This window comes from Porphyrobacter sp. ULC335 (assembly GCF_025917005.1).
In the GTDB taxonomy this organism is placed as follows: Bacteria; Pseudomonadota; Alphaproteobacteria; order Sphingomonadales; family Sphingomonadaceae; genus Erythrobacter.
This window is the reverse complement of sequence record NZ_CP078091.1, coordinates 674544-728066: the sequence shown is the minus strand read 5'-3', so window position 1 is coordinate 728066 and position 53523 is coordinate 674544. Positions and strand designations below refer to the sequence as shown.

Genomic DNA, 53523 nt, shown 5'->3' with positions numbered 1-53523 from the left:
CGCCCTTGTCGATCTGGTCGAACTGGCCGCGCGGGCCGAGATAGGCGGCGATCTGCGCCAGCTGCGCCGCGCGCCGTTCTAGCGCCAGCGCCACGCCGACGGGGTTGAGGCCCAGCTCGCGCATCCTCCGGATTTCGCCGCCGATCTTGCCAAGCTCGCCGCCCAGCACGGCGTTAACCAGCGGGGCAAAGCCGTCCTCCTCGGTCGCCGCACCGATCGCTGCGTGATCCTCGGGCGTGGCAGGGCGCGGGGCCTGCGGGTCGGCATCACAATAGAGCGCGAGCTTGTCGATTTCCGACTGCGCCAGCCGCACGTCGAGCCCGGCGGCCCGCGCAATGCGTTCGGCAAGGTCGCCGCCGAGCCGCAGCCCCGCCGCGTCCGCCATGCCGCGCACCGCACCTGCCACGGTGGACAGATCGGGCTGGTGGAACATCGCGACCAGCGCGTCCTTGCGCTTTTCGAGCAGCTTGGCGGTGCGCGACTTGTCGGTGGCCGATGTGGCGACGACGATCACCGGCGCAGCCTCGCCCGCGCCGGCCTCGGCGGTTTCGATCAGGAACTGGAGCGCGTCGTGCGCATCATCCCCGCTGGCGCGCACCCAGATATGGCGCTGCCCGCCGAACAGCGAGGTCGAGCGTGCCTCGTCGCCCAGCAGCGCGGGATCGCGGCGGAGGTCTGCTCCGGCCAGTTCGACCCGCTCGCCCGCGTCGGGGAGGGCAGTGACGAGGCGGTTCGCTGCCGCGCTGGCCCCCGCTTCATCGGGGCCGCAGAAGAAGAAAATGCGGCAAGCGGCCGCGCCGGGCGGCAGGCCGCGGGCGAAATCGCCGTTCTTGGCCTTCACGGAGCCTGCACTTGGGGGCCGGCAGCGCGCGCCCTGAGCGTCACCGCAACCTGCGTCGCCACGCGGTCCGCCACTTCGAGCGCGAGGTTCTCCAGCGCCTTCTGCTCCGCAGCGATGGTGGCATATTCGCTGGACACCACATCGATCCCCGCGTCCGATCCGGCGGTCGCATCAAGCAGGATCGCGCCCGTCGCCAACTCGACCAACTGATACCGCGCGCGCAGGATGCGGCGTTCACGGCTGATCGTGTCATCATTGAGCACGCCCAGCGCCTCCAGCGAATCGTCGAGCCGGATATCGAGCCGGTATTGCGGCGTCGTCTGCCCTGCGACGCCAAGCCGCGCGTCGAGCGCGTTCTTGACCAGCCAGCCGCCGCGCCCCTGGATCGCGGGAATCTCCACCGCCGCAATCCCCTGCGCCGCTGCCGAAGTCCCGCCGCCCGCATACATCGGCGAAAGATTGCAGGCGGTGAGGGCCAGCGAGGCCAGCAGGGCAAGGAGCATGCGCATCAGGTGACGATATTCACCAATCGGTCGGGCACGACAATAACCTTGCGGATCGCCGCGCCATCAATCGAGCGTTGCAGGTTGGCTGATGCCAGCGCCAGTGCCTCCAGCGTGTCCTTCGAAGCGCCCTTGGGCGCGGTGACGGTGTCGCGCAGCTTGCCCATGTGCTGGATGGCGATGGTCACCTCGTCATCGACCAGCAGCGCCGGATCGACGGCGGGCCAGGCATCTTCGGCCACCAGCCCGATCCCGAGCCCGTAGGTCGCACGCGCCTCTTCCGCGAGGTGTGGCATCATCGGCGAGACAAGGGTGGCGAGCTTGCGGATCGCATCGGAGCGGCTGGCGGAAAGTTCAGCCTTCTCGGTCGCGCCGACCAGTTCGTAGATGCGGGCGACAGCCTTGTTGAAGCTCAGCGCCTCGATATCGTCTGCGACCGCCGCGACAGTCTGATGCAGCTTGCGGTCAAGCGCCTTGTCGGTGTTGGCATCGGCTCCGGCCTCGCCTGCGCCGACCTGCCCGAACAAGCGCCACAGCCGCTGCACAAAGCGCGCGCAACCTTCGATCCCGGCGTCCGACCACGGCAGGTCGCGTTCCGGCGGCGAATCCGAGAGCATGAACCAGCGCACCGCATCCGCCCCGTGGCGGGCGATGATCGCATCGGGGTCGACGACGTTCTTCTTCGACTTCGACATCTTGATGACACGGCCGACTTCGACCGGACTGCCATCAGCGAGCAGGGTTGCGCCATCGGAGGTGCGCTCGATCTCTTCGGGCGAAAAGTAGTCGATTGAAGCAAACTCAACCTCAGAACCGTCGCTATCTCGAACACCTTTTCGGGTGACGAGGCGCGAATAGGTCTCGTGCGTCACCATGCCTTGCGTGAACAGCGCCGCAAACGGCTCCTGCACGGTGAGCTTGCCGATATGCGCCAGCGCCCGCGTCCAGAACCGCGCGTAGAGCAGGTGCAGGATCGCGTGCTCGATACCGCCGATATAGTGCTGCACCGGCATCCACTTGGCGACCTCTTCCGGGTCGAAGGGCCGGTCGGCAGGCTGGCTGGCAAAGCGCAGGAAATACCACGAGGAATCGACGAAGGTGTCGAGCGTGTCGGTCTCGCGCCGCGCCGCTGCGCCGCACTTGGGGCAATCGACGTGCTTCCACGTCGGGTGGCGTTCGAGCGGATTGCCGGGAATGTCGAAGCTGACATCCTCGGGCAGGGTGACGGGCAGCTGGTCCTTGGGCACCGGCACCACGCCGCAGGTGTCGCAATGGACGAAGGGGATCGGCGTCCCCCAATAGCGCTGGCGCGAAACGCCCCAGTCGCGCAGCCGCCACACGGTGCGGCCCTCGCCCCAGCCGCCGGCTTCGGCGCGGGTGATGACGGCCTGCTTGGCATCCTCGACACTCATGCCATCGAGGAAATCGCTGTTCACGATCACCCCGTCGCCCGCCTCGGCCTCGCCCTGGAAGGGCTCGTCGGCGCGGGCCGGATCGGTGGCGACGACGCGCAGGATCGGCAGTTCGTATTTGGTGGCGAATTCGAAGTCGCGCTGGTCATGGCCCGGCACGCCCATCACCGCGCCGGTGCCATATTCCATCAGCACGAAGTTGGCGATGAACAGGGGGAGCGGCGCGCCGGTGAAGGGATGGCGCGCGGTGATCGCGGTGCGGTAACCCAGCTTCTCCGCCGTCTCGACTTCCGCCGCCTTGGTCCCGCCGCGCTTGCACGCTTCGATGAAGGCCGCGACCTCCGGATCGCCCGCCAGCCCTTGCGCGATCGGGTGATCGGCAGCGATGGCGCAGAAGCTCGCGCCGAAAATCGTGTCGGGCCGCGTGGTGTAGACCGGCAGCTTGCCGCCGTTGCTGAGGTCAAAGCTGAATTCCAGCCCCTGCGACTTGCCGATCCAGTTCTCCTGCATCAGGCGAACCTTCTCGGGCCAGTCTTCAAGCTTGCCCAGCCCCTCAAGCAGATCGTCCGCAAAGTCGGTGATCTTGAGGAACCACTGGTTGAGCTTGCGCTTCTCGACCTCCGCGCCAGAACGCCAGCCCTTGCCGTCGATCACCTGCTCGTTGGCGAGCACGGTCATGTCGACCGGGTCCCAGTTGACGGTCGATTCCTTGCGGTAGACGAGGCCCGCTTCGTAGAGATCGGCGAACAGCGCCTGCTCGTGGCCGTAATATTCGGGATCGCAGGTGGCGAATTCGCGGGTCCAGTCGAGCGCGAAGCCGATGCGCTGCAATTGCGCTTTCATCTGGGCGATATTCTGGCGCGTCCAGCCGCCCGGATGCACACCCTTTTCCATCGCCGCGTTTTCCGCCGGCATCCCGAAGGCGTCCCAGCCCATCGGGTGCAGCACTTCGAACCCGCGCATCTTCTGGTAACGCGCCAGCACGTCGCCCATCGTGTAGTTGCGGACGTGGCCCATGTGGATGCGCCCCGAGGGATAGGGGAACATCTCCAGGATGTAGCTTTTCGGCTTGGGGCTGTCGGAATCGGCGGTGAAAGTCCCCGCCTCGGTCCAGGCACGCTGCCAGCGTTCATCGGCGACGGCAGGGTCGAAACGGGTTTCAGTCATGCAAAATTCAATCCGTGTGGAGCGGAAACTCAGGAAGCGAGGGCTTGGCGCCGCAGATCGCGGGCCTTGGTAAGGATGATGTCCTCAAGCTTCTGCACGGTGGCCGCCTGCACCGGGGCTTCGACCCAGTTGCCGCCTTCGTTGACCTGACGGCTCGCCGCGACGCGCAGGGCATCGGCGCGCAGATCCTGATCGAGGATCGTCACGGTCAGCTTGACCCGCTCGGTCGGGTTGGTGGGGTTGGTGTACCAATCGGTGACGATCACGCCGCCCGCACTGTCCGCCTGAAGCAGCGGCGCAAAGCTGACCGTGTCGAGCGAAGCACGCCACAGATAGGCGTTGACGCCGATGGTGTTGAGCTGTGCCGGGGCCAGCTCGGTGCGCGGACGACCGCCGCCGCCACAGGCGCTCAGCCCGAGCAGCGACACGCCAAGCAGCGCAACAGCCATGGAACGGCGGAAGGGGGCGGTATTGGCGCGTGTCACTGCCGGATCATCCTCATCATAATTCGTGGCCCCGCTCTATAGCTCCATGCCCCCTTGCGGCAAGCACGATCCGCGAGGTTTGCAGGTCGGGTCCCCTCGCAAGAGCGGCTGCGGGCTTTACGGAGCCTGAATTTCACCGGCCAGGCAAGCTTATGTGTGCATGGAGCCACAGGTGGGCTGCGAATCCGGTCATGCTGCGGCAAGGCCATTGCAAGCAGGGGGCGCGTGCCTATCACTACTTACGAATAGCGGTGCGACTCAGGCAGCGTTAAGGTCGCACATGCTTGGGACGAAGCCTCAGGCGATGTAAGAGGATACTGGCAGAGCAATGGCACGCAAGGCAGACAGCACGGCAAAGGCGCAGCGTTCGCTGCCGCTGTTTGCGCTGTACGCCATGGCGGGCGGTGCGCTGTCGCTGGCTGTGCCGACCGCCGGTCTGGCGCTGGCTGGCGAGGTTGCTCCGGTGCAGACCGCCGCTTCGCTCGAAGCGCTCGGCCTCGGCATGTTCACTCCGGCTTCGGTCGATCCCGAACTCGCCGCACGTGTCGCTGGCAAGGCGCGGGCGCGCGGCATTCACTTCACCCCCGCCAGCGCGCCGCCGATCACCGGCAAGCGCACGGTCACGGTTGCGGTGCGGGTTGATGACGATACCGCCCGGGCGATTTCGGTGCGCAAGGCGCTCGATGCCGTTCCGGGCCGCGGTGCGGGCTTTGCCGGTCTCGATTCGAGCAAGTTCCAGCTGGGTTCGGCGCGCGGCTATCAAAGCTTTGCGCGGACGGTCGATCTGTCGGCCAATGTCCGCAATCTTGCCGTCCCCGATCTGTCACAGTTCAAGCCCTCGGCCCCGCAAGCCGCCGACAAGCCGAGCCGCTTGCAGCCGCGGATCGAGTTGGAAGACCGCCAGATTGCCGGCCGTTCGCCCAATACGCTTGATTCGGTCGGGCAGCAGACGGTGGGCGTGGGCGGCAGCTTCCGCCTCTCGCAGAACCTCAACGTGATGGCGGGCGTGCGCTATTCACAAGAACGCGAACGGCTCGATCCGCTGACCAATTCGGTCAAGGACAGCCAGGCTGTTTACGTGGGAACGCAGATCAAGTTCTGAGGGTTTGCTGGCTCGCTTAGGGTTGGTTCAGACCCCCTCCAGCCCGGTCTAGACCCCTGCTTGACCCCCTCCAGACCCCCGCTAGACCCCGCCTAGACCCCCGTTCTCGGGCGATTCGCGCATAGCTATTCCCCGCTTTCCCTGACGCTACGGCATCGCTAGGTTGCTGCGGTATATCGGGAATGCAGCAAGGGGAGAATGCCATGGGCCGGGTCGCCATCGTCACCGGAGGAACGCGCGGAATCGGGGAGGCGATCTGCAAACGCCTCCAGCGCCAGGGCCACACGGTCATCGCAAATTACGCCGGGAATGAGGAAAAGGCGCGCGCCTTCACGGCGGAAACGGGCATCCCTGCCTACAGGTGGGACGTCGGCGACCACGAGGCGACCATGGCAGGCTGCGCGCAGGTCGCAGCCGATCACGGCCCGGTCGATATCGTCGTCAACAACGCCGGCATCACCCGCGACGGCACCTTGCACAAGATGAGCTTCGACGACTGGAACGATGTCATGCGCATCAACCTCGGCGGGTGCTTCAACATGGCCAAGGCCACCTTCCCCGGCATGCGCGAAAGGGGCTGGGGGCGGATCGTCAACATCGGCTCGATCAACGGGCAGGCTGGGCAATACGGGCAGGTCAACTACGCCGCCGCCAAGAGCGGAATTCACGGTTTTACCAAGGCGTTAGCGCAGGAAGGCGCGAAGTTCGGGGTGACGGTCAATGCCATCGCGCCGGGCTATATCGACACCGATATGGTCGCCGCCGTGCCACCTGCGGTGCTCGAAAAGATCGTCGCCAAGATTCCTGTCGGCCGCCTCGGCATGGCCGAGGAAATCGCCCGCGGGGTGGCCTTCCTCACTTCGGAGAACGGCGGCTTCATGACCGGCTCGACCATGAGCATTAACGGCGGCCAGCACATGTATTGAGGCGAGGGGAAGGGGGCAGCCAATGGCTTTGACCGAAGCGCAGGCAGACCTGCGGCGCGCCCATGTCAATGGCGGGGCCGGGGTGATGGTATCGGGCCTCGCGTGGTTTGCGGCGACTGTCGCGTTTTTCGCAGCAGGGCCGCGGGCGGCATTTTTCACCTTGTTTGTCTGCGGCTTGGCCATCGCTCCGGTGGCGCAATTGGTGACAAAGTTCGTCTTCAAGGCACCTGCATCAGGCGCAGGAAAGCGGCTTGAGTGGATCGCCATTGCAACCGTGCCGGTCCTGCTGGCGGGGTTCTACATCGGGTGGCTGCGGCTCGGCACAACACCCTTTGCTGCGATCCCGATCGTCGCGATAGGTGTGGGGCTGCGCTATCTGACCTTCCCTGTGATGTACGGGGGCACCCCCTTCGCGCTTCTCGGCGGAGCCTTCGTGCTTGCCGGCGCGGTCAGCCTCGCCGCGCCAGAGCACGCCGCGCTGCTGATGACCCTCAGCCTGGCGTTTCTCGAGATAACGGTCGGGGCCCTTATGGTGCGTCGATGGCAAGCCGCGCCCGGTCCGGCCTGAGCGTCAGTCGACCACAATTCCCAGCACCTTCGGCGCGGCGTGAGGCGCTTCAGCCCGGCGGAGTTGTTGGCTCCCCGCTGTGGCGAGCTTTCCAGTCGACGTGAAGGAAATCCGCCACACGGTAACAGGCCGGGCTGTCATTATTGCCGAGCGTGATGATCGTTTCTCCAGTCCGCTCGTAGGTCCGTACATCGACGCACTGGCCGTAGATCTTGCCGCCGTGACCCCAGCGCAGATCGCGCGGCAGGAACTCCCCGCTGTAGCCCGTCGCGAAGAAGCCGAGGCCGAAACCGTTGCGCTGGGGGGTGGTTGCCTGCTGGAACAGCGCAGCCGGGACGCCCAGCCGCCCTCCGCGCAGCGCCATGACAAAGCGCAGCATGTCGCGCGCGTTGAAGGACTGACCGCCAGCAGGCCATCCCCCGTCCAGCACGGCGAAGCAATTGGGCATGCGCTCGTCACCCACCGTGGCATAGGCGACGGCCTGCGCGGGATTATCGACCCTGCAGGCTTCGTCAGCATGGGCGGCATCCATCCCGGCCGGGACAAAGACATTCTGCGCCACATAGCTGCGGTAATCCTGCCCCGACAGGACCTCGATCATGCGGCCCAGCAGGATCATACCGTGATTGCCATAGACCTGTTCACTGCCCGGCGGGAACGAAGGCGCCCGGTCACCGTGCAAGGCGACCAGATCGGCAAGGCCGGGCTGTCGGCCTTCCCAGCGTAGCGAGCCCGGATAGAACATCGCGTCCGCCTCGCCACCTCCGGCGGTATGGGTCAGCAGTTGCCGGACCGTCACCGCGCGCATGGCCGCATTGGGATAATCGGTCAGCACTTCGCCCAGACTGGTGTCGAGCGTTATCCTGCCCTTGGCGACCTGTTGCAGCACGGCCGTGATGGTGAACATCTTGCCGGCGGAGGCGAGATCGAAGCGGGTATCGGGCCGCAGCGGATCGCCGGACGCCTCGTCACGCAGGCCATAGGCGCGCTCGAACACAATCGTGCCATCGCGTGCGACCAGCACCACACCCGAAAAATCGCCGCCCGCTTCGATACCGCGGATGTAGGCATCGAGCCGCTCAAGCGCCTGCCCGTCTGCAGGCTGCTCCTCTTCGGCAGTTTCGGCATGGGCCGGGGATCCGGCAGCCAAAGCTGCACCCAGCAACAGGTGCAGGGCCGCCGGGCGGAGAAGGCCTGTGTCTGGTCGCGCTCCCATCACGCTTGCTCGACCGTGATCCCCGCCACCTTCCATGCGCCATCCTCCCACGCCAACGAGACGCTCTCGGTCTGCGTGGCGCCGCTCGCATAGGCCGAGCGGAACTTGATCAGCCGGTAGCCTTCGGGCGGAGCGGGGACGAATTCGTTGCCGACGATGTTGCGCGTCAGCAGCTTGCCGAGCGGCGGGCGCACCTTTTCGGACACTTCGGTCCACCGCTCCAGTGTGTTGAGCTGCCGGAACTGCCCTCCGGTGGCGGCATAGCTGTCGGCCCAGCGGCTTTCGTCGACCAGCTTCAGGAAGTTCTCCGCAGCCTGCGCGGCGGCGGCTTCGGTCGGCTCGGCGGCGGCGGCGGCGGATAGCACCGGCGTGGCGGGAGCCAACACTGGCAGCGGCGAGGCCGGAAGGAACACGGCGGCGATAAGCAGGGACATGGCAAGCACTCCGATGGCTGACAGAGCAAGGCCGCGCCCTGCCCACCGCCGGGTGGCGGATGCCGAGCCGTCTGCCCCGTCGCCCCGCTCGGCCGCATCCCCCAAATCCTTGTCCCCCAGCGTTTCGGGGGCGCCTCCTTCCTCCGCCAGCAAGCGCCGCGCCGCCTCGCGGCTGCTGGTGACGCCAAGCTTGCGCCGCGCATCGCGCAGCCGATCGTTCACGGTGTGCACCGACAGCCCGAGCTCCCGCGCCGAGGATTTGGCATCATGCCCGCGCAGCAGCAGCCGCAGCGCATCCTTTTCCTTGTCGGTCAGCACATCGAGACTTGAGGCCATGGAGGAGGATTAGGCGCAGGGGCCAAACCCGGCCACCCCGAATTTTTCGGGTATCGCGGGAGGGGCCGCCCCCCTTCAGCTGGCCTTGCTCTTGCGAACCGCCGCATCCCACTCCTCCCACGGGATCGCGCGGCCGGGGTAGGCAATCTTGGCGAAAGGCCAGTCGCGGGCAATCCAGTCCTTTGCCCAGGCGTAAAGCTCGGCATCAAAGCCCGCTTCGTATTCGGCCGCCGTCACCCACAGCTGCACTTGCGCATCATAGCCCGGCACCTTGCTGGGATAGACATAGATGCAGCCGCGTTCGCGCAGGCCGTCGGGGGTGAGCACGGCATAGGCAAAGGATTCGCGCCGTTCGAACCGGCCGGCTTCGGTCTCCATGTCGACCATCGCGTCAGCGAGGGTGAGCCCCGCGTGCGGCCAACTTGTGCTGCGCGTGAAGGTGGCCTGCAAGTGAGCGATCGACGTCATGTAGGCGCGATAGTCGATCTCGACCAGCGCAGGGCCTAGCGGCACCAGCTTGAACCCCGGCCCCTCAATCAGCGTCGGCACCGCGAAATCGGGCGCTATCCATGGGGCAGGCTGGGCGGCAGACGGCGGAGTTTCGGCCCGCACCGGGGCCGCAAACACGCTACACACCGCGAGCGTGGCTGCCATTGCCGTGACCAGAAATCTCATGCCGCCGCCTCCTTGCACCGCTGCCATAAGGCTTATCCCGGCGCACCAGCGGTCACCATGCGTTGTCTGACCAGCCTGCGTCAGCCCCGATACAACCCGTCGATCCGCTCCTGATACCGCTCGCGGATCTTGTGGCGGCGGATCTTCATGCTCGGGGTCATTTCCTCGTTCTCGATGCTGAACGCCTCGTCGGCGAAGGCGAACTGGCGGACCTTTTCGATCACCGAGAGATCGGCATTGGTCCGGTCAACCGCAGCGCGCACCGCGTTCTTGAAGGCAGGGAGCTCCTGCAAGGCCTTCAGGTCGAACTTCTCGCCATTGGCCCGCGCCCATTCCAGCGCCCATTCGGCATCGGGGACGATCAGGCCGACGACGTAAGGCCGCTTGTCCCCGCTCACCATCGCCTGCGCGATTTCGGGCTGGAGGGTCAGCATGCCTTCAACCTTCTGGGGGGCAATATTGTCGCCCTTGTCGTTGACGATCATGTCCTTCTTGCGGTCAGTGATCTTGATCCGGCCCTTGTTGTCGAAGTGCCCGATGTCGCCGGTGTGGAGCCAGCCGTCCTGCAAGGTGCGCGCGGTTTCGGCGTCGTTGCGCCAGTAACCGTGCATCACCAACTCGCCCCGCACGAGGAGTTCGCCATCCTCGGCGATCTTCACTTCGACCCCGCGCAGCGGCGGGCCGACAGTGTCCATCTTGAGACCGACCTTGGGGCGGTTGCAGCTGATCACCGGCCCAGCCTCGGTCTGGCCATAGCCTTGCAGCATGGTCAGCCCCATCGCGTCGAAGAAATTGCCGACTTCGGGATTGAGCGGCGCGCCGCCCGAAACCATCGCCTTGATCCGTCCGCCGAACTTCTGGCGGATCTTGGGGCGCAGGGTCTTCTCGACAAGGAAATCGAGCGGACGATCGCGCAGGCGTTTCTTGCCGTCCTTGCTATTGCCCGCGATCTTCAGCGCCGCGTCCATCATGTAGTTGGCGACTTTGCCCTGCTTTTCGACCTGCTTCATGATGCGGGTGCGCAGCACTTCGAACAGGCGCGGGACCACGACCATAATAGTGGGGCGGGTTTCCTCGATGTTCGAGGCGAGCTTTTCCAGCCCTTCGGAATAGAAGATCTCCGCACCGACGCCGATGGGGAGATATTGCCCGCCCGAATGCTCGTAGGCGTGGCTGAGCGGCAGGAAGGACAGGAAACGTTCGTCCTTGATGCCGAAATCCTCGATCAGCACTTCGGCTGCACCAGCAACATTGCACAGGATCGCGCCGTGGTGCTGCATCACGCCCCGCGGCGCGCCGCCGGTGCCACTGGTGTAGATCAGGCATGCGGTTTCCGAACGCTCGATACGAGAAATACGGTCATCCACCGCCGCGCGCGCTGCCACCGCGTCACCGGTGATGAGCGCGGCCCAGGCGTGATATTCGAAGCTGCCCGATTGCTGGCGCTTGAGATCGTCGATGCCGATGACATGCTCGACCAGCCCCGTCTGCCCGATCGCGCCGACGACCGGGGCGAGCAGCTTCTCGGTCGAGACAATTGCCGCACGTGCGCCTGAATTGTCGAGGATGTGCGCGTGATCGCGGCGGGTGTTGGTGGTGTAAGTGGGAACGGTGATGCAGCCCGCAGCCATGATCGCGAGGTCTGCGATGCACCACTCGGGCCGGTTTTCGGAGACGAGCGCCACGCGGTCGCCGTCCTCCAACCCCATGGCGCGCAAGGCTTCGGCGAGCAGGCACACATGCTCGGCCGCCGATCGCCAGCTTTGCGTGACCCATTGCCCGCCCGTCTTGTGACCGAGGAACGGCGCATCGCCCTTCTCGTCCGCGCGCTTGAGGAATATCTCCACAAGGTTCTGCGCGTTGTCGATGTCCTGCAACAGCTGGTGGTCAGCCGGGTTGGCAACGGCGCGGGCAGCGTGAGGCACGGTGGGGGAATGCACTGGCAAAGGCTCCTGATCCCTTCGAGGTTATCATTCGCAGGTTCAGTCGCGACCCGCGTGTGGGGCGCAGATTAGAAGGTGAAATCCGTAGCGGCAAGCATCGGGATGCGCGTCACCCCCAAGCAGCGGCTCAGGGTGTGACGGCGCTGACGAGACGCGGCTCGGTTGCGACTTCCCACGTGCCGTCTGTCCGCCGACCGAGCGCATTGGCCTTGATCGGCGCGGCCCCCATCCGGATGGACTTGTGACCCAGCGCGGTCAGCTGGTCCTTCATTGCGGCCAACGCACTGCCTTCCTCGATCAGCAGCGTGTCACCGAAGGACATGGCGAAGGGCATCGCCAGCGCCTCCTGTGCGCCCATCCGGAAATCGATCACGCCGATGATCGCCCGGGCGACCGTTACCGGAATGGTGGGCCCGCCCGCGGCGCCGATCACCAGCACCGGCTTGCCCGAAGCGTCGAACACAATGGTCGGCGCCATCGACGAACGCGGGCGCTTGCCGCCCTCGACCCGGTTGGCGACCGGCTTGCCGTTCTCCTCGGGCGTGAGGGTGAAATCGGTCAGCTCGTTGTTGAGGTAGAACCCGCGCCAGTGCAGTCCCGATCCGAACGCGCCTTCGATGGTGGAGGTGTAGCTGACCGCGTTGCCCTGCCTGTCGACGACGGAGAAATGCGTGGTGCCGTTTTCCGGCTCCTCGGGCCCGTCCCCGCGCGCCAGCGGCGCACCGGGGGGCACACCGGGTTCAGGCTTGGCGATCGTGGTATCGGGCGAAATCAGCGCCGAACGGGAGGCCATGTAGCTTGGCTCGACCAACCCGCTGGTCGGTACCTCGACGAAATCCGCATCGCCCGAATAGAGCTCGCGGTCGGCATAGGCGAGACGCTGGCTTTCGATGAACAGGTGCCAGAACACCGGGCTTTGCGGGCCAAGCGCGGCGAGATCAAAGCGCTCAAGCTGGCCGAGCATCTGCGCGACCGCTGTCCCGCCAGAGGACGGCGGGCCCATGCCGCACACGCGGTAGGTGCGGTAGGGGGCGCAAACAGCCTCGCGCTCCTTCGCGGTGTAGCCTTCGATATCGGCGGCGGTCATGCGACCGTCCTGCGGCGTTTCGCCCGCGACATAGGCGGCGAGCGCCGCGGCGGTCTCGCTGTCATACATCGCCTGCGGGCCTTCTGCGGCCAGCGTGCGGAAAGTCTCTGCGAGCGCTGGCACCTTGACGGTCGATCCTACGGCAAGCGGTTCGCCGTCAGCACCGAAGAACACCGCCTTGGCGGCAGCGCTCTTGTCCGCACGGCCCTTGTTTCCGGCGAGCGATTCGTAAAGCCGGCGGTTCATCACGAAGCCGTTGTCGGCCAGCGCGATGGCAGGTTCGAACAGCTTGGCCCAGGGCAGCTTGCCGTGTTCGGCATGGGCCTTGGCAGCGAGCGCGACATTGCCCGGAACCCCGACGCTGAGGCCCGAAAACACGCGCTGATCGCGCCCGAGCACCTTGCCACTCGCATCAAGGAAACGGGTCGGCGTGGCGGCGGCAGGTGCGGTCTCGCGCCCGTCGTAAGTGACGAGCATTCCGTCACTGCCGTCGGCACGCACCATGAAACCACCGCCGCCAATGCCCGAACTCTGCGGCTCGACCACGGTCAGCGCCAGCATCACGGCGATCGCGGCATCGACGGCCGAACCACCCTGCGCCAGAATCGCCTCGCCTGCCGCAGTGGCGCGCGGGTCGGCGCTGCTGACTGCCCCCGCAGTGACGGCGGGCCGATCAAGGGTGGCAGTGGTTTGGCTGGTGGCACAGGCCGAAAGGGCAAGCGCCAGCGGGGCGAAGAAGGCAGGGAAAATGCGCATGACGCGGGTGCTATTCGCTTCCCACCGCTTCGGCAATGCTGGCGAACCCGTCGCGCTGCATCAGCGCCTCCAGCCCGCGCACAATCTGCGCGCCGAGGCCGGGGCCTTCATAGACCATCGCGGAGTAGAGCTGGACGAGGCTCGCGCCCGCCCGGATGCGCTTCCAGGCGTGCTCCGCCGTGGCGATACCGCCCACGCCGACCAGAGGGACCGCGCCGCCCGTCGCCTTGCGGAAGTCCCGCAGCCGCCGGGTCGCCAGATCGCGCAAGGGCGCGCCCGAAAGCCCGCCCGTCTCGCCCGCGTGGTGCGATCGCAAGGCCGGGCGGCTGATCGTGGTGTTTGAAACCACCAGCCCGCCCAGCTGCTTGTCGATTGCAATGCGCGCGATGGCGTCGATGTCCGCCGGTTCGAGATCGGGTGCGACCTTGAGGAACACGGGGGGCGGGGAGTCGGGAACAACCGCGTCGCGCGCGGCGATTACGGCATCGAGAAGGCCAGTCAGGGCGCTCTCGTCCTGAAGCGCGCGCAGGCCCGGAGTATTCGGGCTGGAGATGTTCACGCAAAGATAGCTCGCCACCGGTGCCATTACCCGCGCCATCACCGCGTAATCGGCGATACGGTCCGCCGAATCCTTGTTCGCGCCGATATTGACCCCGACGATCCCTGATCGCCCTGCCCGCGCCTTCAGCCGCGCTAACGCCGCATCGGCCCCGCCATTGTTGAACCCCATGCGATTGATGACCGCCCCGTCCTCGACCAGCCGGAACAGACGCGGCTTGGGGTTGCCGGCCTGCGGGAGCGGGGTGATCGAGCCGACTTCGGTAAAGCCGAAGCCGAGGCCCAGCAACGCGTCGGGCACCTCTGCGTCCTTGTCGAACCCCGCTGCCACCCCGACCGGATTGGGAAAGACGAGCCCGGCCACCTCCATCGCCAGCGGCCCTGCCTTGGCAGGCGCACGCGGAGGCAGGGCGGCAAGCCCGCGGATAGCCAGCCTGTGTCCGGTTTCGGAATCGAGCGCGAAAAGCGCAGGCTTGATGAGGCGGAACAGCATGGCATTCGCGCCTAAGTCAGCGCGCGGCCCGTGTCGAGCGCATCCTCTGCGCTCCACTCCGCATGACTGCGTGTCGCTTGCATACAATCCCGCAAAAGATTCCTCGGGTATGTGCTCCCCGCGACCCGAAGGGCTCGGAGCAGTGATGCAAAGAGTTCCTCAACTTCTGGGGCGGCGTTCCCTTTCGGGAGTGCCGCCCTTTTTTGCGCCCCCCTCTGACGCACACAACCCTCGACAACGCCTGCATTGTTGCGCAATTAGGTCACAAGACAAGCGGTCGCACGCACCAGAGCAGGGGGCCTTCGGGGCAGGGCGTTGCAATTTCAGTCGAGGATGATCGCGCCGCCTGCAGAGAGTGCGGGGCTGGTGAACACGTTCTACATCATCGAAACCGAAGGTGGCCGGATTGAGGAATCGATCCCGGCTTATTCGGCGCAGCTGATCCTGATGGTGCGTGGCACGGTGCACTTCACCTTCGCCGACGGGCCCACGGTGCAATCATCCACCGTAACCATCAATGGTCCGCAAATGCGCAGCGCTGCCTGTGTGCTGGAAGGCCCGGTGCTGCAGGTTGGTGCCTCGCTTACGCACATGAGCTGGCAGGCCTTGGCCAATCTCCCGGCCGATCTGGTGCACGACCAGCTGATCCCGGCTGAAACCGTTTTGACCGCGGAACAAATCGCTTCGCTGGAAGCCGCCGTTGCTGCCTGCCGCGATGGACAGATTGCGCCAGAGGATCTGTGTGCGCATCTGACTGCGGTGATTGCCGCCGGGCCCTTCACCCCTCGCCCCGATCATGCCGCCGTGGTGGACGCGATCCTGCGCTGGCTGGGGAGCGGGTTCGATCCCGCCATCAGCGACCTTTATGCCAGTGTCAGCGTCTCGCCGCGCCAGCTCCAGCGCATCTGCCGGCGCTTTTTCGGCGTGGCCCCGGCGCAGGTTCTGAAGCGGTTCCGCGCGCTGCGAGCAGCGATGTTGCTCGCGCAGCCCGGCCTCAGCCAGGAGTTGCGCGCCCAGGTTATGGCGACCTATTTCGATCAGGCGCACCTGATCCGCGACATCCGCCGCTACACCGGGCGGACGCCGACGCAGTTCCGCACCGATTCTCTGGTCAACGAAATCCTGGACCCGGCGGCGCATGGTGACGCGGGTGCCTTGTTGAATAAGCCTGGCCAGCAGACCCAGCCGCTTTCGCGGTTGTAATGCGAGCAGTTTGCTCCTAATTCCGAATTCGGAACGATTCCGTCCGATTTGAGAACCGCTCGCAAATGCGCCTGTCCAACCTTGCCGATTACGCCGTCATCACGATGTGCCAGGCCGCGCTCCATTGCGGCAACGGCCGGGTCAGCGCGGCCGAACTGGCAGCGGAAACGGGACTTCCGGTGCCGACGGTGCAGAAGCTGGTGTCCAAGCTGACGGCTGCGGGCCTGCTCCGCTCCGTCCGGGGTGCGCATGGCGGATTGCAGCTTGGCCGCCCGGCAGCGGCGATCACGGTCGCGGACATCGTCGAGGCGATCGAAGGCCGCATCGCACTCACCGCCTGCGTCGACCATACGCCGTGCGATTTCGAAACCGGCTGCAACATGAAGCCGCACTGGCCGATCATCAACAACGCCCTGCGCGGCGCGCTGGCTGGCATCACCCTTGCCCAGCTGCGCGGACCGGTCGCCCCACTACCCTTAAGTGGCGCGACCCCCATTATCGAGGAACATCTGGCATGAGCGATCAACTCGAAGTGCAAGACCGCGAAGCCCGCGAAGCCGCGGCCAAGGTCGCCGATTACGAGCATGGCTGGTCATCGGACATCGAGACCGAATTTGCCGAGAAGGGTCTCACCGAAGACACGGTCCGCTTCATCAGCGCGAAGAAGAACGAGCCCGAATGGATGCTCGACTGGCGGCTGAAGGCCTTCCGCCTGTGGCAGACCATGGAGGAGCCCGATTGGGCCAAGGTCGGCTACCCCAAGATCGATTATCAGGACGCCTATTACTACGCCGCGCCCAAGAAGAAGATCGAGCTAGACAGCCTCGAAGACCTCGATCCCGAGATCAAGCGGATCTACGACAAACTTGGCATCCCCTTGGGCGAGCAGGAAGTGCTCGCCGGGGTGAAGGGCGCGAAGAAGGTCGCGGTGGATGCGGTGTTCGATTCTGTCAGCGTCGCCACCAGCTTCCGTGCCGAACTGCTGCGCGCGGGCGTGATCTTCCTCTCGATCTCCGAGGCAATCCGCGAATATCCCGATCTGGTGAAGAAGTGGCTCGGCAAGGTCGTGCCGGTGCGCGACAACTACTTCGCGGCGCTGAACTGCGCGGTCTTTTCCGACGGCACCTTCGTCTACATTCCCGAAGGCGTGCGCTGCCCGATGGAGCTTTCGACCTATTTCCGCATCAATGCCGAAAACACCGGCCAGTTCGAACGCACGCTGATCATCGCGGAAAAAGGCAGCTACGTCAGCTACCTCGAAGGCTGCACCGCCCCGATGCGCGATGAAAACCAGCTCCACGCTGCGGTGGTCGAACTGGTCGCGATGGACGATGCCGAGATCAAATATTCGACCGTGCAGAACTGGTACCCCGGCAATGCCGAGGGCAAGGGCGGCATTTACAACTTCGTCACCAAGCGCGCGCTGTGCCAGGGGGACCGCTCCAAGGTCAGCTGGACGCAGGTCGAAACCGGCTCTGCGGTGACGTGGAAATATCCCTCCTGCGTGCTCAACGGCGAGGATAGCGTGGGCGAGTTCTACTCGGTCGCGGTCACCAACAATTACCAGCAGGCCGACACCGGCACCAAGATGATCCACAACGGCAAGAACAGCCGCTCGACGATCATCTCCAAGGGGATTTCGGCGGGCAGGTCGAACAACACCTATCGCGGCCTCGTCCGCGTCGGGCCGACGGCGAGCGGGGTGAGGAACTTCACCCAGTGCGACAGCCTGCTGCTCGGTGATCAATGCGGCGCGCACACCGTGCCCTATATCGAGGTGAAGAACCCCAGCGCGCAGATCGAGCATGAGGCGACTACCAGCAAGATCAGCGACGAACAGCTGTTCTACGCGATGCAGCGCGGGCTTGGCGAAGAGGAAGCCGTGGCGCTGATCGTCAACGGCTTTGCCAAGGACGTGCTGAAAGAGCTGCCGATGGAGTTTGCCGTCGAAGCGCAGAAGCTGCTGGCGATTTCGCTTGAGGGGAGCGTGGGGTGATGAGCATCGACGAAAGTCCGTTTTGTCGGGTTTATCTGGATCATCGCGGTCCCGCAGAAACAATTGAACAGGCCGTGGGAAAGCTCATGGGCTTGGACGATCCGCTTGGGCACTTTGTAGATGATGAGCTCGATGTGTGCGTCGTTAATGATGGCGACTGGACACCGATTGAAGCGAGAGATTATTCCAACTGGATTAATTGGAAGTTCCATCTCGAAGTTTTCCCTGCACGCGATGGGGTGAATGAAGCTGAATTTGCCATTCCGGTGAAAGTGCTCCTCCAAAAGCTGCAAAGCGTTGGCATCCAAGCCGTTCCCTCCTGCGATTTTGAAGAATTGCTATCGCCTTTCAACAAGTTATCGGACGAGGCTGCGGTATGACTGAACGCAAAACCCTCGCCCTCAATCCCGAGGCCGCCGCCACCGAAGCCCCCGCGCTCAAGAAGAAGGGCCGCGGGTGGGAGATTTCGGACAAGCGGCTCGATGCGCTGCACGAACAGGCGCGCGAATTGCGCCGCGCTGCCAGCTCGGCGCAGAGGCTGTTTGCAATTTCGCGCCAGGGGTGTGTCGCGTGACCGGCAAGAACGAACAGAAACTGGCGGAGGTCGAAGCCTTGCAGGCCCGCCTCGGTGCGCTGCGCGACCGGGTCGCTGCCGGCTGCGATGCCACCGGAGTTCCTCCGACCGACATATCGATTGCGACTTTCCTTGAGGCGCGACCGGTCGTCGAAGATGCGATCAACGAAATCGCGCGGCTTCGCGAACTCCTGACGGCGGATGGCAATCTTTTCATGTCCGGCTTCACGCTGTGGATGGCGCGCAGGAATACCGCCCGGCTGGAAGGCCTGATCGACAAAGCTGAAAAGCAGCGCCGCGCGGCCATCGCAGCGCGAGAGAACGAGACCCAATGACCCCTCGCAAAACCCTCGCCCTCAACCCCGAGGCTGCCACCGCCGAAGCCCCCGCGCTCAAGAAGAAGGGCCGCGGGTGGGAGATTTCGGATTCGCGGCTCGATGCGCTGCACGAACAGGCGCGCGAGATGCGGCGCCATTCGTCCGAGGCGCACAAGGCGCTGGCCGAGAAGTTCAGCAAGGCTGATCTCGGCCGCTACACCTTCAAGCGCTTCGCCGTGGTCGGCAGCGCGATTGTAGATTTCAACTGCCACAATCTCGGCCTCGCGCTCGCGATTGACGAGGAGGGGCAGAACGATGCGCTGGTCAAACGGCGCGACAAGAGCCTTGAGAGCGTCGGCATCAAGGTGATGCGGATCGCGGCCGCCGATATTCTCGGCGATATCGACGCGGTGCTCAAGCAGCTCACGCAGGTAATGCGCGACCGGATCGAGGAACGCAGAGCCGCCGCCCGCGCCCACAAGGCGGCCAATCCCAAGCAGAGCTACGACCGACCAAAACCGCGCCCCAGTTCTCGGGGCGATGATCGCAACGACCGCAACGACAAGCCCCGGAGCCGCAAACCGTGATCGCAATCACCCTTCTTGCCCCCTTGCTCGCACTGCAGGCCGCCGGCGAAACCGCCGTCGCCATCAAGAACGACAATCCGGAAACCTGGACGGTCGAATATCCGCGCCTGATCCAGCCGCATGTGGCCGATTACCGTCGTTGCCTCGCCGTCACCAACCGGCTGATTGCGGGCAAGGCCGATCTCGAAGCGCAGCACGCCGCCGACTTGACCCGCTGCGCCGCAGTGCGCGCCGAGGCCATCGCGCAGTCCAATGAAGTGCTGGCCGGCGCCAAGACCACGCTCAGCCCCGAGCAGGTGAACCAGCTGTTCGAGAATATCGGCAATATCCACGTCGCGCGCGGTCGCGATCTCGATCAGCAATTCACCTCGCGCATGGCCGGAGCCGCTGCGGCGACAGATACTTACGAAGCGAACAGGCCCAAGGGCCTGGTGATCGAAATGCGCGATGCAAGCGTGGTCAAGGCCCGCACCGATGCGAGCGCCGCTGCCGCCGCTGCGCAGGAAAAGGACAGCCAGTAATGCTCGTTATCGACAACCTCCACGCGACTGTCGCCGACAAGGCGATCCTCAAGGGCCTCAGCCTGACCATTCAGGCGGGCGAGATCCACGCGATCATGGGGCCCAACGGTGCGGGCAAATCGACGCTTTCCAACGTGCTTGGCGGCAAGCCCGGCTACGAAGTGACCGCGGGCAGCGTGACCTTCAAGGGCGAGGATCTGCTTGCGCTCGACCCGCATGAACGCGCGGCGGCTGGGCTGTTCCTCGGCTTCCAGTATCCGGTCGAAATTCCCGGCGTCTCGAACGTGCAATTCCTGCGTGAAGCGCTGAATTCGCAGCGCAAGGCGCGCGGGGAAGAGCCGCTGTCGGGCGGCGAGTTCCTGAAACTCGCCAAGGACAAGGCCGGGCTGCTCAAGATGGACATGGAAATGCTCAAGCGGCAGGTCAATGTCGGCTTTTCCGGCGGCGAGAAGAAGCGCGCCGAGATGGTGCAGATGGGCATTCTCGACCCTTCCTTCGCAGTGCTGGACGAGACGGATTCCGGCCTCGATATCGATGCGCTGCGGATCGTGGGCGCGGGCATCAATTCGATCATGCGTAAGGCAGACAAGGCCGTGCTGCTGATCACCCATTATCAGCGCCTGCTCGACGTCGTGGCCCCCGACAAGGTGAGCATTCTCGCCGGTGGCCGCATCGTCGAGACCGGCGGGCCAGAACTCGCCCTGCGGCTGGAGGCCGAGGGCTATGATTCGGTGATGGCGTGACAACAGCCACCCTCCCCACCCGCCGCGATGAAGCGTGGCGCTATGCCGATATGGACGGTGTGGCGCGGCTTGGCGTGGCGGCGCTCGATCAGTGGAAAGAGATCGCGCTTGCCCCCGGCGAGGTGCGGCGGCACGCGATGGTGGTCGGCTCGGCCGCGCCTGAACTGCACCGCATCCGTCTACACATTGGCGAAGGCGCCCGCGCCGAGCTGTTCGTGACCAATGCGGGCGATGATTACACCCGCGTCGAAGTGGAAGTGCGGCTCGCCAAGGGTGCGCATTTCGAATTCGGCGGTGTCACCATTGGCGGGGCGGGCGTCACCCGCGAATTCATCACGCAGGTCGTCCATGCGGAACCCGAGGCGACCAGCAACCAGACGATCCGCGCGGTTCACTGGGCGGGAGCGACAGGCAATTTCCTCGGCGAGATCAAGGTCGCGCGCCATGCGCAGAAGACTGACGCCGCGCAGGACTTCAAGGGCCTGCTGCTCGAAGCCGGGGCCAGCGCCAATGCTGTCCCGCAGCTCGAAATCTTCGCCGATGACGTCAAATGCGCTCATGGCGCGACGGTCGGCGCGCTGGATGAAGCTGCGCGCTTCTACATGATGGCGCGCGGGGTCGATCCGGCCGCCGCGCAGCGCCTGCTGGTGCAGGCTTTCATCGGCGACGCCTTTGTGGCGTTGGAGGATGAGGCCGAGCGCGAGACGCTGCTCGATGCCGCACTCGCCGCGCTGGAGGGAGCGAAGCTGTGAACGCCCCCGCCACCTTCGCCACGCTCACCGACCTGCGGGCCGATTTCCCCGGCATGGTAACCCATGACGGCAAGGCCTGGCACTACCTCGACACCGCCGCCACCGCGCAGAAGCCGCGTGCGGTGATTGACGCCATGGCCCTTGCGATGGGCGAGGATTACGCGACTGTCCACCGCGGCGTCTATGCCCGCTCGGCCGAGATGACGCTCGCCTACGAGGCGGCACGGCGCACCGTCGCGCATTTCATCGGCGGGCACGAGGACGAGCTTATCTTCACCCGCGGCGCGACCGAGGCGATCAACCTTGTGGCGCAGACCTGGGGCCGCACAAACCTCAAGGCTGGCGACCGCATCCTGCTCTCGCAGCTCGAGCATCACTCCAACATCGTGCCGTGGCAGATGGTGGCGCAGGAGACCGGCGCGGTGATCGACGTCTGCCCGCTGACGTCAGACCACCAGATCGATCTCGACGCCGCCGAGGCGATGCTGACCGAGCGGCACAAGCTGGTCGCCTTGGGCCATGTCTCCAACGTGGTCGGAAGCCTGCTCGATGCCCCGCGCGCCGCCGCGATGGCGCACAAGGTCGGCGCGAAACTTCTGCTCGACGGGTGCCAGAGCGCGCCGCACATGGGCGTGGACGTCACGGCCTTGGCTTGCGATTTCTACGTCTTCTCCGCGCACAAGCTCTACGGCCCGACCGGGATCGGTGCGCTGTGGGCGCGCAAGGAACTCCTCGCCGATATGCCTCCTTATCAGGGCGGCGGGGCGATGATCGACCGCGTGACCTTCGAACGCACCACCTATGCCTCCGGCCCGCAGCGGTTCGAGGCCGGGACGCCCGCGATCACCGAAGCCATCGCCTTTGGCGCGGCCGTCGACTACGTGGCTGCCATCGGCCCTGATCGCATTCACGCGCACGAACAGGCGCTGGTCGCCCGTCTGCGCCGAGAGCTTGGCGCGATGAACGACGTCACCTTGTTCGGCCCTGCCGATAGCGCGGGCATCGTCAGCTTCGCGATGGACGACATTCACCCGCACGATCTCGGCACGATCCTAGATGAAGCGAACGTCGCGATCCGCGCCGGGCACCACTGCGCCCAGCCCCTGATGGATTACCTCGGCGTCCCCGCCACCGCGCGCGCCAGCTTCGGGCTCTATTCGACAGAGGCCGATGTTGACGCGCTGCTCGCCGGGATCGCCCGCACCCGCAAGATTTTTGGAAGAGGATGAGAGCGATGGACAGCTCAACCGACCACCCGGATGCAACCACGAGCAAGCCGCCGCGTGCGCGTGTCGAGGACGCTGTCGATAACGACACGCCCCGCACCCGCGACTATCTCGACGGCTTCCTCGCCGCCAAGCCCGGCGCCGATAGCGTCGGCGGAGAAGGCAGCGACCTGCAGGCCGACGTCATTGCAGCGTTGCGCGAGATTTTCGATCCCGAGATCCCGGTCAACATCTACGACCTCGGCCTGATCTACGGTGTGGAGGTGGACGACAACCGCGACGCCACCGTCACCATGACGCTGACCACGCCGCACTGCCCGGTCGCCGAGTCCATGCCGGGCGAGGTCGAGCTGCGCGTTGCCAGCGTGCCGGGGATTCGCGATGCCGAGGTGAACCTCATCTGGGATCCGCCCTGGGGCCCGCACAAGATGAGCGACGAGGCGCGGCTCGAACTGGGGATGCTGTGAACGACACGGCCACCCTCGCCATCGGCCTCGCCGACTGCGCCGACGCTCGCGATGCGGCGGACGTGGTAGCGCTGCTCGATGGCTATGCACGCGATCCGATGGGGGGCGGCACGCCGCTTTCGGATGCTGTGAAAGCGCGGCTGACCGGCGATCTGGCGGCGAATCCGCACGCCTTTTCGCTGCTGGCGCGGCTCGATGACGAAGCCGTCGGCCTTGCAAATTGCTTCGTCGGCTATTCCACCTTCGCTGCAGCGCCGCTCGTCAATATCCACGATCTCGCTGTTCTCCAAAGCCATCGCGGTGCGGGAATCGGCAGGGCGCTTCTTGCAGCAGTCGAGGCCGAGGCCTTGAAGCGCGGCGCCTGCAAGGTCACATTGGAAGTGCTGAGCGGCAATCCGGCGCGGCATCTCTACGAAGCCTGCGGCTATGGCGATTACCAACTCGATCCCGCCACCGGCCACGCGCTGTTCTGGCAGAAGAGGCTGACATGACCGACACGACCACAACCACTCGCCCCGCACCCAAGGCCGCGGTGATCCTTACGCCCGGCGCCGAGGCGCGGATTGCCGAGCTGATGGGCAAGGCTCCTGCTGACGCAATCGGCGTCAAGCTCTCGACCCCGCGCCGCGGCTGTTCGGGCCTCGCCTATTCGGTCGATTACGTCACCGCCGAGGCGAAGTTCGACGAGAAGATCGTGACGCCGGGCGGCGTGTTCTACATCGATGGGGCAAGCGTGCTCTATCTGATCGGCAGCGTCATGGACTGGCGCGAGGACGATTTCACCGCCGGCTTCGTGTTCGAGAACCCCAACGCCAAGGGCGCCTGTGGCTGCGGCGAGAGTTTCATGGTGTGAGACATGGCGACGGTTGTGACGCTCTCGACCACGCTAGCTTGCACCCCTGACGAAGCCTGGGAGCAGGTTCAGACTTCGGCGCTGCTGATGCATGTCGCGGCACCGCTCATCCGCTTTACCCCGCAAGGCGGCAGGCCGTTCCCCGAGATCTGGATGCCGGGCGAATACCGGGCGTGGATGTGGCTATTCGGGATTGTGCCGATCGGATGGCAGGCCGTTGTCATCAGTCACCCTGCCCAAGATGGTGAGACACGCTTCATCCGCGACAATGGTTACGGCCCACTGATCCGGCGCTGGGATCATTGTATTGCAATTGTTCCGGGCGAAGGCGGTACAACGCATTACACCGACAAGGTGGCAATCGAGGCCGGGCTGCTCACCCCGCTGATTGTCGCCTTTGCGCGAGCGTTCTACGGTCACCGGCAGCGCCGCTGGCGGGCGCTGGCGCGGTCCGGATTTTCAGCCCTTAAGCGCTAAGGCGCTGAAGCCTCCGCCGCAATCCGTGCGATCAAACGGCTTTCCAGCTCGTCGACCTCGCCGTCGGCATTGATCATATTCTCGAGCCATTCGCTCTCGTAAGTGGTGACCTTTTCGCCTTCGGCAGCAATCGCTTCGTAATCCGGGCCCGGCGGGGCCTTCTTGCCGAACGCCTTGCCGAAGTGGTTCAAAACATGCGGCATCTCGCGGGCGACGCGTCCCATGAAGCGGCCGACATTGGCCTGATTGTCGGCAATGAAGGCCTCCAGCTCAAGCTTGCGCTCGTGGCTGACCTGCGCGTTGGGCAGGGCGAAGCCCTTGAGGAAGTTTGCCACCCCGTCGATGAACAGATCGTCCCATTCGGCGGCATTTTCCTCAGCGAGGGTCGCGTCCTTGAGGCGGAACAACATCTCGGCATCGTGGCGCGTGACGGCGGCGGGACCGTGGCCACCGCTGGCGAAGATCACGCGGCGGATGATGCGGCATTCAGCGGCACTGATATGTGTCGCACTGAGCTGGCCGCCGCAACGCGTCGGGCCATTGCCGGTCAGCACCTCGCGTTCGACCACGCCCAGCACGTAATCCTTGAGCCGCTCAGGCGTATTCTCGGCACGGTCGAGGATGCGTACCATCGCCTCAAGCTCGACCATGCTCTCAACCACGCCGTCATGGTCGATCTGGCCGATCAGCCATTCGGCTTCCTCGAGCGAGCATTGCAGGCGCGGCGGGGTGCCGTTGAGAACGAACTCGCCGATCGCCTCGACGAAGAAGTCGCACCATTCGGGGCTACGCTCCCTGAGTGCATTATTGATCGCGAACAGCGCTTCGGCCTCGGCGCGGGTGATGATCCCGTCGCCCCATCCTTCGCGGCGGAGCGCCAGCAGTTCGTCAGCGGTAATGTGCCCATCTGCCGCAGCGCGCTGCGCGATGTCGAAGAATTGCGTGGTCATGCGAGATCATTCCCCTGAGGTCTGGCGGGGGGATATGGCACGAACAGGCTTAAGGCCAGGTTACCGCCGCTCGACCTCGCGCAGGCAGGTGCCCGGATCGGTCGCCGCGCCGCCCTGTCGCAAGCGGGCCACGACGTGCGTGGCGGTCGGCTCGGCCGCTGCGGCGGAGACGGGGTAAAGGTAGATATCGAGCACGCAGCTTTCCCCAGCGAATTGCAGCTTGCGCGCGTCACCCTCGGCCAGGTCGATGCGCGGGGTGCCGAACCGCCGGGTGATCGCAGCGGCGGGCGAGCCGATCACGCCGTCGAGCCCGGCCGGGGACATGACCTGTGGCCGCACGACGCTGCTGCTGCGCGGTGCGGCAGCGCTGGTAACCGGACGCACGGGCGCGGGGGCGGCCCCGCCAGCACAGCCGGCGAGCGCAACTGCCATTCCGGCGACCAGAGCAAGGCTGCGGATCATGCCTCAGCCTCTCCCGCCGCGATCCGCCGCAGCACCAGATGCGCCCCGGCCGCCGCGCCGATCACCGGGGCGAGCAAGTTGACGAAGGGCACCAGCATCATCCCCGCCACCGCTGCGCCGAGCAGCGCCCGCTCGGCCCGGGGCACGGGATTGCCGCGCTCGTCCCCCGCACAATGGCGCAGCCATGCCATGTCGGTGAACTCACGCCCCAGCAGCACCGCGTTCACGCCGAGGAACACCACCGCCGGGCCGATCCCGGTGAAAACCAGAACTCCCGCCAACGGCAGCGCCAGCAAGTTGTAGCCGAGCACCCGCATCAGGCCCCTCGTCGCCACCGCTACTTCGCGGTGCAGCGGCAGCGGCTGTGCGCAGTCCGCCAGCGCGGGATAGTGCCGCGCCTCGACCGCAGCGACGATCTCGTCGGCGAAGAACTGTAGCACCGCCAGCGCCACCACGCGGAACAGGAACCACATCGCCAGCGGCACCAGCAGCACCGCCGCGACCCCCGCCCAGGCGGCGTCGACGGCAAACCGCGCGCTGACCTCGACCAGCGCGAAATAGAGCCCCACGCCCAGCCCTGCGAACACCACCAGCGTCAACGCGATGCTTTTGACCAGCACTGCGGCAACCGCACGGTCGCCCAACTGGCCCAAGGCTTTCATGATGGCGGCGGGAACGGCGGACATGGCACGTCCGCGATGCGGTGGCAGGCGCGCGAAGTCAACGCGGCGATGCTGCGCCGCACACAGATGGCTTGGCGCGAGCGACGAAGGCGGCTAGGCGGCGCGCAGACGCTGACCAAGGAACCCTCCGTGCCCGAAAACACCCCGCCCCGTTACGACGTGATCGCCATCGGCAACGCCGTGGTCGATGTGATTGCCTCCTGCGAGGAAGAGCTTATCGAGGAGCTTGAGCTCAATCGCGGCGGGATGACCCTGATCGACGAGGCACGGGCCGACGAGCTTTATGAAGCGATGCCTCCGGCGCGCGAAATCTCCGGCGGTTCGGCGGCCAACACTCTTGCGGGCCTTGCCACGCTCGGCCTGCAATGCGCTTTCATCGGGCAGGTCGCCGACGACCAGCTCGGCAAGGTGTTCCGCCACGACATGCGCGCCACCGGCATCGATTTCGACACCCCGGCGCGTGACGGCGAACCTGCCACCGGCCGCGTGCTGATCTTCGTCACCCCCGATGGCGAGCGGACGATGAACACCTTCCTCGGCGCAGGGCAGTTCCTGCCCGCCGCCGCGCTGGACGAAGAGCTGATCGCCAGCGGCGCGATCCTCTATCTCGAAGGCTATCTGTGGGACCCGGAAGAGCCTCGCCGCGCCATGCGCCGCGCCATCGAAGTGGCGCGTGATGCAGGCCGCAAGATCGCCTTCACCGCCTCCGAAAGCTTCGTGATCGCACGTCACGGCGATGATTTCCGGGCCATGATCGAGGAAGGCATCATCGACATCCTGTTCGTCAACGAAAGCGAACTCGCCACGCTGACGGGTGAAGACGATTTCGAAGCAGGCCTTGCCGCGGTTGCGGGCAAGGTGCCGGTGCTGGTCGCCACGCGTTCGGAAAAGGGCGCGGTCGCGATTGCCCATGGCGAGCGTGCCGAAGTGGCCGCAGAGCCGGTCGCCAAGGTGATCGACTCCACCGGCGCAGGTGACCAGTTCGCCGCCGGCTTCCTGTCGGGCTACGTCAAGGACGAGCCGCTGGCGCAGTGCCTCCGCCGCGGGGCGATCGCCGCCTCCGAAGTCATCGCGCATTACGGCCCGCGTCCCGAAGCCGATATGCAGGCGCTGATGGCTGAGAAGCTGTAAGCTTGCCCCCGTTGGGGCGATGTTTCACGTGAAACATTGCACCGGGGTAAGGATCTGGGGAGGTCTGGAGGGGGTCAAGGCCGGCCTGGCAGCGGTCTAGCGTCAGCTAGCACCCCCACCGCACTTGCCGTGACACCGTTCCGCGCAGCAGCGCGTCACTCGTCAGGCACGTATCCGGCTTGGCGCAGCGTCACCATATAGGCCGCGATCTGGTCGATCTGCGGACGGGTGAGCGTGAAGTCCATGTCCTCGGGATAATTGTGCGCCTCCGCCAGCCAGTCAGCGAGCGACTTTTCCGACAGGCCCCGCCGGTTGGCGATCGACGCGAAGCTGGGCGATGCCGGGTTGGGCGAGAGGAACGGCGGCTCGACCGCATGGCACCCCCCGCAAGCCGCCTCGACGAATGCCGGCGCGCGGGTATCGGGCGAGGGCGAGGTGGATTTGCCCACCATCAGCGGCGGGTTCTCGCTCCCCGGCGTCTGACAGGCGGTCAGCGCCAACAGAGGCGCGGCGATCAGGGCGAGGGCGCGAAAAGGGTGCTGTGTCATACTGCCTCTATGCGCCCTTTCCGCCGCCCTGTCCTTGATCGTGGTCAAATTTCTGATCGCGACAGCCTCTCGCGAATCAACGTCAGTATTCGCCCGAGGTAATTCGTGCCCCGCCACGACGCCGGATCGTGATTGCGCGGATCGTCGATCTGTAACCCGTTGCCCCAGTTCCAGTCGCGCGGGTTGGCTTCGACCAGCATTCCGGGCGTGGTATTGCGAAGCTGCCGGAGTGCTCCGGGATTCTGGACGAACTTTGCGTGGTTGGCCGTGTAGACGATTTGCATGCGCCATCGATGCCAGATCGCTTCGTCGAACCCTTGCACCATTGCTCCAAGCCGCTTGTGCATCGCCGGATCATCGCTCTCCATGATTTTGGATGCGGTCTCTGGGTCAGCAAACAACATGGCCTTTGCCGCCATCATATATTGTTCGACGCAAGTGAAATTAGAGCCATCAAGCGCAAACGGCGTCGGGTGCCATTGGCTGAAGACGCCCTTGATGAACGGGTGGAAGGTGTCGAAATCCTTCGCGACCGGGAGGTCGGCCTCGGTGATCGTTGGGTGATCGCCCAGCCTGATCATCCGCGTTCCCGCGCCACTTCGCGCCAGCCTATATCGCGGCGGAAGAAGCCGCTCGGGAAGCTCACCGCGTCGACCGCTTGGTAGGCGCGAGCCTGGGCTTCGGTGACATTTACGCCCGTCGCGGTGACGGCCAGAACCCGCCCCCCGCTGGCGACCAGCGCGCCATCCTTCAGCGCGGTTCCGGCATGGAACACCTTGGCGCCGTTCGCCTCTGCGTTGCCCAGCGCAATCGCGCCGCCTTTCTCGGGCGTGCCGGGGTAGCCCTTGGCCGCCATCACCACGGTGAGCGCGGTTTCGTCGCTGAACACTGGCTTGATGCGCTTTATGCCATGCGCGCAGGCATCCAAGATCGGCACAAGATCGCAGGCAAGCCGCATCATCAGCACCTGACATTCGGGATCGCCGAAACGGGCGTTGTATTCGATCAGCTTGGGGCCCTGCGCCGTCAGCATCAGCCCGGCGAACAGCACACCCTGATAGGGATTGCCCTCCTCGCGCATGGTGCGCACGGTGGGCTCGATAATCTCGGCCATGACGCGCGCCTGCAATTCAGGCGTCAGCACCGGAGCGGGGGAATAAGCGCCCATGCCGCCGGTGTTCGGCCCCACATCGCCATCGCCCACCCGCTTGTGATCCTGCGCCGAGCCGAAGGGGAGGATTGCGGTGCCATCGGTGAGCGCGAAGAAGCTCGCTTCCTCGCCGACCATGAATTCCTCGATCACCACTTCCGCGCCGGCCGTCCCGAACCCGCCGCCGAACATATCGGCAAGTGCATCTTCGGCTTCGGGCAGGGTTTCGGCGATTACCACGCCCTTGCCCGCCGCCAGCCCATCGGCCTTGAGCACATAGGGCGGCTGGAAGCGGGCGAGCGCGGCGCGGGCATCCTCAAGGCTGCTGGTGCGGACATAGCCTGCGGTGGGAATGCCAGCGCGGGCGCACAGGTCTTTGGTAAAGCCTTTAGAGCCTTCGAGCTGGGCTGCGGCCTGCGACGGGCCGAACACCGGCACACCTGCAGCGCGAAGCGAGTCAGAAAGACCGTCGACCAGCGGCGCTTCCGGCCCTATCACGACAAGGTCAATGGCGCGCTCGGCACAAAAGGCGATCACCGCGCCGTGGTCGGTCGCATCGAGCGGCACGATCTCGGCCTCCTCGGCAATGCCGGGATTTCCGGGGGCGGCGTAGAGTTTGGTAAGGCTCGGGGATTGCGCCAGCTTCCATGCCAGCGCATGTTCGCGGCCCCCAGACCCCAGAAGCAGGATATTCATGGCCACTCCGCCCGATGACATTGACGATGCCGGGCTGGTAGCGCGGGAGCGGCAGGGCGACAATGCGCAGCCCCTCTCGATCAGCGAGATATCCGCCCTGCTGAAGCGCACGGTGGAGGATCGCTTCGGCTTCGTGCGGCTGCGCGGAGAGCTTTCGGGGGTAAAGCGGGCGGCCTCGGGCCACTTCTACTGCGCCTTGAAAGACGAAGGCGCGGTGATCGACGGGGTGATGTGGAAGGGCAATGCCCAACGCCTGAACTTCCGCGCCGAGGACGGGCTGGAGGTGATCGCGACCGGCAAGCTCACCACCTATCCGGGGCGCTCCAAATACCAGATCGTGATCGATTCGCTGGAGCTGGCGGGCGAAGGCGCGCTGCTGGCGCTGCTGGAGAAGACCCGCGCGCGGCTCGCGGCGGAGGGATTGTTCGACACCGCCCGCAAGCGCCGCCTGCCGTTTCTGCCGCAGGTAATCGGCGTCGTTACCTCGCCCACCGGCGCGGTGATCCGCGACATCCTGCACCGCCTCGCGGATCGTTTCCCGACCCATGTCGTCGTCTGGCCGGTGCTGGTACAGGGGCAGGGTGCGGCGGAGCAGGTCGCCGCTGCGGTGCGCGGGTTCAGCGCGATTGAAGCCGGCGGGCCAGTGCCGCGCCCCGATGTGGTGATCGTCGCCCGCGGGGGCGGATCGATCGAGGATCTGTGGAGCTTCAACGAAGAGGCGGTGGTGCGCGCCATCGCCGAATGCTCGATCCCGGTGATCAGCGCCGTGGGGCACGAAACTGACACGACGCTAGCCGACTATGCCGCCGACCGCCGCGCGCCCACCCCCACCGCCGCTGCCGAAATGGCCGTGCCGGTGCGCGCCGACCTCGCTTTGACCCTCGCCGATCTCGGCACTCGCCAGCGCCGCACGGTGTATCGCCCGGTCGAACTGGGGCGCGAACGGCTGGCGGCGCGCGCCCGGATGCTGCCCCGCCCGGAAAATCTGCTGCAACCGCAAGCCCAGCGGCTCGACGACCTGTCCGAGCGGCTGCGGCGTGCCCTGGGTGACCGTTCCGCCAAGGGGCGCGAACGGCTCGCTGGCGTGGCCGCGCGGCTTTCGCCCAGCCTGCTGTCGCGATCGGCAGCGGAGGCGGCACGGCGGCTCGACCGCGCGCGCCTCAGCCCCGCACTGGTCGAACGCCCGCTGCGATCCGGCACGGACCGTCTCGCCGCGCTGACCCGCGTGATGAGCCAGCTCCACCCCGAAAAGCCCTTGGAGCGCGGCTATGCGATCATTCGCGATGCGGCGGGCAAGGCGCTGACCACCCGCGCCGAAGCGGCGGGTGAGAGCGCGCTCACGCTGCAATTCCGCGATGGCTCGCTGGACGCGGTTCCGGCCGGCACGCCTCCCGCGCCTGCTCCGCGCAAGCCCGCGCCCCGGACGTCGCGGCCCTCCACCCAAGATGATTTGTTCGGTTAGCCGCTCGGTGCTAAGGGACTTGCCATGCTGATGACCCCTTCCGACAAGGCCGCCAAGCTCTACTACGGCCCCTCCAGCTTCCGCGTGCTGCGCCCGGGAAGCCACGTGCTGTGCGCCGTCACTGGTGAAGCCATTCCCCTGCCCGAACTGCGCTATTGGAGCGCGGAGCGGCAGGAGGCCTATGCCACGCCCGAGATCGCGACGCGCCGCCTGCTCGGCCTCGTCTGACTTACGCATTCATGGCGATTGACCGCCCCCGCGCGAGGCCCAATGGGCGTGCGCGGATGCTGCGCTTCCTGCTTCTTGCTGTGGTGGTGATCGGGCTTGCCCCCGGCACCTTCGTGCGGGCTCCGGTCCGGACGCGCGGCGAGGCAGCAGTTGTCACCGTGACGCCGCTCGCGGCGCGCACGGGCGTGGCTGGCGAGCTTGAACTCACCGGCGCCTGGGAGCTTACCGCGGAGCATGGCTGGTTCGGCGGCTTTTCCGCGCTGGCGGCGAATGGCGAGGGCGGCCTCCTCGCAGGGAGCGACCGCGGCTTCCTGCTCGATCTCGACATTTCGGGCGAAGCGCCGCGCGCCCTTCCCGGTAGTTTCCGCTTTGTCGGCATCAGCGACCAGGGGCGCGAGGAGGTCATCGATCTCGAATCCCTCGCCCGCGATCCGGCAACGGGGACACTGTGGGCGGGGTTCGAGTATGACAATCTGATCATCCGCTTCGCCCGCGATGGCACACGCCGAATCACCGCGCCGCCGGACATGGCGCAGTGGAGCATGAACAGCGGGCCGGAGACGATGGAGCGGCTCGCCGACGGGCGCTTCCTCGTGATTGAGGAAGGGACAGGCAGCGTTGACGCGAACGCGCACCAGGCGCTGCTGTACGCTGACGATCCGGTTGCAGGGGCCAAGCCGCTCGCCTTCCACTTCGTCAGCCCGGATAGTTATGATCCGGTCGATGCGGCGCAATTGCCCGACGGGCGCGTGCTGATCCTGCTGCGCCGGGTCGAATATGCGCTGCCCGCGCGGTTCGACACCGCAATTGCCATTGCCGATCCACGCACCATCCGCGCAGGGCGCGACTGGCGCGCGCAGGTGATCCAGCGGCTCGAAGCGGGGGTCTTTGCCGACAATTTCGAAGGCATGGCCTATGTGCCGTCAGCGGCAGACCCGGCGCGCGGTGCGGTGTGGGTGATCGCCGACGACAACTTCTCGCTGTTCCAGCGCAGCATTCTGGTGCGGTTTATGTGGGACGGTCAGACAGCCAGCCCCGCCCCGGACACCCCGCAAACGAAAAAGCGCCCGGAAACTCCGGACGCTTGATCGATTCGCTTCGGCCCCGGGGGGCGGCGAAAATCAGGCTGCGGCTTGCGCCTTCACCAGCTCGCGCTTCACCTTCAGCGCGCTGGCCGAAAGCTTTTCGTCGCTGGTCTTGAGCAGCCAGTTATCGAGCCCGCCATTGTGCTCCACCGAGCGCAGGCCGTGGGTCGAAACGCGGAACTTGAAGCTACGCTCCAGCTTCTCGCTCATCAGCGTCACGTTCTGCAGGTTGGGCAGAAACACGCGCTTGGTCTTGTTGTTGGCGTGGCTGACATTGTGGCCGGTCATGCGGCCCTTGCCGGTCAGTTCGCAGATGCGCGACATGGTGTGTCTCTTCTCGTGAAAAATCGGGTCCGAGCACAGGCCCGGACAGGGAAAGCGGCGCGCATAACGGGGCAGGGCCGAATCGTCAAGCAAGTTGCGCGCCCGGCCCACCCCGGCTAGCCGCAGGCGGATGACCCACTGGCCGCTCCCTCTGCCGATGCAACGCGCCCTCGCGGCAGCACAGGCGGCGGCGGATATGGGCGAAGTGCCGATCGGCGCGGTGATCGTCAAGGATGGGGCGGTAATTGCCGAGGCGCACAACTCGCCGCGCGCAGATCATGATCCCACCGCACACGCCGAAATCCTCGCGATTCGCCGCGCCGCGCAAGCGCTGGGTGACGAACGTCTGACCGGCTGCGAGCTGTGGGTCACGCTGGAACCTTGCGCGATGTGCGCCGGCGCCATCGCCCATGCCCGCATCGCGCGCCTATACTACGCCGCAAGCGATCCCAAAGGCGGCGCGGTCGAGCACGGCGCGCGGGTGTTCGAGCGGCCGCAGGCCCTCCACCGCCCCGAGGTCTATTCCGGCATCGGCGAGGCGGAGGCGGCCGAACTGCTCAAAGGCTTCTTCCGCGAGCGGCGGTGAGGGGCGGGTTTTGCAGGCTTGTGGCGAATAGCTACCGTCAGACTATCGACCCCGAAACTACCAGCAGGCCCTCGCCGCAGATGCTGTCGCCCTTGCCTTGCGAGATCCGATGCGCCGTCCAATGGCTGCCCGATGGCTTCATTTATCTGGTTCGATTCCTAACAAGTGATGTTGCGTTACGGCCAACGCCTGCGCGTGGATGATTGCGTCTTACCAACTAGGAAAACGCTATGACCGAAGAACGCATCACTGAAACGCGCACACCTGATGGCAACACCCATTCAACGACCACAATCGTCACCGAGCAGCAGAACTCTGGGGGCGGCACCAAGTGGATCGGTTTGCTTGTATTGGTTCTGCTCGCCGCGGCGGCGCTGTTTGTGTTCTCGCAGATGAGCGATTCCGAAGCGGCGAAAGATGCTGCCGTTGGCGAAGCCGCTCAAAAGGTGGGCAATGCTGCGGAGCGGGTCGGCGATGCGGCCGAGGACGCAGTGGACAAGGTCACCAATTGAGCGCCGCCCCTTGGCGTATGGCCGTAGCCATTTACGCCTGAGCGCGATTGCTGTTTCGCTGCTTGGCTCGGTCATTCTGCTGGCGGTCCTCAATCTGGTCCGCCGACGGTAGGACTGAGCAGCAAAGAATTGAGACCAAAGCGCCGGCGTCCGAATGGCCGCCGGCGCTTTGCCAGGTGATATTTGCAGGCCCCCGACTGGCAAGTTGACAGTCGCTCCATTTGCCGACCGGTGGGAACCGCGCCCACCCAAACCGTCCATCTCCTCCGGTGCGGCAAACGCCCGAGACCTGCCCTACCGCATGCAGGAATGCCCGCCGCTACTGCCCGTCGTCGCCGCGTTTACCCGCTTCGAGGATCGGCAGCCCCGCTTCGGTCGGCACATAGATGATCTTGCCCTGCGATTGGGACAGGTTCTCGATATAGAGATACCGCAAATAGCCTTCCGGCCCGCCCAGCCCGTTGGCGACGATGCGATTGGCTTCAGCCACACCCTTGGCGCGCTCGACCTCGGCCTGGGCGAGCAGTTTGGCGCTTTCGAGCTTGGCTTCGGCCTCCAGCGTCGCGATCTGGCGGTTCTGGCGCGCCTGGGCGAGCTCGGCCTCGCCCGCGGTCTCGGCATTCCAGACGCGCATCGAGTTATAGGCGGCACATGATCCAAGCCCGCCGCCAACCACCACGATCAGCAGAAACAGGATCCCGAGCGTGAGGGACCAGATATTCCTTGAGGCATTCATGAAGCTGCGACTCCTGTCCGTGTGAAGCGATTACATGCCCCGCCAGATCTTCGCCGGGGCGGTGTCCTTTGCGCCCCATCGCGACGCCGTGCAGCGCACGGGGCGGAAGCGTTTGGAATAGCATAGCCGAATTTCCTCAAGCCACCCGCGCGCGTTGAGCTTTACCCCGATGGCGCTTTCCGGCCAGGCGGGGTTGGCATCGGCAAAGGCGGCGCGGATGCGGCCTGCGGTGAGGCCCTCTTCGCGGCTGACGCGGTCATAATCGGGAAAGCGCAGGCCCGATCGCAGGATGCCGATCACCTTGAGGTAATTCGCAGGGCGTTTGACCATGCAGCTGCCGTGCTTGGCCCATTGGCGCGCGACCAGCCGCTCGGAGGGCATCAGGCACATCGCGCCGCGCACGTCGGCGGGTGTGAGCGCATTCTTCGCCTCGCACCATTGCGGCCAGCTCCTGGCACCTTCGGGCCATAACCCGTGGACGACCAAGCCGAAGCTGCCGCTCTTGCCCGAACACTGGAAGGCGTGGGATCGATCCTCGGCGCGGGACTTGCAGAACTCGGGGCTCCAGCTGAGTGCGAGGGTGTAGCCGGTCACCGCCATCGTGCGGCGCGGGCCGTCTGGGCTGATCTTCGGCACGCTCGCCACCTGCGGCGCACGGCATTGATAGGCCTGCGCGTGGGCGACGCCCGGAAGCGCGAGCGCCAGCGCAGCAAGTCGCCAGACTTTACTCAAAGACGTCGGCATCCATGCCGCGCGGGCCGTGCTTGAACCACGCAGCGGCATCGGGGCGGAATAGGAACCACAGCACCGCGATCTGCAGGGCGGCTGAGACAACCGCGACGATCAGCGACGGCACGGGCAGGGGAACAAGGAAGAGTGTGAAGGGCAGGCTGACCAATCCGTAACCTGTTAAAACGGTCAGAATCCAGCGCGCGACATTGCTCGCCCGGCGCGAGACGAAGAACCACAGCAGCAACGAGATCGCGATGCTGAAGGCGTACATACCGATCAGCACCCCGGCGCCATCCCATCCGAAATCATTCAAGCCCGGATTCACTTCGAGCTGGGCCATTGCGCTCTCCCAGTTGACCGCGAAACCGATCACCCCGGTCACGATGATGGCGAGGTAAAGCTGGTCGAACTTGACGATCGATGGCGGCCGCATTGCTGTGTCCCCTGTTGCTATTCTGCCAAAGCTAACATGCTGAACGCGGTTGTCTATTCGAAGAGCGCAGGATCATCCTCTCCCCTGTGCGCGAACCAGCGGTTGCTCGCGGGGGTGAACAGCAGCGCGACGGCCGCTGTGCCCAGCAGCAACGCCGCCCATTGCTCCGGCGCGATCAGGATTAGCTGGTCGGGGCTGTCCGCTGCCACTGCGACGATGGTCAAAAGCTTGATGCCCGCCATCAGGGTCACCAGCCAGCGGGCGAAGCTGATGGCTGACAGCCACACCATCGCAATCGGGATCAGCGCGATCGAAAGCCATGCGCTGTGCCACACTATCAATGCATCGCGCGTCCAGCCGATGGCGGGATACATCCGCTGGAGCATCGCCAATCCATCGGCGATATCGAGCATCCGTGCGACATAGGGCACCAGCGCGGAGACGAAGAAGAGCGCGGCGAACAGGCCAATACTCGCCGGACGCCGCCGCGAAAGCGGGATCATAGCGGCTTGAAATCCAGCCCGATGTCAGCGGCGGGTGCGCTCTGCGTGAGGCGGCCGACCGAGATGTAGTCCACCCCGCTCGCGGCCTTGGCGGCGATGGTGCCGAGGTTCACACCCCCGCTCGCCTCGGTCGGCACCCGACCTGCGACCATGACCACGGCCTCGGCAAGGGTGGCGGGGTCCATATTGTCGAGCAGCAGGTGATGCGCGCCTGCGGCAAGCGCCGGTTCGATCTGGTCGAGGCGGTCAACCTCGCAGATGATGCGCGTGACGCCTGCATCGCGCGCGCGCCGCACCGCCTCGCCGACCGATCCGGCGACCGCGACGTGGTTGTCCTTGATCATCGCGGCATCCCACAGCCCCATCCGGTGGTTCTGCGCGCCGCCCTGGCGGGTGGCGTATTTCTCAAGGAAGCGCAGGCCGGGAATGGTCTTGCGGGTGTCGAGCAAGGTGCAGGCCGGGTTGCCGCCCGGCCCCCGCATCGCCGTGACATAGGCCTGCGTCATGGTGGCGATGCCCGAGAGATGCTGGACGATATTGAGCGCGCTGCGTTCGGCGGTCAGCAACGCGCGGGCGCGGCCCTCGATGCGCATCAGGTCGGTTCCGGCAGGCACCTTGTCGCCATCATGCACCAGCGTTTCGAGGGTGCAATCCGGGTCGAGGTGGCGGAAGAAGGCTTCGGCCAGCGGCAGGCCCGCGACAACGATGGCATCGCGGCTGTCCATCACGCCGGTGAAGCGCGCATCGGCAGGGATCACGCTCTCACTGGTGACATCGCGCCCGCCGCCGGGAAGGCCCGCGCCAAGGTCTTCGGCCAGCGTTTCGCGGATGAATGTGGCGAGGTCGAAGCCGGGGAGGGTGAAGGTCATGCCATCACCCTAGCCTCTAGACCTGAACTTAGTCGAGAGACTTACCCCGCCCCGGGTCAAGCCCGGGGCGGGGTGGCCATTAGTGTACGAACCTTGCGACCACATCCCTGTAGCTGCGCGAAACCTTCACCTCCGCGCCGCTTTCCAGCACCAAGAAGCATTCGCCGTTGGTGTGCGGCTTCACCTGCCGGACCAGATCAAGGTTGACGATCGTCGAGCGGTGGACGCGCTGGAACTTGCGCGGGTCGAGGCGGCGCTCAAGGTCCTTCATCGTCTCGCGCAGCACCAGCGAATTGTCGCCGGTGGAGATGATCATGTAATCGCCCGCGGCCTCGATATGCTCGATCGTGTCGACTTCGACGCGGAAGATCTGGCCGCGGTCCTTGACGTTGATGAGCTTTTCGAAGCGATCGGCGCTTTCTGCGGCGGGCGTGGTGGTCTCGACGAAGTCGGCAGCGCGATCAGGCGCGACTTCGGCGAGCACGTCGAGCAGCTGCTCGGCATCCTCGGCCGATTTCTTCTCGGCCAGACGCTGGCGCACGCGTTCGATGGTGTCGGCGAGCTTCTGTTCGTCGACCGGCTTCATGAGGTAATTGACCGCATTGGCCTCGAAGGCGCGGATCGCGTGTTCTTCGTAGGCAGTGACGAAGACGAACAGCGGCGGTTCGATCTCCATCACGCCCTTCACAACGCTGAAGCCGTCAAAGCCGGGCATCTGGATGTCGAGAAACACGAGATCGGGCTTTTCGGTCTTGATCTTGCGGATCGCCTCGCGGCCGTTGGCGCAGGTGTCGATGATCTCGACGTCCTCGAAGGGCGCGAGCCGCAATTGCAGCCCCTGAATGGCGAGTTTTTCGTCGTCGACGAGAATGGTTCTGATGGTCATGCGGAGGTTCCGATGGTTTTATGGGGGGGGTTGAGGGGGATGATGTTGTCGCTCCCGCCCGCAGCAGTCCCGACGGCTGCTGCGGCAGGTGCTGCCGCCTCCTCGGCTCTTGCGGCCTGAGTGAAGGGAATCTCGATCAGCACGGTGAAGCCGCCCCCAGCTTCCGAACGCGTTTCAAACAGATGATTGTCGCCATAGGCTTGCGCCAGACGGTTGCGGATATTGGCGAGGCCGACGCCGGTCGATACCGGGCGGCCCGGCACCGGATCGCCCGAAATCGCGGCGGGGTAACGCTGCCCCTCATCCACGCCCGGCCCGGTATCCTCGACAGTCAGGCGCAGCCGGTCGCCAATCACGCGGGCCGTCAGCGCAATGCGCGCGCCTTCTTCCTGCGTGCTGACGGCGTATTTGATCGCATTCTCGACCAGCGGTTGCAGCAGCATCGCGGGCAGCTGCGCCGTGAGCGCGGCGTCCTCGATCTCGAAATGGGTGCGCAGACGTTCTTCAAACCGCATCCGTTCGATATCGAGATAGAGCTGCAAGGTCTCGATCTCCTGCGCGAGGCAGACCTGACTGCCCGGCTCGGCGATCAGCGTGTGGCGCAGGAAGCCCGAAAGGCGGGTCAGCATCGCATTGGCAGGCTCGGTCTGCTTCAGCAGCACCAGCGTGCTGATCGAATTGAGCGTGTTGAACAGGAAGTGCGGGTTAAGCTGGTAACGCAGCATTGCCAGCTGTGCGGCTGTCGCCTGCGCTTCCAGCCGTTCCAGCCGGTCAGCCTGCTCCTCCACCGTCAGGAAGAAATTGATCGCATAATAAAGCGCGCTCCACCCGCCCAGCAGGGTGAGCGGCAGGTAGAGCAGGCCGATCAGGCGCTGCGCAAAGGTCGTCTCGCGGCTGCCCGCGTAATAGACCCCCTGCACCCAGGCATCGATCGAGGCGTGCAGCAGCACCGCAAACATCAGCACCAGCGCGGTCAGCCCCCAGGTGATGAGTGGCTGCTGGTGGATGAGCTTGCGATAGATCACCGAAAGGATCAGGCTGATCGAGAAGCCGGTGATGGTGGTGACGAGGATCAGCGCCAGCAGATCGAGCGGCTGCTGGTTGGCCAGTGCCGACACCGCGCGCAGCAGGAACGCCGCGCCCCAACCCGCCAGCTGGAGGTTCCAGAACGCCCGGTTCTTGCTGGCGAAGAACGGCGCCGCCTGGATCTGGAGCACTGCCATAGACGAAGCGGTCTAGCTCATTTCGTCGCAAACCGCACCGCAAAATGGTCATGCCGCCGTGGCCGCGCAACGGCTCGGCGCAAGGATCAGCGCCGGGGCGCGCGCACAAGCCCGCCAGCAGGGTCGATCTCGCGGCGAAAGTGCGTCGCCCAATCGGCCTTGCCTTCGCGTTCCAGCAGCTCTCGCACCAGCCGCACTTCGGCCGCAATCGCTTCGGCCCGTTCGTCCCAGCCTTCGTGTTTGCGCCGGTATTTGAGACCGGAATCGTGCTGCGATCCCCAGCGGGTCATGAAGGTCACGCCGGCCTCCGGATCATAACCGGCATTGGCGAGCAACCAGGGGATCAGCCGGTCGGCCTCCCGCTCGATCACCCGCACATGCTTCCCCTTGCGTCCGTTGCGGTCGAGCCATGCGTCGTGGCCCAGCACATTATGCGCCAGCTCATGCGCGACCAGTCCGGCAAAGACCGCCTCCTCCTGATAGGCGAAGGCGGGAAAGCCCATGCCGATCACCACCCGCTCCCCGTCGGCAACGGCCTTGTCCCCGTCACCCATCAGTTCGAAACGGGTGGCGCAGACGGGGACGGATTCCACGAGCACCTTATCGCCATCGGCGAAGGTGATTGTGACGTTGCCTCTTGCTTTGAGCAGGTCTTCGGCGTGGTCATGAACCTGTTTCAGCCGCTGCCAGTCAAACCGTCCGCCCGCTGGCAGGCTGTTGGGATCAAGCGCGACGAGACCGATGACCTCGCGGTTGCGGGTAAACGCCCCCGTCAGCGCGGCAGGCGATCCGCGCGCGGCGGTCTGCACTGCGAAATCGCGCTTCAGGCCCAAAACTGCGCGGGCGACGGCGGGGGCGCCGTAACTCGCCATGTCTTGCAATTGCAGACCAATCGACGGCGTGACCTTCTGGCAGAAAGGTGCGTTGGCGGAGGCGAGTTGCCAGCCCACATCCTGCAAGCGCTGGTCAGCATCCTGATAGCGCGCGATCGCGGCGCGCTCTGCCGCGTAGTCGAATTTGGGCTGCGGCTCGTCCGCGCGGACCGCAAGCGGCGCCGCTAGAAGCAGGATGCCCGCCAGCAACCTGGCCCGCATCAACCCGCCTCGCTGGCAGCCGTGAGTGCGGCCTTGAGCTTCTCGTAACCGACCGCCCCGCCGAAGGGTTTCTTGCCAGCGATCCAGGCAGGCGTGCCGGTGAAGCCCAATGCCCGGGCGTGATCGAGGTTGCGGGCGATCTCGGTCGAGACTGCCTCGGAGACGGCATCCCGCTCGGCCCGCGCCATGTCTAGACCGGCCGCCTTGGCTGCTGCTGCCACATCATTGGTGGCGAACATGGCGTCGTGGAAGGCGCGGTACTTGCCCTGCAATCCCGCCGCCAATGCCATGCGCGAGGCAACGTCGCTGCCTTCGAAAATCGGCCATTCGCGGATCACGACCTTGAGATCGGGGTCCTCGGCCACCAGCCGGTTCACGTCCTTGAGGCTCGCCTCGCAATAGGGGCAATTATAGTCGGTGAACTCGACCAGCACCCGCTTGCCGTTCGGATTGCCGAGCACGACGCCGGGGAAGGGATCGAACACCGCGTCGCCCATCTGCGCCAGCCGCTTGCCCGCTTCCTGCTCCTCATAGGCCTGCGCCATCTGCGGCAGCATATCGGGGTTATCGAGCAGAAAGCTGCGGGTGCGATTGTCGGCAAGGCCCGAATAGGACCACACCGCCGCACCCAGAAAGCCGAACACCAGCGCCAGCAGCGCGGTCAGCAAGGTCGAGGTCAGCGTGCGCGGCGCATCGGCAGGCGTTTCGGAGGACATGGGCGGTGTGTTCCGTGGATCAGCTAAGGGTTCGCAGGTCTGCCTAGCGCCTGTCGCGCACGCGTTCCAGTTCGGCGCGCGCCTCAAGGGCAACATCCTGCGCGCGGATCCAGTCCGCCGAGCCATAGGGCAGGTTCGCCTCGGCCGCCTGCGCATTGGCGAGCGCCTGCGGGTAGAGCCGGTTCATCACCTGCTGCTCCGCGCTCGCCAGCCGCGCGCGCGGGATGTCACCGCGTGCTTCGTAAACGACGCCGAGCTGGTACCACGCGAAGGGATTGTAGCGATCCCGCCCCACAGACGCGCGCAGCACCTGTTCGGCCTCGGCAAAATTGGCGCGGTCCTCGGTCGCGATCAGGGCGTGGCCGAGCATCCCGGCAATCAGCGGATGGGCGCGGGTCAGTTCGGTCGCGCGGCGCAGCGGCCCCAGCGCGTCCTTCGGTCGCCCGGATTCGAGCAGCACCTGCCCCTTCAGCTCCAGGAACCAGGGATTGTCGGGCTCAAGATCGAGCAGTGCATCGGCCTCCGCCAGCGCGAGATCGACGCGTGCGTCCTTGTGATAGGCATAGGCGCGGGCATAGCGGGCGGGCACGCTGGTGTCGCGCGCGGGAAATGCGTTCATCGTCCGATGCGGCTCGGCCAGATAGCCGTAGAGCTTGGCCTTGGCGCGCACGAAGCGGTCCTGCAGCGCCGGATCGGGTTCCGTATCCCAGTGCCGGTCCTGCTCCAGCAACCCGCGCAGGGTCTGGATCCGGTCGCCGGTGAGCGGGTGGGTGCGGCCATAGGCGGATTCGTCGGACTGGCTGTAACCGGCGCGGATTTCATTGCCGCGCAGCCGCTCGAAGAACTTGATCATCCCCTTGCCCGAAATCCCCGCGCCCGAAAGATAGCGCACCCCGGCAAGATCGGTGGAGGCCTCCTGATCGCGGTTGAACGACAGGAAGCTGCCAAGCGCGGCCTGCTGTCCGGCAGCAATGATCCCCATCCCGGCATCACCCGCCCCGGCCAGCGCCGCGCCGACACCGAGCAACAGCGAGAGGATCGAGATGCCGTTCGCCGCCTTGCTCCGCTCGTTGAAGCGCACCACGTGACCTGCGGTGATATGGCCCAGCTCGTGCGCGAGGACGCCCTGCACCTCGTTAGCGGTTTCGGCGGCATTGATGAGGCCGGTGTGGACGTAGATCACCTGCCCGCCCGCAACGAAGGCATTGATCGAATTGTCGTTGATCAGCACCAGCTCGACATTGCCGGGCTCAAGCTCGCTCGCCTCGATCAGCGGCGCGGCCATATCGAGCAGAAGCTGCTCGGTTTCCGCATCACGCAGGATCGATTGCGCCGCGACCGGGGTGGCCGCGGCGACGAGGCTCGCCAGCAAGGCAAGGCAGAAGGCGAAAGGATGGGGGCGACCGCGCATTGCGGCCATCCTACCGGAGTTGCGGCTGAACGCAAAGTGAAGGCGGGGCGGGGTGCCCCCCTGATCAGCCGAAGAGTTTGCGTGCGGCGCGTTCGATCTGGGCGATATCCTCGGGGATTTCGGCAAGGATTTCCGCGCAGCCGATCTCGTCACGGCGCACCAGCACCAGCGCGAATTCGGGTCCAGCCCCGTCGAGATGTTCGAGCGTGATCGCTTCCAGCGCGCGCAGCTGCTGGGCCAGCGCCTCGCGCACGGCTCCGGCATCCTCGACCGGCTTGCCCTGCTCTTCGCGGCGCAGGCGGCGTTCGGCCTTGACCACGGCTTTTACCCCGCCCTCGGTCTCGGTAAGGAAGCCGGCGAGGCCCCCGCGATCCAGATTCAGGCGGTGCGCGTGGGTCAGCACGGCGGCATATTCGGTCAGACGCGTCTTGTCGTAATCATGCCCGAAGACGAGCTTGACCACCGGCGTCATCGGCGCGCGGTCCTGCACCGTCAGACCGCTTTCGGCGATCAGTTCGGCATAGTCCTCGGGCGCGGCCTGCGCGGCGAGCGAGAAATCGTAGGCGCGGCTGACGGCGGCATAAAGCGCGCTGCGGCTGCGATCCTCGGTGCTGTCGGCAGCGCGTGCGAGTTCGCGCGCGGCGGCGAGGTAATCGTAGAGGCCCGCATCATCGGGAAGGTCATCCGCAATGACGTCATCATCTTCGGACACCGGGTCGGCGACCGTCGGAGCCGCCATTGGAACCGGTGCCGAAACAGGTTCGGGAACGGGCGCAGCCACCACGACAGGGGCGGCGACAGGTTCGGGCGCGAAGCCGTAATCCGGCTCTTCGGCCCCATCTTCCAGCGGTGCGGGCTCCAGCCCGGTCAGGTCGATCGCCTTCTTGGTGGGCGCTTCGATATAGTCGGCGAGCGACGCGAAGCTGTATCCGGGCGCCTCGCCCTCACCTTCGTCCTCGTCATATTCCTCGTCGTCATCGCCGAGGCCGTATTGGCTGAAATCGGGCAGGCTTTCGTCATCGAAGCCGGCACCATCTTCCGGCGCGCCGGTCAGCGGGGTGAGGCCCGCGAATTCATCGGTGTAGGTGTTGGCGAATTCGGACGCGAAATCATTGTAGCCGTTGTCGGGCACGACCTCGTCGGTTTCATGCGCGGGCGAATCGGCCCAATCCGTGACCGGGTCGGCAGGGCGCGGGCCGGGTTCGACGCCAAGCTCGAGCTCGCTCCCGAGTTCGAGCGCCTGATCAATCTCGAGCAGCAGCTCGTCGGCGGTCAGCTGGTCGGCCATTTCCTTCCAGTTGATCACGCCATAGATGAAATCGATGGTCTCGTCGTTGCTCGAGAACGGCAGCAGGATCCCGCGGTAGAGGATCGCAACGCCCGCGTAATTGACGAACTCTGCCTCGAAACCGATCGGCGCCTGATTGGCGAGGATCTGCATGTAGTGATCGGTAATGCGGCTCAGCAGCGAACGGGGCGGCACGTCCGAAAGACGCGTGATGACGCCTTGCGTGCCGCACTCATGGGCGAGCTTGTCGCCAAGAAAGCGCACCGCCGGATTGTCGATCCCGTAGGAGAAATCCAGCAGCACCGAATGCGGGCCGAAATCGGGAAGATCGACCGGGTCGAGATCGTCGATATTGGGGAACATGCGTTCGCCCAGCAGGCTTGCCCAGTGATTATAGGCGCGCACCTGCATGCGGCGCTCGTCCTGGCCGATGGCGTGCGGCGGAAGCTCGCGGCGGCTCGCCGGCCCCGCGCTTTCGTCTTCGGATGCGTCCCAGCCCCGATCCGCGGCTGAGTCGGAATCGAAGGTGCCGCGCAGAGTGTCCATGGCTGTAATCCGCCCCTTGGTGAACCAGTGTCGGCCCGTTCTGGCGCGGTGTGGTAAACATCACGTTAAACGCAAGGGCGTTTGCCGCGAAGGGTGCGACTTAGAGAAAGTACCGCATCTTGATTGTCAGGCGCGCGGTGCCCTCGCCGATGGCCATCACCGCGTCGCTGAACTTGGGCGGCGCCATCTTGACCGGCGCATCGCGAGAGAAGCCGTAGCCTTCCTTGGGCATCATCCCCATCGCGCGGTCGGCCTTGCCGTTGTCGTTCTCGTCATGCAGCAGCGCGATCGCGTAATTGCCGGGCTTCACGCCGGAAAAGCGGATTTCGACCTTGCCGCTGGCGGATACGACCGCGCGGTGGGCCGAAGGGTCCTTGATGCATTTGGGGAAGATGTCCGCCCGCGTGGTCATGCAGGCGCGCACCACGCCCTTGGTCGATCGCAGATCGGTGACGGTAATCACCACATCACCCGCCTGTGCCGGGGTTGCTGCGGCAAGAACCGCCGTGCTGCCCGCCAGCGCCAGCACCGACAGCCTCACGAAGCCACCACCCCCGCGCTGTGCCCGGCCTCGGCCACGATCCGTTTCGACAGACCCTTGTCCGTCCCGCACAGCCGGTCCCACACCCGGAAATAGAGCCCGTAATTGCATCTGTACTCCTCGTGGTGCCGTTCGTGATGGCTGGCCGTTATCAGCCAGTTTCCCAATGGCGAGTGAACAAGCCAGCGCGGGAACATCTCCCACCCCATGTGATTGGTGACCCCCATCACCGTCGCGATCGTGAGCACGAGGCCGAGCATCGCGACATGGATCGGCACCAGAAACACCAGCACCGGCACCACAACCGCGCCGGTCACCGCCTCGATCGGGTGGAAGCTCATCGCGGTCCACGCGGTTGGCGGGCGGCTGTCGTGATGGACGGCATGGGCGAGGCGGAACCATTTGGGCCGGTGCATCCAGCGGTGGCTCCAGTAGAAACAGGTGTCCTGCACGAAGAGGTAGATCAGCACCGAAAGCGGGTGATACCACAAGGGCAGCGCGCTCCAGTCGGCGGTCATCTGCGTCCAGCCGTGGTGCTTCCAGGCCCACAGCACCATCCCCGCAGGCGCGCCATAGATCGCCGCCGACAGCAACGACCAGCGCACCTCGCGCCGGATCTGGGCTGCCTTTCCATCATAGAGGCCGGGGCGGATTTTCGCCGTCGCCAGCGCGAACAGCCCGCTCGTCAGCACATAGCGAAGCGCCACGATCAGAGTGACAGCAAGGCTGACGAACAATAGCGCCAGCGGAACGGGGGTATCGGCAGGGAGCATTGCGCCAATTCTATGCCGCAATTCGCGGACCCGTGACAGCGCAAACTCAGCCGTGCTGATCCAGCGCGGTGCAGAGCGGATCGAGCAGCGCCATGTGCCGCCGCATCGCTATCCGCGCCAGATGCTCGACCTGCGTCTTGCGCCGCGCGGCGGCCAGCGGTTCGAGCGCGGCGGGGCGCAGGATCTCGGCATCGTAACCATCCGCCACGATCACCCCGCAAGTTTCGGGGCGATAGGCCTCGTTTTCCAGCGGCGCACGGTCGAGACCCGGGGGCAGGCCCCAGTAAAAGCGATCGCAGAAGTCGAGATAATCGGGCCACTTGGCATCGCCGAGCAGATCGGCACGCGCGACCTTGATCTCGACAATCACCACCAGACCCTTGGCATCGATCCCCATCAGATCAGCGCGGCGTCCGTTTCTCAGCGGCACCTCGGACAGGCACCAGATGTCGTTACGGGCAAACAAACGCCCGATCCCGCGCGCCACATCGCTCGCGGAAAGCACCGGAGGTGCAAGCGAATCAGGCTGGGAGAGCGGGTTGCCGGACATGGTCCAGCGTTGGAACGAAAGCGGAACGCAGTCAAGTCTGCGCGGTGCGCGTCTCAGGCCGGTTCGGCGGTCGCCAGCACGCTGACCATCGCCGCACGGGCGGCGTGAAATTCACGCCACAGCACCAGTGCGGGGGCGGCGGTATCCTGCCCCCGGCGGGAGAGCGTGCCCAGCGCGGATAGCCCGGTTTCGAGCATTGCCGCGCAGTCGGCCGTCGTCTGCGCCACCAGCGCGCGCTGCCACGGTGTTGCCCGCGCGATCACCGCGCCAAGTTCGCCGCCGATCTCGACCGGCTCGGGCGCAAGCCGCGCCAGCATCGCCAGCGCCGATGCCTTCCCGTGGAGCGCAACCAGTGCCTCGGCCAGCGCCTCGGGCGCGGCCGCATCTGCCGACAGGCCCGCAGGCGGCGAAAGAATCGTTTCGGGAGGAAGCGTGGCCATGGGCGTGAGGCTAGGCGGGCATCCTTGCCGATTGGTTAAGCGCATCCTACCGCGGCGGAGTCGTCCCGCGACGCGACACAATTGTCTAGCGCCGCGCCGCGCCTCTTGCTAAGCGGCGCCCCGCGCGCAAAAATGCATGCACTGCATGGCACCATGCACCCGTAGCTCAGCTGGATAGAGTGCTGCCCTCCGAAGGCAGAGGTCACAGGTTCGAATCCTGTCGGGTGCGCCAACAAGGCCCGCTCCCTTGCCAGAGGGGGCGGGCCTTGTCGGTTATGCGCTCAGGCCATCGCCATCGGGCTGGCCGCCATCCACAGGGCCATCGCGATCATCATCAGGTTCTCGGTCAGCGACACAAAGCCGAGCGGCACGTTGCTGTCGCCGCCGACACAGGCGCACTTCAACTCGCGCCGGTCGATATAGACCGCCTTAAAGACCGACACCGCGCCGATCGTGCCGATGAACAGCGCCACCGGGATCGACACCCAGTCAAGCACACCTGCAACCATCAGCACCCCGGCCAGCCCCTCGGCGAAGGGATAGATCGTGCCGTACGGCACCCAGCGCTTGGCCAGCAGGTCGTAATTCAGGAACATGGTGGCAAACTTGTCGACATTCTGGAGCTTCATCAGCGCCAGCACACACATCGAAAGCCCGATGAACCATTCGGCGGCACGGATGCTGATCGCGGTGCCGTCAACAGCATAGGCGGCCGCCATCGCCATCAGCGCTGTCATGGCGAACAGCGCGATCACCGGGCGGTAGGTGGTCGCATTCGGATCGGCGACTTTCAGACCGAAGTGGCGGCGCAGATCGTCGTAACCGCCGATGCGATGGCCGTCGATAAAGGTCTGCGGCGTGGTGGCGACGCCGTGTTCGGCTTTGAAACGGTCTGTTTCGGCGCGGGTGGTGAGGAGGTGATCCTCGACCAAATAGCCTCTGGATTTCAGCAGATGGCGCGCCTTGAGCCCGTAGGGGCAGGTGTGGCCGGGCATCACCATGCGGTGGAGGACGGCGGTTGGGGTAGCGTTATTCATCACGATTGTTCCCTTGAAAGTTATCGGATGACCCGTATATAGGTCCCGTACTGTAGTACGGTTTCAAGAGGTCAAAAATGAAAATCGGTGATCTGGCCCGTGCGGGCGGTGTTTCGGTCGAGACGATCCGCTTCTATCAGCGCCGCGGGCTGCTTTCGGAGCCGCCGCGCGGCGCAGGGGCACGACGCTATTCGGAAGGCGATCTGGAGCGGCTACGCTCGATCCGTGCCGCGCAGACGGCGGGCTTCACGCTCGAGGAGATTGCCACGCTGCTCGGCCTCGATCACGATGACCGCACCGCCGCCCGCTCCCTCGCCGAGGCGCGGATTGCCGCGATCGACGAGAAGATCGCGACGCTCAAGACGATGCGCGCCGCGCTCAAGGACCTCGTGAAGGACTGCGCACAGGGCGGGGAGGGGCCATGCCCGATCCTCGGCGCCTTCAGCATTTCGCCCAAAACCAACCCCGTCAACAACCAGACCCGCGCCCGGCGCGTATAGGACGTCATGATCCTTTCCCGTCTTTCCCGCCGTCATCTGCTTGCCGGGGCCGGAGCCGTATCGGCCTTCTCCGCGCTGCCCGCATGGGCGCAGGGGCATTCCACGCATCGCCAGCGCGGCGGTGCGCCGATCCGTGTCGGCTTTGACGAGGTGTCGGGCGGAGTGATCGACCTCTCCGTCGGCCACGGCCCGCGCGTGGTGCAGGGGCGCAAGGGCCACGGCATCGCGGTGAACGGTTCGGTGCCGGGGCCGCTGATCCGCCTCAAGGAAGGGCAAAACGTCCGCCTCAACGTCACCAACCACCTTGACGAGGACACCTCGATCCACTGGCACGGACTGCTGCTGCCCTTCCACATGGACGGTGTGCCGGGGATCAGCTTCCCGGGAATCAAGCCGGGGCAGACCTTCACTTACAAGTTCCCGATCCGCCAGTCGGGCACCTATTGGTATCACAGCCATTCCGGGCTTCAGGAACAGCAGGGGCATTACGGCCCGCTGATCATCGACCCGGCAGGCGACGAGCCGGTGCAATACGACCGCGAATTCATCCTGCTGCTTAGCGAGTTCACCCCGCTCCATCCCCATTTCATCATGGACCGGCTGCGGAAGGGGGAAGGCTATTTCAACTACCAGCAGACCAGCTGGAGCGACGATTATCCGCTCACCGCCGAAGACCGCCGGATGTGGGCCGAGATGCGGATGCCGGCGACCGATATCGCGGATGTGACCGGATCGACCTACACCTACCTCGCCAACGGGCGGGGGCCGAAGGAGGGGCTGGAATACCTCTTCACCCCCGGCGAGCGGGTGCGTCTGCGCGTGATCAACGGCGGGGCGCAGACCTTCTTCAACCTGCGCATTCCCGGCCTGCCGATGACGGTGATCGCTGCCGACGGCCAGAACGTGAAGCCGGTCGAGGTCGATGAATTCCAGATCGGCGCGGCCGAGACCTACGACGTCATTATCGAGCCGCGCGCCGAGGCCTATACCATCATTGCCGAAAGCATGGACCGTTCCGGCATGGCGCTGGCCGCGCTGACCAGCCGCTCCGGTGCACGTGCGCCTATTCCGCCGCCGCGCAAGCCCCCGCTGCTCGACATGGGCGACATGGGGATGAACCATGGTGACGGTGGCGGCCACAGCATGGACGGCATGAAGATGCGCGACACCCTGCTGCTGCCGCCCGATGTAAAGGTCGGCCCCGGCATCGACATGGTTTCGATGGCCCCCGTCGACAAGCTCGGCGATCCGGGCCTCGGCCTGCGCGATGTGGAGCACCGCGTGCTCAACTACCGGATGCTCTCCGCGCTGGAGCCCAACCGCGACACCCGCGAGCCGAGCCGCCTGCTGGAGCTGCACCTCACCGGCAACATGGAACGCTACATGTGGTCGTTCGACGGCGAGATGTATTCCGCCGTCAGCGATGTCCCGATCCGTTTCGCCTGGAACGAGCGGGTGCGGGTCAAGCTCGTCAACAACACCATGATGGCGCACCCGATCCACCTGCACGGCATGTTCTTCGAACTGGTCAATGGCGAGGGGCCCGCGCACCAGCCGCGCAAGAACATCGTCATCGTCCAGCCGGGCGCGAGCGCGCAGTTCGATCTCACCGCCAATGAACCCGGCGACTGGGCGTTCCACTGCCACCTGCTCTATCACATGCATGGCGGGATGATGCAGACCGTGACGGTGATGGGGCCGGAGAGCGGGACATGAGGATCGCCCTTCCGCTGCTCGCCCTGCTGGCCGCCGCGCCGCTCGCCGCACAGGACCCGCACGCAGGGCACACAATGCCCGCGCCTGCCCAGGACCCTCATGCCGGGCATGACATGGGCGAAATGGAGCAATCTTCAGCGCCCGGCCCGACGATGGAGACCCCGCCTCCGCCTGAAGCAGGCAGCGGCCCGCCGCGCGCTGCCGACGCGATCTGGGGCGCCGAAGCCATGGCCGCCTCGCGCGAGGACCTGCGCCGCACCCATGGCGATTTCCCCGTCTTCTGGTTCCAGGGCGACCGCATCGAGGCGCAGGTGCGCCAGGGCGAAGACCTCTATCTGTGGGACATTCAGGGCTATTACGGCACCCCGACCGAACGGCTGTGGTTCAAGTCCGAGGGCGAGGGCGAGTTCGGCTCAAACCCCGAGGATGCCGAGGTGCAGGCGCTCTATGCCCGCGCTTTCGCGCCGTTCTGGGATGTGCAGGCAGGGGTGCGCCACGATATCGCCGGGCCGGACACCACCCATGCGGTGATCGGCGTGCAGGGCCTCGCACCCTACATGTTCGAAGTGGACGCCGCGCTGTTCCTCTCGCACCGCGGCGACGTCACGGCGCGCATCGAGGCCGAGTTCGACCAGCGCATCACCCAGCGCCTGATCCTCCAGCCGCGCGTGGAGGCCAATCTGTCGGCGCAGGACATTCCCGAGCTTGGTATCGGCGCAGGGATCGACCAGATCGAGATCGGCGCGCGGCTCCGCTATGAAATCCGGCGTGAATTCGCGCCCTATATCGGCATCGAGCAATCCTGGCGCACCGGCCAGGGCGCCGACTTTGCCCGCTTGCGCGGCGAAGACCCTTCCGCCACCAGCCTCGTCGCAGGCATCCGATTCTGGTTCTGACCCCACGAAGGACGTAACTCCCCCATGCGTATTGCTGCCCTTTTTGCCGCCCTCGCCCTGACTGCGCTCGTCCCCGGCGCTCCGCTCCTCGCGCACGTCAAGCTCGCCGCATCAACCCCGGTAGCAGGCGCCAAGGCCAAGGCCCCCAAGGCGATCACGCTGACCTTCAGCGAAAAGGTCAATCCCGCCAAGGCGACCGCCGCGATCATCATGACCGCGATGCCGGGCATGGCGAACCACGGCGAAATGCCGATCCGCAATTTCACCACCAGCTGGTCGGCGGACGGCAAGACCCTGACACTGACGCTCAAGAAGCCCCTGCCGTCCGGCAGCTATGACGTGCGCTGGCAGGCCGCCGCCGCCGACGGCCATGCCATGACCGGCAAGGTCAGCTTCGACGTTGGATAAGCGGCTCGGGGTTAACCGGCTTTCGCGGCGATCCACTCGTCGACACGGCGCTCAAGGATCGACAGCGGCTGCGATCCGCTGGCGATCAGCAGGTCGTGGAAGCCCTTGATGTCGAACCGCTCGCCCAGCGTCTTTTCGGCGCGGGCGCGCAGTTCCATGATCTTGAGCATTCCGATCTTGTAGCCGGTCGCCTGTCCGGGCAGCGTGATGTAGCGCCGCACTTCGGACCGTGACCGCTCGATCGGCTGGCGGCCGGTGGTGTTCATGTAAGTGACCGCCTCGTCCTCGCTCCAGCCCATCGCATGCAAGCCGGTGTCGACCACCAGCCGCGCGGCGCGGAACAGTTCGGCGTCGAGGCGCATGAAGTCCGCCGCGATATCGGGGAAGGCGTCCATCTCCTTGCACAGCGCCTCGGCATAGAGCGCCCAGCCCTCGCCGAATGCGACATAGCCGGTGACGGCGCGGAACTTCGGCCCGCCCTGCTGGCGCACCTGAATATCGCCCTGCATGTTATGCCCGGGCACCGCTTCATGGCACATCAGCGTGTACATCGCCGCCGGATCGGGCACGGTGCCGACGAGGTGGACATAGGTCTTGGCCGGGCGCTTGCCGTCGGGGCTGGGCGCAGAAGCGTGCGCAGCGCCGCCTGCGACTTCCGAGAAGGCAGGCTCGCGCACCACCTCGATGCCATAGGCCGGGAGCGTTCCGAAATAGGGCGCCAACAGCGTGCGGGTGCGCGCGACGAAGGCGTTGGCGGTGTCGAGATATTCCTTCCTCGCCGCATCATCATACTGGCGCGGGGGGTTCAAACGGGCGCGCTCGGCATAATAGGCGTGGCGGTCGGCGAAACCGGCCTGCTTGGCCAGTGCATCCTGCTCGGCCTCGATCCGCGCGACTTCGGCGCGGCCGGTCGCGTGGATCTCGGCGGCGGTCATATCGGTGGTGGTGTTGAGCTTAAGCTCGTCGGCGTAATAGAGGTCGCCGAAGGGAAAGGTCAGCGCGCCGACCACGCCGCTCGGGGCATCGGGCAGGCTGCGCTCGGCCCATGTGATCACCCGGCCATAGGCGGGCGCCAGCGCGAGGATCGCGTTGCGGGCCTCTTCCAGCAAGGTATCCGCCTCGCCCTGCGGCAGCTTGCCTTCGGTAACAAGCGCGGCGGTCTTGGCCTTCACGTCCGCCCACAATGCCGCATCCTCGCCCTCCCCGTAAGGCGCGCCCGAGATCAGCTGCTTGCTGCCGGCGATGATCGTCTCGATCTGGAAGCGCGGCGGATAAATCCCGGCTGTCTGGCTCTGCTGGGTGCGCCAGATGGCTTCATCAAGCACGGCGGGAATCCCGCGCAGCCGGGCGATGTAATTCTTCAGGTCCGTCACATCGGCGACGGAATGGGTGTTGATCAGGAAATCGGGCAGCTGGCTGTGCGCCGAATAGAGCCGCGAATAGAACGGCGGGCGATAGATGCGGTTCTTGTAGGCCAGACTGGTGCGTTCGGCCTCCAGCGCCCAGATGTCAAAATTGACCTGACCTTCGGGGGACAGCTTGGCGCGGTCGAATTGCGCGCGCATCGTCTCGACGCTCTTCATGCGCCAATAGCCTTCGGCGGCAGCAGCGCCATCGCCGATATCGTCCCAGCGATCCCCGCCCGCCTTGATCCCGAGCCGGGTCGCGAGCTGCGGCCTCAATCTCAGCAATTTTTCGAACTCGGCGTCGAGGAATGCGGTGAGGCGGGCGTCCTCGCTCTGCGTGGCACTGGCAGCGGGCGTTTGCGCCAGCACGGATGCGGCGGGCAGCATCGCGGCGGCGAGCGCCGTCGCGACGGTCAAGGAAAGCTTGTGCATCATCGAAGGTCCCTCATCGCGCAAGATTGCAGCGCAGGCCGCTGGGGTAGCGGGCAAAGGAATCCGGATGAAGCCCCTTTCTTGCGGCTCTAGCCGAGCGGCATGTCCAACGCCTCGGCAACCGCGGCGATGCGCAGCTTCCCTCCCGACACATTGAGCCCTGCGGCCAGATGCGGGTCGGCCGCCATCGCGCCTTCCGCGCCCAGATTGGCGAGCTTCAGCACGAAGGGCAGCGTCGCATTGCCGAGCGCCATGGTCGAGGTGCGCGCCACCGCGCCGGGCATGTTGGCGACGCAGTAGTGGATCACGCCGTCCACTTCGAACACCGGGTCTTCGTGGGTGGTGGCGTGGC

Annotated in this window: 63 protein-coding genes and 1 tRNA gene (2 of these 64 running past the window's edge); 29 read left to right on the top strand and 35 right to left on the bottom strand. The window is 65.6% G+C overall.

What is annotated here, in order from left to right; translation table 11 throughout:
* The 4 genes in view from holA to KVF90_RS03565 are tightly spaced (at most 29 nt apart) and all read right to left on the bottom strand, a layout consistent with a single transcriptional unit that may run on beyond the window.
* Positions 1-841, bottom strand: the 5' portion of a protein-coding gene (holA, locus tag KVF90_RS03580) for a DNA polymerase III subunit delta (RefSeq protein WP_264393485.1). The gene continues 224 nt to the left of window position 1, outside the view; only the first 841 of its 1065 coding nucleotides appear in the window; the start codon lies at positions 839-841; the stop codon falls past the left edge of the window.
* Positions 838-1350: an LPS assembly lipoprotein LptE gene (lptE, locus tag KVF90_RS03575; protein ID WP_264393484.1), complete on the bottom strand. Its 513-nt coding sequence runs from the start codon at positions 1348-1350 to the stop codon at positions 838-840. Before lptE ends, holA begins: the two co-directional genes overlap by 4 nt.
* Positions 1350-3923 carry a leucine--tRNA ligase gene (gene leuS / locus KVF90_RS03570; protein ID WP_264393483.1) on the bottom strand — a complete coding sequence of 858 codons (2574 nt, stop codon included), beginning with the start codon at positions 3921-3923 and terminating at the stop codon, positions 1350-1352. The genes lptE and leuS overlap by 1 nt, the downstream gene beginning before the upstream one ends.
* Before the next feature lie 29 nt (positions 3924-3952).
* On the bottom strand, positions 3953-4372 hold the full coding sequence (locus tag KVF90_RS03565; protein ID WP_264394650.1) for a DUF3576 domain-containing protein: 420 nt from the start codon (positions 4370-4372) through the stop codon (positions 3953-3955).
* A 364-nt stretch (positions 4373-4736) separates the two neighbouring features.
* Here KVF90_RS03565 and KVF90_RS03560 point away from each other — a divergent pair, with 364 nt between their 5' ends.
* From KVF90_RS03560 to KVF90_RS03550, 3 genes are all read left to right on the top strand, one after another.
* On the top strand, positions 4737-5510 hold the full coding sequence (locus tag KVF90_RS03560; protein WP_264393482.1) for a hypothetical protein: 774 nt from the start codon (positions 4737-4739) through the stop codon (positions 5508-5510).
* A gap of 203 nt (positions 5511-5713) precedes the next feature.
* The gene (gene phbB / locus KVF90_RS03555; RefSeq protein WP_264393481.1) at positions 5714-6436 is read left to right on the top strand and encodes an acetoacetyl-CoA reductase; all 723 of its coding nucleotides are present in this window, start codon (positions 5714-5716) and stop codon (positions 6434-6436) included.
* A gap of 22 nt (positions 6437-6458) precedes the next feature.
* Positions 6459-7004 carry a DUF7010 family protein gene (locus KVF90_RS03550; protein WP_264393480.1) on the top strand — a complete coding sequence of 182 codons (546 nt, stop codon included), beginning with the start codon at positions 6459-6461 and terminating at the stop codon, positions 7002-7004.
* A gap of 49 nt (positions 7005-7053) precedes the next feature.
* Here KVF90_RS03550 and KVF90_RS03545 read toward each other — a convergent pair whose 3' ends face one another.
* The 6 genes from KVF90_RS03545 to KVF90_RS03520 form a co-directional block, all read right to left on the bottom strand.
* Positions 7054-8154: a serine hydrolase domain-containing protein gene (locus KVF90_RS03545; protein ID WP_264393479.1), complete on the bottom strand. Its 1101-nt coding sequence runs from the start codon at positions 8152-8154 to the stop codon at positions 7054-7056.
* A gap of 65 nt (positions 8155-8219) precedes the next feature.
* Positions 8220-8990, bottom strand: coding sequence for a helix-turn-helix domain-containing protein (locus KVF90_RS03540; protein WP_264393478.1), 771 nt, complete (start codon positions 8988-8990; stop codon positions 8220-8222).
* A gap of 75 nt (positions 8991-9065) precedes the next feature.
* Positions 9066-9665, bottom strand: coding sequence for a twin-arginine translocation pathway signal protein (locus tag KVF90_RS03535; protein ID WP_264393477.1), 600 nt, complete (start codon positions 9663-9665; stop codon positions 9066-9068).
* 80 nt (positions 9666-9745) lie between these two features.
* Positions 9746-11545, bottom strand: a complete 1800-nt coding sequence (locus KVF90_RS03530) for an AMP-dependent synthetase/ligase (protein ID WP_264394648.1) — start codon at positions 11543-11545, stop codon at positions 9746-9748.
* A 190-nt stretch (positions 11546-11735) separates the two neighbouring features.
* Positions 11736-13451, bottom strand: coding sequence for a gamma-glutamyltransferase (ggt, locus tag KVF90_RS03525; RefSeq protein WP_264393476.1), 1716 nt, complete (start codon positions 13449-13451; stop codon positions 11736-11738).
* Positions 13452-13461: 10 nt separating this feature from the next.
* The gene (locus KVF90_RS03520; protein WP_264393475.1) at positions 13462-14502 is read right to left on the bottom strand and encodes a quinone-dependent dihydroorotate dehydrogenase; all 1041 of its coding nucleotides are present in this window, start codon (positions 14500-14502) and stop codon (positions 13462-13464) included.
* Between the two features lie 333 nt (positions 14503-14835).
* On the opposite strand from KVF90_RS03520, the gene KVF90_RS03515 reads away from it, so the two are divergent.
* The 15 genes from KVF90_RS03515 (at position 14836) to KVF90_RS03445 (ending at position 24218) form a co-directional block, all read left to right on the top strand.
* Positions 14836-15705 carry a helix-turn-helix domain-containing protein gene (locus KVF90_RS03515; protein ID WP_264393474.1) on the top strand — a complete coding sequence of 290 codons (870 nt, stop codon included), beginning with the start codon at positions 14836-14838 and terminating at the stop codon, positions 15703-15705.
* A 65-nt stretch (positions 15706-15770) separates the two neighbouring features.
* Positions 15771-16223, top strand: a complete 453-nt coding sequence (locus KVF90_RS03510; RefSeq protein WP_264393473.1) for an SUF system Fe-S cluster assembly regulator — start codon at positions 15771-15773, stop codon at positions 16221-16223.
* Positions 16220-17701 carry a Fe-S cluster assembly protein SufB gene (gene sufB / locus KVF90_RS03505; protein WP_264393472.1) on the top strand — a complete coding sequence of 494 codons (1482 nt, stop codon included), beginning with the start codon at positions 16220-16222 and terminating at the stop codon, positions 17699-17701. The genes KVF90_RS03510 and sufB overlap by 4 nt, the downstream gene beginning before the upstream one ends.
* A complete protein-coding gene (locus KVF90_RS03500; RefSeq protein WP_264393471.1) occupies positions 17701-18081 on the top strand; it encodes a hypothetical protein in 381 nt (126 codons plus the stop codon). Before sufB ends, KVF90_RS03500 begins: the two co-directional genes overlap by 1 nt.
* Positions 18078-18275, top strand: a complete 198-nt coding sequence (locus tag KVF90_RS03495; protein ID WP_264393470.1) for a hypothetical protein — start codon at positions 18078-18080, stop codon at positions 18273-18275. The genes KVF90_RS03500 and KVF90_RS03495 overlap by 4 nt, the downstream gene beginning before the upstream one ends.
* Entirely contained in the window at positions 18272-18610 is a 339-nt protein-coding gene (locus KVF90_RS03490; RefSeq protein ID WP_264393469.1) for a hypothetical protein, read from the top strand. Before KVF90_RS03495 ends, KVF90_RS03490 begins: the two co-directional genes overlap by 4 nt.
* Complete coding sequence (locus tag KVF90_RS03485; protein WP_264393468.1) at positions 18607-19179, top strand: endonuclease domain-containing protein; 573 nt, start codon at positions 18607-18609, stop codon at positions 19177-19179. The genes KVF90_RS03490 and KVF90_RS03485 overlap by 4 nt, the downstream gene beginning before the upstream one ends.
* Complete coding sequence (locus tag KVF90_RS03480) at positions 19176-19700, top strand: hypothetical protein (protein ID WP_264393467.1); 525 nt, start codon at positions 19176-19178, stop codon at positions 19698-19700. The genes KVF90_RS03485 and KVF90_RS03480 overlap by 4 nt, the downstream gene beginning before the upstream one ends.
* An 8-nt stretch (positions 19701-19708) precedes the next feature.
* Positions 19709-20443, top strand: coding sequence for a Fe-S cluster assembly ATPase SufC (gene sufC / locus KVF90_RS03475; RefSeq protein WP_413677039.1), 735 nt, complete (start codon positions 19709-19711; stop codon positions 20441-20443).
* Positions 20440-21195 (top strand): SufD family Fe-S cluster assembly protein, encoded by a 756-nt coding sequence (locus KVF90_RS03470; protein WP_264393465.1) that lies wholly within the window; start codon positions 20440-20442, stop codon positions 21193-21195. Before sufC ends, KVF90_RS03470 begins: the two co-directional genes overlap by 4 nt.
* Positions 21196-21248: 53 nt before the next feature.
* A complete protein-coding gene (locus KVF90_RS03465; protein ID WP_413677038.1) occupies positions 21249-22424 on the top strand; it encodes a cysteine desulfurase in 1176 nt (391 codons plus the stop codon).
* 5 nt (positions 22425-22429) lie between these two features.
* Positions 22430-22888 (top strand): SUF system Fe-S cluster assembly protein, encoded by a 459-nt coding sequence (locus tag KVF90_RS03460; protein WP_264393463.1) that lies wholly within the window; start codon positions 22430-22432, stop codon positions 22886-22888.
* Positions 22885-23379 carry a GNAT family N-acetyltransferase gene (locus KVF90_RS03455; RefSeq protein WP_264393462.1) on the top strand — a complete coding sequence of 165 codons (495 nt, stop codon included), beginning with the start codon at positions 22885-22887 and terminating at the stop codon, positions 23377-23379. The genes KVF90_RS03460 and KVF90_RS03455 overlap by 4 nt, the downstream gene beginning before the upstream one ends.
* On the top strand, positions 23376-23741 hold the full coding sequence (locus KVF90_RS03450) for a HesB/IscA family protein (RefSeq protein WP_264393461.1): 366 nt from the start codon (positions 23376-23378) through the stop codon (positions 23739-23741). Before KVF90_RS03455 ends, KVF90_RS03450 begins: the two co-directional genes overlap by 4 nt.
* Positions 23742-23744: 3 nt before the next feature.
* Positions 23745-24218: a hypothetical protein gene (locus tag KVF90_RS03445; RefSeq protein WP_264393460.1), complete on the top strand. Its 474-nt coding sequence runs from the start codon at positions 23745-23747 to the stop codon at positions 24216-24218.
* On the opposite strand, the gene KVF90_RS03440 is transcribed toward KVF90_RS03445, so the two are convergent.
* Genes KVF90_RS03440 through KVF90_RS03430 form a run of 3 tightly spaced genes read right to left on the bottom strand, consistent with a single transcriptional unit; the run spans position 24215 to position 26316 of the window.
* The gene (locus KVF90_RS03440; protein ID WP_264393459.1) at positions 24215-25168 is read right to left on the bottom strand and encodes a hypothetical protein; all 954 of its coding nucleotides are present in this window, start codon (positions 25166-25168) and stop codon (positions 24215-24217) included. The genes KVF90_RS03445 and KVF90_RS03440 overlap by 4 nt on opposite strands.
* Before the next feature lie 60 nt (positions 25169-25228).
* Complete coding sequence (locus KVF90_RS03435) at positions 25229-25630, bottom strand: hypothetical protein (protein WP_264393458.1); 402 nt, start codon at positions 25628-25630, stop codon at positions 25229-25231.
* Positions 25627-26316 (bottom strand): EI24 domain-containing protein, encoded by a 690-nt coding sequence (locus KVF90_RS03430; RefSeq protein ID WP_264393457.1) that lies wholly within the window; start codon positions 26314-26316, stop codon positions 25627-25629. Before KVF90_RS03430 ends, KVF90_RS03435 begins: the two co-directional genes overlap by 4 nt.
* A 12-nt stretch (positions 26317-26328) precedes the next feature.
* Between KVF90_RS03430 and KVF90_RS03425 the strand changes: the two genes are divergently transcribed.
* Positions 26329-27444 (top strand): adenosine kinase, encoded by a 1116-nt coding sequence (locus tag KVF90_RS03425; protein WP_264393456.1) that lies wholly within the window; start codon positions 26329-26331, stop codon positions 27442-27444.
* A gap of 155 nt (positions 27445-27599) precedes the next feature.
* Here the strand turns inward: KVF90_RS03425 and KVF90_RS03420 are convergent, their stop codons facing one another.
* Genes KVF90_RS03420 through purD form a run of 3 tightly spaced genes read right to left on the bottom strand, consistent with a single transcriptional unit; the run spans position 27600 to position 29838 of the window.
* Complete coding sequence (locus tag KVF90_RS03420) at positions 27600-27992, bottom strand: cytochrome c (RefSeq protein ID WP_264393455.1); 393 nt, start codon at positions 27990-27992, stop codon at positions 27600-27602.
* Between the two features lie 44 nt (positions 27993-28036).
* The gene (locus KVF90_RS03415; RefSeq protein WP_264393454.1) at positions 28037-28573 is read right to left on the bottom strand and encodes an NADAR family protein; all 537 of its coding nucleotides are present in this window, start codon (positions 28571-28573) and stop codon (positions 28037-28039) included.
* Positions 28570-29838 (bottom strand): phosphoribosylamine--glycine ligase, encoded by a 1269-nt coding sequence (gene purD / locus KVF90_RS03410; protein WP_264393453.1) that lies wholly within the window; start codon positions 29836-29838, stop codon positions 28570-28572. The genes KVF90_RS03415 and purD overlap by 4 nt, the downstream gene beginning before the upstream one ends.
* Between purD and xseA the strand changes: the two genes are divergently transcribed.
* The 3 genes from xseA to KVF90_RS03395 are packed head-to-tail and all read left to right on the top strand — an operon-like array spanning position 29837 to position 32616.
* The gene (gene xseA, locus KVF90_RS03405) at positions 29837-31300 is read left to right on the top strand and encodes an exodeoxyribonuclease VII large subunit (RefSeq protein ID WP_264393451.1); all 1464 of its coding nucleotides are present in this window, start codon (positions 29837-29839) and stop codon (positions 31298-31300) included. The genes purD and xseA overlap by 2 nt on opposite strands.
* A 24-nt stretch (positions 31301-31324) precedes the next feature.
* Positions 31325-31528: a DUF2093 domain-containing protein gene (locus tag KVF90_RS03400; protein WP_264393449.1), complete on the top strand. Its 204-nt coding sequence runs from the start codon at positions 31325-31327 to the stop codon at positions 31526-31528.
* A gap of 56 nt (positions 31529-31584) precedes the next feature.
* Complete coding sequence (locus tag KVF90_RS03395) at positions 31585-32616, top strand: esterase-like activity of phytase family protein (protein WP_264393447.1); 1032 nt, start codon at positions 31585-31587, stop codon at positions 32614-32616.
* A 33-nt stretch (positions 32617-32649) separates the two neighbouring features.
* On the opposite strand, the gene rpmB is transcribed toward KVF90_RS03395, so the two are convergent.
* Complete coding sequence (gene rpmB, locus KVF90_RS03390) at positions 32650-32937, bottom strand: 50S ribosomal protein L28 (protein ID WP_264393446.1); 288 nt, start codon at positions 32935-32937, stop codon at positions 32650-32652.
* A gap of 130 nt (positions 32938-33067) precedes the next feature.
* On the opposite strand from rpmB, the gene KVF90_RS03385 reads away from it, so the two are divergent.
* Entirely contained in the window at positions 33068-33523 is a 456-nt protein-coding gene (locus KVF90_RS03385; RefSeq protein WP_264393444.1) for a nucleoside deaminase, read from the top strand.
* 230 nt (positions 33524-33753) lie between these two features.
* Positions 33754-34035, top strand: a complete 282-nt coding sequence (locus tag KVF90_RS03380) for a hypothetical protein (RefSeq protein WP_264393443.1) — start codon at positions 33754-33756, stop codon at positions 34033-34035.
* A 319-nt stretch (positions 34036-34354) separates the two neighbouring features.
* Here KVF90_RS03380 and KVF90_RS03375 read toward each other — a convergent pair whose 3' ends face one another.
* From KVF90_RS03375 to KVF90_RS03305, 15 genes are all read right to left on the bottom strand, one after another.
* Positions 34355-34771 carry a membrane protease subunit gene (locus KVF90_RS03375; protein ID WP_264393442.1) on the bottom strand — a complete coding sequence of 139 codons (417 nt, stop codon included), beginning with the start codon at positions 34769-34771 and terminating at the stop codon, positions 34355-34357.
* 30 nt (positions 34772-34801) lie between these two features.
* Complete coding sequence (locus tag KVF90_RS03370; RefSeq protein WP_319641051.1) at positions 34802-35503, bottom strand: ribonuclease T2 family protein; 702 nt, start codon at positions 35501-35503, stop codon at positions 34802-34804.
* On the bottom strand, positions 35496-35936 hold the full coding sequence (locus tag KVF90_RS03365; RefSeq protein ID WP_264393439.1) for a hypothetical protein: 441 nt from the start codon (positions 35934-35936) through the stop codon (positions 35496-35498). Before KVF90_RS03365 ends, KVF90_RS03370 begins: the two co-directional genes overlap by 8 nt.
* Positions 35937-35989: 53 nt before the next feature.
* On the bottom strand, positions 35990-36439 hold the full coding sequence (locus KVF90_RS03360; RefSeq protein WP_264393438.1) for a hypothetical protein: 450 nt from the start codon (positions 36437-36439) through the stop codon (positions 35990-35992).
* Positions 36436-37308, bottom strand: a complete 873-nt coding sequence (gene nadC, locus KVF90_RS03355; RefSeq protein WP_264393437.1) for a carboxylating nicotinate-nucleotide diphosphorylase — start codon at positions 37306-37308, stop codon at positions 36436-36438. Before nadC ends, KVF90_RS03360 begins: the two co-directional genes overlap by 4 nt.
* A gap of 79 nt (positions 37309-37387) precedes the next feature.
* Positions 37388-38194, bottom strand: coding sequence for a LytR/AlgR family response regulator transcription factor (locus KVF90_RS03350; RefSeq protein WP_264393435.1), 807 nt, complete (start codon positions 38192-38194; stop codon positions 37388-37390).
* Positions 38191-39417, bottom strand: coding sequence for a sensor histidine kinase (locus KVF90_RS03345; RefSeq protein WP_264393434.1), 1227 nt, complete (start codon positions 39415-39417; stop codon positions 38191-38193). The genes KVF90_RS03350 and KVF90_RS03345 overlap by 4 nt, the downstream gene beginning before the upstream one ends.
* An 86-nt stretch (positions 39418-39503) precedes the next feature.
* Entirely contained in the window at positions 39504-40511 is a 1008-nt protein-coding gene (locus KVF90_RS03340; protein ID WP_264393433.1) for a hypothetical protein, read from the bottom strand.
* Positions 40511-41227 (bottom strand): DsbA family protein, encoded by a 717-nt coding sequence (locus KVF90_RS03335; RefSeq protein WP_264393432.1) that lies wholly within the window; start codon positions 41225-41227, stop codon positions 40511-40513. The genes KVF90_RS03340 and KVF90_RS03335 overlap by 1 nt, the downstream gene beginning before the upstream one ends.
* 43 nt (positions 41228-41270) lie before the next feature.
* Complete coding sequence (locus KVF90_RS03330) at positions 41271-42638, bottom strand: M48 family metalloprotease (RefSeq protein ID WP_264393431.1); 1368 nt, start codon at positions 42636-42638, stop codon at positions 41271-41273.
* Positions 42639-42702: 64 nt separating this feature from the next.
* A complete protein-coding gene (locus tag KVF90_RS17410; RefSeq protein WP_413677002.1) occupies positions 42703-44472 on the bottom strand; it encodes a hypothetical protein in 1770 nt (589 codons plus the stop codon).
* A gap of 100 nt (positions 44473-44572) precedes the next feature.
* Entirely contained in the window at positions 44573-45013 is a 441-nt protein-coding gene (locus KVF90_RS03320) for a DUF2141 domain-containing protein (RefSeq protein WP_264393430.1), read from the bottom strand.
* Positions 45010-45786: a sterol desaturase family protein gene (locus tag KVF90_RS03315; RefSeq protein WP_264393429.1), complete on the bottom strand. Its 777-nt coding sequence runs from the start codon at positions 45784-45786 to the stop codon at positions 45010-45012. The genes KVF90_RS03320 and KVF90_RS03315 overlap by 4 nt, the downstream gene beginning before the upstream one ends.
* Before the next feature lie 46 nt (positions 45787-45832).
* A complete protein-coding gene (locus tag KVF90_RS03310) occupies positions 45833-46336 on the bottom strand; it encodes an MmcB family DNA repair protein (RefSeq protein WP_264393428.1) in 504 nt (167 codons plus the stop codon).
* Between the two features lie 53 nt (positions 46337-46389).
* Positions 46390-46776 (bottom strand): hypothetical protein, encoded by a 387-nt coding sequence (locus KVF90_RS03305; protein WP_264393427.1) that lies wholly within the window; start codon positions 46774-46776, stop codon positions 46390-46392.
* A 155-nt stretch (positions 46777-46931) separates the two neighbouring features.
* Here KVF90_RS03305 and KVF90_RS03300 point away from each other — a divergent pair.
* Positions 46932-47008: transfer RNA gene (locus tag KVF90_RS03300), tRNA-Arg, on the top strand.
* A 49-nt stretch (positions 47009-47057) separates the two neighbouring features.
* Here the strand turns inward: KVF90_RS03300 and KVF90_RS03295 are convergent.
* Positions 47058-47813, bottom strand: a complete 756-nt coding sequence (locus KVF90_RS03295; RefSeq protein WP_264393425.1) for a MauE/DoxX family redox-associated membrane protein — start codon at positions 47811-47813, stop codon at positions 47058-47060.
* Positions 47814-47890: 77 nt separating this feature from the next.
* On the opposite strand from KVF90_RS03295, the gene KVF90_RS03290 reads away from it, so the two are divergent.
* From KVF90_RS03290 to copC, 4 genes are read left to right on the top strand one after another with little or no spacing between them, the layout of a single operon-like run.
* Positions 47891-48313 carry a MerR family transcriptional regulator gene (locus KVF90_RS03290; protein WP_264393424.1) on the top strand — a complete coding sequence of 141 codons (423 nt, stop codon included), beginning with the start codon at positions 47891-47893 and terminating at the stop codon, positions 48311-48313.
* Between the two features lie 6 nt (positions 48314-48319).
* On the top strand, positions 48320-50029 hold the full coding sequence (locus KVF90_RS03285) for a copper resistance system multicopper oxidase (RefSeq protein WP_264393423.1): 1710 nt from the start codon (positions 48320-48322) through the stop codon (positions 50027-50029).
* Positions 50026-50925 carry a copper resistance protein B gene (locus KVF90_RS03280; RefSeq protein WP_264393422.1) on the top strand — a complete coding sequence of 300 codons (900 nt, stop codon included), beginning with the start codon at positions 50026-50028 and terminating at the stop codon, positions 50923-50925. Before KVF90_RS03285 ends, KVF90_RS03280 begins: the two co-directional genes overlap by 4 nt.
* Before the next feature lie 24 nt (positions 50926-50949).
* On the top strand, positions 50950-51333 hold the full coding sequence (gene copC / locus KVF90_RS03275; protein WP_264393421.1) for a copper homeostasis periplasmic binding protein CopC: 384 nt from the start codon (positions 50950-50952) through the stop codon (positions 51331-51333).
* 11 nt (positions 51334-51344) lie between these two features.
* On the opposite strand, the gene KVF90_RS03270 is transcribed toward copC, so the two are convergent.
* On the bottom strand, positions 51345-53174 hold the full coding sequence (locus tag KVF90_RS03270) for a DUF885 domain-containing protein (protein WP_264393420.1): 1830 nt from the start codon (positions 53172-53174) through the stop codon (positions 51345-51347).
* Between the two features lie 86 nt (positions 53175-53260).
* Positions 53261-53523, bottom strand: the 3' portion of a protein-coding gene (gene ald / locus KVF90_RS03265; RefSeq protein WP_264393419.1) for an alanine dehydrogenase. It continues 832 nt past the right edge of the window; the window shows 263 of its 1095 coding nt (coding positions 833-1095); the start codon falls outside the window, past its right edge; the stop codon is at positions 53261-53263.

Bases quoted from the DNA above. Each gene is read 5' to 3' on its own strand.
- KVF90_RS03425 (WP_264393456.1), top strand. From the start codon at position 26,329: ATGCGGTGGCAGGCGCGCGAAGTCAACGCGGCGATGCTGCGCCGCACA.
- xseA (WP_264393451.1), top strand. From the start codon at position 29,837: ATGGCCACTCCGCCCGATGACATTGACGATGCCGGGCTGGTAGCGCGG.
- KVF90_RS03500 (WP_264393471.1), top strand. From the start codon at position 17,701: ATGAGCATCGACGAAAGTCCGTTTTGTCGGGTTTATCTGGATCATCGC.
- KVF90_RS03395 (WP_264393447.1), top strand. From the start codon at position 31,585: ATGCTGCGCTTCCTGCTTCTTGCTGTGGTGGTGATCGGGCTTGCCCCC.
- KVF90_RS17410 (WP_413677002.1), bottom strand. From the start codon at position 44,472: ATGGACACTCTGCGCGGCACCTTCGATTCCGACTCAGCCGCGGATCGG.
- copC (WP_264393421.1), top strand. From the start codon at position 50,950: ATGCGTATTGCTGCCCTTTTTGCCGCCCTCGCCCTGACTGCGCTCGTC.
- KVF90_RS03435 (WP_264393458.1), bottom strand. From the start codon at position 25,630: ATGATCCGCAGCCTTGCTCTGGTCGCCGGAATGGCAGTTGCGCTCGCC.
- KVF90_RS03380 (WP_264393443.1), top strand. From the start codon at position 33,754: ATGACCGAAGAACGCATCACTGAAACGCGCACACCTGATGGCAACACC.
- rpmB (WP_264393446.1), bottom strand. From the start codon at position 32,937: ATGTCGCGCATCTGCGAACTGACCGGCAAGGGCCGCATGACCGGCCAC.
- KVF90_RS03305 (WP_264393427.1), bottom strand. From the start codon at position 46,776: ATGGCCACGCTTCCTCCCGAAACGATTCTTTCGCCGCCTGCGGGCCTG.
- phbB (WP_264393481.1), top strand. From the start codon at position 5,714: ATGGGCCGGGTCGCCATCGTCACCGGAGGAACGCGCGGAATCGGGGAG.
- KVF90_RS03315 (WP_264393429.1), bottom strand. From the start codon at position 45,786: ATGCTCCCTGCCGATACCCCCGTTCCGCTGGCGCTATTGTTCGTCAGC.
- KVF90_RS03465 (WP_413677038.1), top strand. From the start codon at position 21,249: ATGGTAACCCATGACGGCAAGGCCTGGCACTACCTCGACACCGCCGCC.
- KVF90_RS03495 (WP_264393470.1), top strand. From the start codon at position 18,078: ATGACTGAACGCAAAACCCTCGCCCTCAATCCCGAGGCCGCCGCCACC.
- KVF90_RS03415 (WP_264393454.1), bottom strand. From the start codon at position 28,573: ATGATCAGGCTGGGCGATCACCCAACGATCACCGAGGCCGACCTCCCG.
- KVF90_RS03510 (WP_264393473.1), top strand. From the start codon at position 15,771: ATGCGCCTGTCCAACCTTGCCGATTACGCCGTCATCACGATGTGCCAG.
- KVF90_RS03330 (WP_264393431.1), bottom strand. From the start codon at position 42,638: ATGCGCGGTCGCCCCCATCCTTTCGCCTTCTGCCTTGCCTTGCTGGCG.
- KVF90_RS03560 (WP_264393482.1), top strand. From the start codon at position 4,737: ATGGCACGCAAGGCAGACAGCACGGCAAAGGCGCAGCGTTCGCTGCCG.
- KVF90_RS03385 (WP_264393444.1), top strand. From the start codon at position 33,068: ATGACCCACTGGCCGCTCCCTCTGCCGATGCAACGCGCCCTCGCGGCA.
- KVF90_RS03450 (WP_264393461.1), top strand. From the start codon at position 23,376: ATGACCGACACGACCACAACCACTCGCCCCGCACCCAAGGCCGCGGTG.
- ggt (WP_264393476.1), bottom strand. From the start codon at position 13,451: ATGCGCATTTTCCCTGCCTTCTTCGCCCCGCTGGCGCTTGCCCTTTCG.
- KVF90_RS03375 (WP_264393442.1), bottom strand. From the start codon at position 34,771: ATGAATGCCTCAAGGAATATCTGGTCCCTCACGCTCGGGATCCTGTTT.
- KVF90_RS03550 (WP_264393480.1), top strand. From the start codon at position 6,459: ATGGCTTTGACCGAAGCGCAGGCAGACCTGCGGCGCGCCCATGTCAAT.
- KVF90_RS03445 (WP_264393460.1), top strand. From the start codon at position 23,745: ATGGCGACGGTTGTGACGCTCTCGACCACGCTAGCTTGCACCCCTGAC.
- KVF90_RS03360 (WP_264393438.1), bottom strand. From the start codon at position 36,439: ATGATCCCGCTTTCGCGGCGGCGTCCGGCGAGTATTGGCCTGTTCGCC.
- nadC (WP_264393437.1), bottom strand. From the start codon at position 37,308: ATGACCTTCACCCTCCCCGGCTTCGACCTCGCCACATTCATCCGCGAA.
- KVF90_RS03335 (WP_264393432.1), bottom strand. From the start codon at position 41,227: ATGTCCTCCGAAACGCCTGCCGATGCGCCGCGCACGCTGACCTCGACC.
- KVF90_RS03535 (WP_264393477.1), bottom strand. From the start codon at position 9,665: ATGAGATTTCTGGTCACGGCAATGGCAGCCACGCTCGCGGTGTGTAGC.
- KVF90_RS03520 (WP_264393475.1), bottom strand. From the start codon at position 14,502: ATGCTGTTCCGCCTCATCAAGCCTGCGCTTTTCGCGCTCGATTCCGAA.
- KVF90_RS03295 (WP_264393425.1), bottom strand. From the start codon at position 47,813: ATGAATAACGCTACCCCAACCGCCGTCCTCCACCGCATGGTGATGCCC.
- KVF90_RS03420 (WP_264393455.1), bottom strand. From the start codon at position 27,992: ATGACACAGCACCCTTTTCGCGCCCTCGCCCTGATCGCCGCGCCTCTG.
- KVF90_RS03285 (WP_264393423.1), top strand. From the start codon at position 48,320: ATGATCCTTTCCCGTCTTTCCCGCCGTCATCTGCTTGCCGGGGCCGGA.
- purD (WP_264393453.1), bottom strand. From the start codon at position 29,838: ATGAATATCCTGCTTCTGGGGTCTGGGGGCCGCGAACATGCGCTGGCA.
- KVF90_RS03460 (WP_264393463.1), top strand. From the start codon at position 22,430: ATGGACAGCTCAACCGACCACCCGGATGCAACCACGAGCAAGCCGCCG.
- KVF90_RS03400 (WP_264393449.1), top strand. From the start codon at position 31,325: ATGCTGATGACCCCTTCCGACAAGGCCGCCAAGCTCTACTACGGCCCC.
- KVF90_RS03365 (WP_264393439.1), bottom strand. From the start codon at position 35,936: ATGCGGCCGCCATCGATCGTCAAGTTCGACCAGCTTTACCTCGCCATC.
- KVF90_RS03430 (WP_264393457.1), bottom strand. From the start codon at position 26,316: ATGTCCGCCGTTCCCGCCGCCATCATGAAAGCCTTGGGCCAGTTGGGC.
- KVF90_RS03440 (WP_264393459.1), bottom strand. From the start codon at position 25,168: ATGACCACGCAATTCTTCGACATCGCGCAGCGCGCTGCGGCAGATGGG.
- KVF90_RS03310 (WP_264393428.1), bottom strand. From the start codon at position 46,336: ATGTCCGGCAACCCGCTCTCCCAGCCTGATTCGCTTGCACCTCCGGTG.
- KVF90_RS03290 (WP_264393424.1), top strand. From the start codon at position 47,891: ATGAAAATCGGTGATCTGGCCCGTGCGGGCGGTGTTTCGGTCGAGACG.
- KVF90_RS03540 (WP_264393478.1), bottom strand. From the start codon at position 8,990: ATGGCCTCAAGTCTCGATGTGCTGACCGACAAGGAAAAGGATGCGCTG.
- KVF90_RS03565 (WP_264394650.1), bottom strand. From the start codon at position 4,372: ATGGCTGTTGCGCTGCTTGGCGTGTCGCTGCTCGGGCTGAGCGCCTGT.
- KVF90_RS03485 (WP_264393468.1), top strand. From the start codon at position 18,607: ATGACCCCTCGCAAAACCCTCGCCCTCAACCCCGAGGCTGCCACCGCC.
- lptE (WP_264393484.1), bottom strand. From the start codon at position 1,350: ATGCGCATGCTCCTTGCCCTGCTGGCCTCGCTGGCCCTCACCGCCTGC.
- sufB (WP_264393472.1), top strand. From the start codon at position 16,220: ATGAGCGATCAACTCGAAGTGCAAGACCGCGAAGCCCGCGAAGCCGCG.
- KVF90_RS03350 (WP_264393435.1), bottom strand. From the start codon at position 38,194: ATGACCATCAGAACCATTCTCGTCGACGACGAAAAACTCGCCATTCAG.
- KVF90_RS03345 (WP_264393434.1), bottom strand. From the start codon at position 39,417: ATGGCAGTGCTCCAGATCCAGGCGGCGCCGTTCTTCGCCAGCAAGAAC.
- leuS (WP_264393483.1), bottom strand. From the start codon at position 3,923: ATGACTGAAACCCGTTTCGACCCTGCCGTCGCCGATGAACGCTGGCAG.
- KVF90_RS03515 (WP_264393474.1), top strand. From the start codon at position 14,836: ATGATCGCGCCGCCTGCAGAGAGTGCGGGGCTGGTGAACACGTTCTAC.
- KVF90_RS03270 (WP_264393420.1), bottom strand. From the start codon at position 53,174: ATGATGCACAAGCTTTCCTTGACCGTCGCGACGGCGCTCGCCGCCGCG.
- KVF90_RS03280 (WP_264393422.1), top strand. From the start codon at position 50,026: ATGAGGATCGCCCTTCCGCTGCTCGCCCTGCTGGCCGCCGCGCCGCTC.
- KVF90_RS03340 (WP_264393433.1), bottom strand. From the start codon at position 40,511: ATGCGGGCCAGGTTGCTGGCGGGCATCCTGCTTCTAGCGGCGCCGCTT.